Here is a 56145-nt window from a genome sequence, read left to right as displayed (position 1 = left end):
TGATACTTCGGCACGGGATCGATCCCGAAGAACTGCCCGATGAGATGGCGATCAGCGCAATCACACTGGCCGAACTCTCCGCCGGCGTTCATCTCGTGAGCGGCAACGACGCCCGGGCGGCCGACGAGCGCGCGCGCCGCGCCGCGGTCCTTCAGCGTGTCGAGAACGAGTTCGACCCCTTGCCCTTCGACGCCGACGCTGCTCGCATATTCGGACGCATAAGCGCTGCGGTCCAAGCCCGCGGCAGAACGCCCCGGCGGCGGATAGCCGACCTTATGATCGCTTCCGTTTCGACTGCCGCGATGCTGCCCCTCTACACGACAAACCCTGACGACTTCGACGGTTTGGACGGCATCGTCCGCGTCATTCCAGTGAATCGCCCCTCGGACTGATCCGAACAACCGGTCCTCGAGTCGACACGACCAGAGAACATGCAGCGGTCGAATAAACAGTCCAGATCTCGCCGCGAATCACTCCTCGTCGCCCACGGCGCCGCGGTGGCTTCCGCAAGGTCCTGCTCGACTCCGACGGGATCAGTCGAGCGAGCATCCGGATAATGTTGTGCCACTGAGGAGTTCGGTGAGATCGTCGACCACCGCGGTTTCGAGGTAGCCATCGATGATCTGCGGACCGAAGTGGTTCGGCAGGGTTGTCCCCGGTGCGATGGCGGGCAGATGGTTGGTGCGGAAGGTGACCGAGGCGCCGCGCTCACACCAGTCCACGGCCAATTGACGAGCCTGCCCGTACGGGACGGTGTCGTCGTTGATGCCGCTGGTGATGATCACCGGAGCCGCCGGGGTCAGCCGACCGATCCGTTGCTCCTCGAGGATCGGGCCCGCCTCCGGGATCTCGGCGAGCCACTCCGAGAGGCTGCGGCCGTCGACGGTGAGAGTATTCGTCCGCAGGAAGGGATGGGTCAGGATGACGTCGCCGATGCACTTCGTGCTCAACTCGCGCAACGTCTCTCGGCCGTAAGGGCTGAGCACCTGGTCGATGCGGGTGTCGAGTACCGGATATCTGTCGATCAACCCGTTGAGGGTGAATCCGATCGCTCCCCCGATCAGGCTGCCGTCGACCTGCCGGAGTACGGCCGCCAGGTCGGCGGGCGGCCCGCCGGCCCAGGCACCGCGCAGGTTGAGCTCCGGCGCATAGCTCGGCTGCAGTTCGGCGGCCGCCGCGGTGGCACCGCCGCCCTGGGAGTACCCCCAGAACAGCAGCGGCGTGGCGGACCCGGTTCCGGACAGCGCATTCGCCGCCCGCGCGGCGTCCAGTACGGCGTGCGCGCTCTCCACCCGGTTGGTGTAGGTGTGGATGCCGGGGGTGCCGAGGCCGATGTAGTCGGTCACCAAGACCCGTGCGCCGCGGGCGGTCCACAGCGCGGCGGACGCCGCCTCCTGGTTGACCGAGATGGAGGGCAGTCCGCTGTCGATCTCGGCGTGGACACCGTTGGCGAAGGCCACCGAAGGGGCGCACCGGTCGCCCTGCCCCACCGTTCCGGGAGCGATGATCACCGTCGGCCGCTCCCCCGGTCCGGTCCACGCGGCGGTGTTGTCGATAAATACCCCGGTCACCGCGACCGGTACGTCGTCCATGGTGCGAGAGGTGAACATGACCCGTTGTGCCTGCACCGGCCAGGTTCCGCCACCGACCGCCGGAAGAGCGTAGGTCGCCAACGGTTCGGCCTTCAGGATCGATCCGCGTGCCGATTCCAACGGCGCCGGCGGATCGTAAAAGGTGTCCACCGGCGCCGCCGACGCGGTCGGTGAGCCGAGGACGGACGCGGTGAGGGCGACGGTGGCCAGAACGATGACTCGTCGGAGTCGACGAGCCCGCTGCGGTGCGGGCATGGGTCCTCCAGGGATTGAAGCCGTGGGTGCGGGGATGGTTCAGATGAGGCGGCCGACGTCGCTCGCGACGATGTCGGCGAGCGCGTACTCGGCAAGGGCGGCGATCGTCATCGAGGGATTGCAGGCGGCAGCGGTACCCGGCATCAGCGCGCCGTCCAGGACGTAGAGGCCGCGCTGTCCCAGCACCCGGCCGGACAGGTCGCAGACCTTGTCGATCGTGGCCCCGCCCAACGGATGCCAGGTGGACGGAACGATCGCATTGGTATCGAGCAGGGTGCCGGTGGTCCCGGCGACGCGGTGCGCGGATACCGCGATGGCGTCGCGGATGATCGCGCTGTCGCCGTCGTGGAGCCATTCCAGCACGGCTCGACCGAGGCGCTCGTCGTAGCGGAACCGGCCGCGGTCCGGGCTGACGCCGTAGCCGACCATGACGGTGCTCTGGGTATCGAGATCGAAGGTGGGCGCCCGCAACGCGGGGATCGACGCCTGGATGAGGGTATGCGCGCGGGCCGGGACGTCCCATTGGAGGCTGCCGTAGACCACCGGACCGCCCTGCTCCGCACCGAATCCGGCGGTGGGATCGGTCCACAGATAGATGCGATCCGCGTTGGTACCCCAGTGCCGGCCGAGATCGTCCGGCAGGTCCGGGATGAGCCCGGTGGCGGAGGCGCGCACCAGCAGGCGGGTGGTGTTGAGGCTGCCCGCGGCCATGATCAGCGTCGGCGTCGTCAGGACGAGCTGCTCGAGAACCGCTCCGGTGCTGTCGATTCGGTCCACGTGGACCTCCCACCGCCCGTCGGCGGCACGGGCGACGTCGGTGACCTCGTGCTGGGTGCGCAGGTCGACCCGTCCGGTCGCCTCCGCCTCGGCGATATAGGTGACGTCCACCGAGTGCTTGCCGCCGTTGTTCACACCGAGCGCGCCGTCGCCGTTGGTGTACGCCGGGCGCATCTCGCCCCGCAACTCCGCCAAGGCGTAGTTCCAGTCGATCGGCATCGGGATCTTGGAAACGGGCATACCCGCGCGGCGGGCCTGCGCCGCAAAGACCCTGGACGCCTGATAGTTCGGCGAGTCGATCAACTCGTCCGGCGCGACGGCGAGCCCCAGCATCCGCGCCACCTCCGGATAATGTGTCCCGTCCATGGCGGCCCAGTCGATGCCCGAGGGGAACCAGTCGTAGAAGACCTCCTCGCTCGGCTGAAGTGACATCCCCTGATAGACAAGGGAACCGCCCCCGACACCCGCGCCGCAGAGCGCGGTCATGTTGTCGCCGACCACCGCCTCGATCAACCCGACGTAGGGATCGACGTTCACCGGCCGGCCGAAGAGCTCCGGTGCCGATCCGTACCAGAGCGCGCGACTCTCCAACGACGAAAGCGTCGGAAAGGTAGTGGAATTGGGCCCGGTGGGCCACTTGCGGCCACGCTCGAGCAGCACCGACGGGACACCCGCCCGAGCCAGTCGAAGTGCCGCGACTCCCCCACCGAAACCCGACCCCACGATGACCACGCGGTGGTCCTCCCGGGTCAGGGCGACATTGCGCACCCGAGCGGCGATCGGGGTCGAGGTGGCGCCCGCGGCGAACGGCGCCGCCAGACTCATCGAGGCCGCTACGCCCGCAGCCAGGAAGGTTCTCCGACTCAAACCTGTCATATGCGATCCGCCCTTTTGGCCTGCGGGACCGCCCGAACGGCCGCCCCGGAACTTCGCCAGGGTGTCGCACCGACCACCCGTCGCCGGAAAACTAGACGATCCGGCTCGAAAGTGTCAAGATTCACAGGTGCTGCCGGACGGCGGACATCCACGCCCGTCCGGACGTTCCGGAATGCGGTCGGTCGACGGGGAGCAGGGAGGTCAGTGCGTGCCGGTGTCGCTTGCGGACACTTCGGTCAGATTCGCGAAAGCCGGTGTCAGCCAACGGGTCAGAAAGCGATCCAGCTCGGCGTCGGATCGAGCGGAGGGGGCGTCGAAACAGATCGCCGACCACCCCAGATGGATGCAGAAGTCCGCGATATCGGCCAACTGCTCGTCGGTATACGGGAACAACTCCTCCATCGGCGACAGCAGGCCGATCCCCACGGCCCGGGCCCGCTCCAGGGCCCCCGAGTCGAAGAGCGGGTTGTTCGCGTCGTGCAGCAGGAGGGCTCGGAGTACCGGATCGGTCCGGACGATCGTTCGACACGCGACGATCAAATCGACCACATAACCCGTCGGCGTCGTCGCTGCTCCCAGCTGTTCCTGGAGGCCGCGCACGATATCGGTGAGGTGTTCGGCGACGGCCTGCGACACGAGCTCCTCGCGGCTGCCGAAAATGGAGTAGATCGTCTGCCGCGTCACCCCGGCGGCCTGCGCGGCCGAGGCGATCGAGACACCGGAGAATCCCGACTGACCGATGAGGGTCTGTACGGCATCGATGATCCTGCTCCGCGACCGCATGGTCCCAGTATCTCGCAGCCCCGACCGAGCGGTTCCGGCGGTTGCACGGGATCTCCGGTTGCGGATGCGCGGCTCACATTCGGGGCGTCCGCCGCGTCTACCCGGTGTTCGTGGAACCCACCACGGCATACCGAAGGGCGGAACGATGAGCGCAGTCATCCACAGTCGGATGTCGACCGAGCTCGGCGAGATCACCTACGTCGTCAACAGAGACGGTCTGATCGGCACCTTCCTCGAGGGACAAGCCGGGGCGCCGGCGGCGGAACGCCTCGGGGTGGAGGTACCCCTCGTCGCCAATCCGGTTGCCCACGCAGCGCATTCGCAGATGATCCAGTATCTCGCCGTCACCCGGGCGAGTTTCGACCTGCCGCTCGCCACGTACGGCGACCCGTTCCAGGAGACCGTGTGGGCGATGCTCCGGGAGATTCCGTACGGCGACACCGTCACCTACGGGCGGCTCGCCGAGCGCATCGGCGACCGCGCCGCGGCCCAGCGGGTCGGGCGGGCCGTTGCGCGCAACCCCTTGCTGATCGTGATCCCCTGCCACCGGGTGATCGGCGCGACCGGCGAATTGGTCGGCTTCTCCGCCGGGCTCGAGCGCAAGGAGCGGCTCCTGACCATCGAGGGACGGCGGTTTTCGAATGGCCGCATCTTCCCGAAGGTTCGCGTGGCGCTGTGACCGCCGCGAACTCCGCGCGGGCCTAGAGGCGAGCACCCTTCGCCTGATTGCATGCACGACAAAGTATCTGGAGATTGTTGACGCTGGTGGCGCCGCCCCGGCTGAACGGAATCACATGGTCGAACTCAAGGTACTCCGATGCGCCACACTGGGTGCAACGCGCGCCGTCGCGCTGCCACACTGCGTTGCGTACGTGCTGTGGGATGGACCGCGAGTCGCGCATGCCCGGTACGAGAACCAATCGCTTCGACACCCGCAAGGTGCCCTCGAGCACCGCAGCCACGTACTCCGGATCATGCGCGGTGTACACACCGCCCCCTGCGGCGGTCGTAGCTGCAACGATGACGCTGTTCCGCTCGATGCTGATGCTGGTCACCTTCGACCAGGCGACTTCGGTCCCGCTCGTCGGTCCGACGAATCGGAGCTTCTTGTTGGTGACCAGCAGCTGCCCCTCATCCACTCTCGGCCCGTTCGCCCGTTGACGAACACGACGGACCGGTGCCTGCAGATGCAACAACTCGTCGGAATCCAGGTGCACGGAGTGCGCCGTCGCCCGGGGAAGATCGCCATCGCGAAGCCGCGTAAGCATGCGCCCGCGCTGCATTCGTCCACATAGCTCGTCGATCTGTTTGCCTGGAGGTATGTGCAGTGCGGCTACCGCTCGAGTGAAGTGGTCGAGCTCCGACTGTTCGATGGCGCCATCCGCGAACGCGAAGGCCACTACGCGTTCGAGATAACGCAATGCAACTTTGCGCAGCGCCGAGTATCCGACCTCTTCGGGGATCATCTCGAATCTCAGCCTCGCCCAGAGGTCGTCCCAATCCGGCCCGTGCGGCCCATGCGCATCGAGGACATCGCGCGCTCGCGACACCCATTCATCCATCAGCTGATTGATCGGACCGCGACATTGCTTACAGATCGGCGTGCCCCCGAGTAGCCGGTCCTTCAGTTCTCCTCCACACCGGGGACAGGTAGACGGCTGTCCGGAGAAGTTGGGCCGTGTTCGATCCGTCCATCCACGGGAGTCCCACCAACGAAGCAGGCCTGGCTGCTGCGTATCCGGATACCAGTTCGCCGGGCGCGCGTCACCACGGGGAGGGGTGGGCGGTGCCGGATTCCGCGGTTGCTCGGCCGCGCGACGACGATCCGATTCCGGCTGGTGGGATGGCCCCGGATCATCGATGGCGACTCCGAAGTGCTCGGCCAAACCGGCGACTCCGGTGTCCCACCCCTGGCCGATGGCGCGAAACTTCCACGCATCGCCGCGGCGATAGAACTCCCCGACCATCAAGGCCGTGATACCGGCAGGCCAGTCATCGCAGTAGATGGCGAGTTCGGAGCCGCGGCGGTCGATCGAGACACGGAATCGGGTCCCTCGAGCTCGAACGTCGTGATCGACGGATATTGAGAGGACGATCCGATCGATGGTGGACTCCACTCGACGCGGATCGACCTCGACGACCGCACGTCGCCGGGCAGAGGCCACCCGAACCGCTCCCGATCGATGCTGCGGAGCATTGAAAAAGACGAAGTCATCATCGGCTCGCACCCGGCCCGCCGGTCCGACCAGCAGAGCCTGAGCGTCGACCATCGAACCCGAATCCGACTCCACGGTGACCGTCAAAGGCTCCGCGGCGATCGTCATATTCGCTCCGGACCGCAATTCGACTACCGATGCCATGGTGGGCAGCCTATCGAGACGCACCCACAGACCATTATCGGTTCAGTCCGGAAGACCTTTACGGCTTCGGCGCCACCACCGCCGCGATCACGGCGTTGTTGATGATGACCGTCATCGTGCGGGTCACCGCGATCTCGGCGGCCTGCGCACCCCAGTCGCCCTGTTCGAGTTGTTTGGCGCGGGCGATCACCGGGCTCGACCACGGGATGTCGGGATGGAAGGTCGGCAACGAGCCGCTTGCGGACAGCAGGGCCGCCAGCGCACCGATCCGGGGAGTCGGCGGGGCCCCGTCGACCAGGACCGCGCGCACCGACACCAGGAGTTCGGACCTGCGGGTGACATCGGCGGGGACAAGCGTGGTGGTGGGGATCAGTCCGAGGAAGCGCCGCTTCTCGACGCGGATGTAGCCCCGGTCGACGAGGCGGTCGAGCACGGGTTGGCGCAGACCGGGCCCGACCGCGGCCAGCAGGACCTGAGCGGCGGTCGGTGTGCGGGCGACCCGGTCGAAGGCGTCGGCGATCAGCGGGTCGACCGGTCGAACCGCACCGTCGACGGCGTGCAGGATCTCGCCGCCAGGGGTGGAGTCCTCGGGCGCCGCGACGAGACCGCGAGCCCCCAACTCGGCGAGGACCGCCCCGCCGAGGACGTAGAACAGGGTGCCCTCCCCCGCGATCGTGCCCGTGGTCGGGTCGAACAGCAGGAGCAGCAGATCCTCGACGAACGTGGGCTCGGCAGGGAGCGTCCCGGCACTGTTCGGGGTGTCCACCATGTCGCCCTTCCGTCGAGGTCTCCCCCGAGTCTCACACAGGTGCGCATTCTCGGGCTCGCCTCGCAGGGCGTCCGTCTCGCGATGCCGATCCGGGACAGCCGGCGCTCCGCTCGAGCGGGGCGGAATGCGGCCCGGAGTCTGCGACGGCCCGCGTTATCCGGCGGACGGTTGGTACACACCGCGATTGCGGACGTTGCGGCGACGATGTTCGTCCGAGTACCGGCGAGGCGAGGAAATATCCGAACGATTCACTCTCGTTCACCCCCAATGGAATGAGGTGCACTGCATCACAATTCGTGACAGGCATCAGAAATGGCGGGCTCCTGTTGTCGTGAATGGCGACCGGTGGTGATACAAATGCACTCGTCGCCAAGGTGGTACGCCGATTCGGTGGAACGACCTGTCGTGGAGCCACCGCTATCGGGTCGTCTCGCGATCCCTCAGTGGCGCCCGGCCCACGGCGGAGGTGGACATGGTCACGCGGCACAGGCAGCCCGAGCAGACCCCGATACTCGAGCGGATCATCCCGCGATGCAGTTTCCCGGGCGCGATCGTCGGTGTGCTCTTCCTCTGGTTGTCGCTGACCCCGTCGCTCCTGCCGCGCGGCCCTCTCTTCCAAGGTGTGGTCTCCGGCGCGGCGGGCGCCCTCGGATACAGCCTGGGTGTCTTCGGCGCCTGGTTGAGCGCCTACCTGCTCTCCCGCACCGAGCCGTGGCCGCGACCGGCACGCCGCTGGTGGCTCGGGCTCGGCGGAGTCTTCGTGGTGGGCACCGTGGTGATGCTGCTGCTGTTCCGGGTCTGGCAGAACCAGATCCGCGACCTCATGGGGGTCGAGCGGCTGTCGTTCATCGCCTATCCGTTGGTGATCCTGATCGCCGCGCTCATCCTGCTGCTGTTCATCCGGTTGGGCCAGCTGTGGGGCGGTCTGGTCATCCGGCTGACCCGGGCGCTCAATCGGGTCGCTCCGCCGCGGATCTCGGCCGCCGCGGGTGGGTTGATCGTCATCCTCGTGACGGTGCTGATCCTCAACGGTGTGGTCGCGCGCTACTCGTTGGCCGCGCTCAACTCGGTCTTCGCCGCCGCGAACAATGAGACGTCGGCGGGCTCCGAGCCGCCGACCACCTCGCTGCGCTCCGGTGGACCGGACTCCCTGGTGACCTGGGATTCACTCGGCCGCGAAGGTCGAACGTTCATCGCCCACGGGCCGAGCGTCGAGGATCTGAGCGCGTTCAACGACAGCCCGGCCGTCGAGCCGGTGCGCGTCTTCATCGGTCTGGGATCGGGCGACGATCTGCGGGCGAACGCCGCATTGGCCGCCGACGAATTGGTGCGGGCCGGCGGTTTGGAGCGGGCGGTGATCGCCGTCGGCGCGACGACCGGGTCCGGGTGGACCAACAAGGCGACCGTCGACAGCCTCGAATACATGTACAACGGCGACGTCGCGTCCGTCGCGATTCAGTACTCGTATCTGCCCAGTTGGGTGTCCTTCCTCGTCGACAGTGAACGGGCCCGTCAGGCGGGTAGCGCGCTGTTCGAGGCGATCGACGCCCGCATCCGCGAACTGCCGGAGGCGGAGCGCCCGCAGTTGGTGGTCTTCGGCGAGAGCCTCGGCTCGTTCGGCGCGGAGGCGGCGTTCGGCACCGTGCCGACGGTCGCCGCCCGCACCGACGGAGCCCTGCTGGTCGGTCCGACGTTCAACAACACCCTGTGGCGCGATGCGACCACCAATCGCGACGCGGGTTCGCCGGAATGGCTTCCGATCTACGACGACGGCCGGCACCTGCGCTATATCGCCGACCAGGGTGACCTCGACCGCCCGGACGCTCCCTGGGCCCAATCGCGGGTGGTCTACCTGCAGCACGCATCCGACCCGATCACCTGGTGGTCGCCGAACCTGATCCTCAACCAGCCGGACTGGCTCGAGGAAGCCCGCGGCCGCGACGTGGTTGGGGCGACCCGGTGGATTCCGTTTGTCACCTTCCTGCAGGTGTCGGCCGACATGGCGGTGTCGACCGGCGTGCCGGACGGCCACGGTCACAACTACCTGTCGGCGATCCCCTACGCCTGGCAGGCGATCCTCGAGCCCGCGGGCTGGACGGACGCGGACACCGAACGCCTGCAGCCGCTGCTCACCCGGAACTGACCCCGGGCACGAACCGGAGGGAGTGTGCCGGCCGGCGGCGGCGGACCCGGGATCATGAGGGATCGTCCAGTGGGAGGATTTCTCGTGCCGACAGCGGTGACCCTGATCAGAGCGAACGATCTGTCCTCCGTCGCGCAATACGCCTACGCGGCAACAGCACCGGCGCACGCCAGGCTGATCTTCCTGGCCGGCGCCTGCCCGCTCGACCGGGACGGCCGTACCGGATCCATCGGGGACTACGCCGGGCAGGCCGCCATCTGCGTACGGAACCTGACGACCGCCCTCGATGCGGCCGGTGCGACGTTGACCGACGTGATCAACACCCGGGTGTTGGTCGCGTCGTCGAATCGCGCCGATCTGGTGGCAGCCTGGGAGGTCGTTCGCGGCGCCTTCGGCGCACACGACGTACCCAGCACGCTGTTCGGCGTCACCGTCCTGGGGTACGACGATCAATTGGTCGAGATCGAGGCGGTTGCCGCGGTTGTCGACTGACGCGCCCGCGACGGTGATCGAATCGGCCGACGATCAGTTGTCGTGGGCCGGTTTCTGCCACACCAGGGCGTAGCGGAACAACGGCAGGTGCCGCCACCGCACGCCCGGCAGGATGCGGGCGGCGCAGCGGTCGACCTCCTCGAAGGAATGCGGCGGCGGCCACACCACCGGCGCCGTATGTTCCCAATACCCGCGTCGCCTCGCGTACCACCGGTGCTGGACGGTTCCCACGGCTGCGAACGCGCAGTCGCGCAGCCTCGTTCGAGCGGCGAGCCCGATCACGACCAGAACGCCGGACGGCGCGGTCAGATCGGCCAGGCGCCGTAGCGTCGCCGACAGATCGGGTAGGTGGTGCACGGTGGCGACCGAGGCCACCACGTCGAAGCGCCGGGCGAGGCGGTGGGTCATGACGTCGCCGAGGACCCAGTGGATCGACGGATCGGTCGTGCGCGCCTCGGCGAGCACCTCGGCGTCCGTATCGATGGCGGTGACGTCGGTAAGGACGGCGCGAAGATCGTTCGCGAGCACGCCATTTCCGGTGCCCACGTCGAGGGCGCTGCGCGCGTGTGGCGGCACGGCGTCGAGCACGACCGAGTGGTAGTGGATGTTGTGATTCCAGCGGGCTCGGGCGTGGTCGTCCACCGGCGCATCCTATCGATTCGGGCAATCGGAGGCGGTGATCGGATTTCCCGATCACTTCCGCCCCACTCTCGATCACGGGCGGTTCGCAAGGTTTGAACCAGAGCGGTTGCAGTCCTGGTTCACATCCCGAGGGTTACCTAGCGTTTCGGCAGGTTGATACGCGGCGAACGGGCCGCGGAATCGACCTCGATGACCGTGCCCGGACCTTCGGGCGCAACCGATGGTGAGGATGCCATGACCGAAACACTCACGTCCCCTTCCGAGTCGGCGACCCCACATGCGGCTGCCGTGGACTCGATCTCCCGACTGACCGTCCCCGAACCGGACCAGCTGCCGGCCGAACTCGCCGATCAGCTGCGTTCCCTCGAGCGGCAGCTCGGCTACATCCCCAACTGGGCCCGCGCCTTCGCCCTGGGCGGCGGCCACGCCGCCCGCTTCAACACCTACCTGCTGGCGTTGCTCGACCCGAACTCCGGCCTGCTGCCGTACGTCGATCGCGAGATCCTCGCGACGGTCAGTTCCGCCGAGAACGGCTGCTCCTATTGCCGACTCAACCACGCGCAGAGCCTCGGATCGGCGATCGGTGACCGCCGCCTGGGCACCCGCGTCGCGATCGACTATCGCGAGGTCCGCGAGCTGTCCGCGAAGCACCGGGTGCTCGCCGAGTTCGCGAGCAAGCTGTCGCTGCACCCCAACGAGATCGACGACGCCGATATCGAGCGGCTGCGCGACCTCGGACTGAGCGACGCGGAGATCTTCGAGGCGGTGCACGTGGTGTCCGCCTTCGCCGCGGCGAACCGGTTCAGCATCTTCCTCCAGGTCACCCCCGACGACCAGTTCTTTTCCTGATCGCGCCGGACGAACGGAGGTAGAGCGATGACCGCATCGACGCAGGCTCGGCCGCAGGAGTCCACCCGGATCTCCCGGCTGCACGTCCCCACCGACGACGAGGTCTCCCCGGAGACGAAGGCGGTCTTCGACGCGACCCGCAAGCAGAGCGGCTTCCTGCCGAACTGGCTGCGTGGATTCGCCCTCGACGACGGGCATTTCGAGCGTCTCAACGCGTATCTGTTCCCGCTGCTGCAGGGTTCGGCGGACGCCCCGGGCCAGGGGATCACCCGCCGCGAACGCGAAATCCTCGCGACCGTGGTCTCGGTCCGCAACGGCTGCTCGTATTGCCACGCCCTGCACGTCCACGAGCTGGGTGCCTTCCTCGGCGACGGGTGGCTCGCACACCGCGTGGCCCTCGATCACCGCGAGGTGACCGAGCTGTCCGAGCGGGAGCACGCCCTGATCGAGCTGGCGTTGGAGCTGACCGACCGCCCGCGCGATATCGAGGCGGACACGATCGAGGGTCTGCGCGGATTCGGGCTGACCGACGAGGACATCTACGAGGTGGTGCAGATCGTCGCGGCGATCAACGCCACCAATCGGATCTCGCTGGCGTTGGGGCTGACCCCGGACCGCGAGATCTTCGGCGCCGCGCACGACACTCCCGCGCACGACACCCCCGCCGACGACGCCACGGCCGCGGTACATCCGTGACGCTCGCGGACACCACGGCCGGTAGCCCCGCCTCCACGGCGCTCGACGTGCCCGCGCTCGTCGACGCCGTGTGGGCGGGGTTCGCGCAGACTCGGTCGGCGACCGCCGCCGACCGCGCCGGATGGCTCGAGTCGTTGGCCGAGGCGATCCGCACCGACGCCGAGTCCGTCGCGGCCTCGATCCACGCCGACACCGGCAAGCCGGCGCCGTGGGCGCGGATCGAGGCGCAGCGGGCGGCCGCGATCGCGCGGATCGGCGCCCACGAGGCGATCGGACTGCACCCGGACGCGCAGCGGCTCGACGCCCAAGCCACCGGTGCCGGACGGCTGGGCCTGACCCTGCGGGTTCCCCGCGGGCCCGTGCTCGCGTTGGCGCCGTTCAACTTTCCGCTGCACCTGGCGATCCACAAGATCGCACCGGCGTTGGCGGCGGGTGCCTCGACCCTGTTGGTGTCCAGCCCGCGGACGCCCCGAACGGTCGACGCGATCCGCGGCGTGATCGAGCGGGCCGGTCTGCCCGCGGGTGCGGTGGTGGTCGCGGACGCCACGATCGACCGAACCGACGTCTGGGAACTGATCACCCACCCGCGGCTGCCGGTGGTCAGCTTCACCGGATCGGACACCGTCGGCTGGCGGATCGTCGACGCGGTGCCGCGCAAGCAGGTGATCGTCGAACTCGGCAGCAACGCGGCCGCCATCGTGGCGCCGGATTACCTGTCGGACAGCGACATCGCGCACGCCGCCGATCGGATCGCCACCTTCGCGTTCTACAACGCGGGGCAGGCCTGCACCTCGCCGCAACGGGTCTACGTCCCCCGTGCGCACCTCGAGCCGTTCGTGTCGGCGCTGGTCGACGCGGCCCGCCGCCAGGACCTGCGCGACGATGTCGGACCGGTGATCGACGAGCACGCCGCCCGCCGCATCCGGTCGTGGATCGACGAGGCCACGCAGGCGGGTGCCCGCGTGGCGACCGGCGGGTCGGGCAGCGGGGACGGGCGGGTCATCGAGCCGACGGTACTGGTCGACACCCCCGCTCATGTCCGGGCGATCACCGAGGAGCTCTTCGGCCCGGTGGTATCGGTCCTGCCCTACGACCACGTCGACGACGCCCTCGCGGCGGCGAACGACACCCGGTTCGGCCTGAGCGCCGGCATCTTCACCCGCGATATCGACCTCGCCTTCCGGGCCGCCCGCGACCTCGAGGTCGGGCAGGTGGTCATCGGCGATATCCCCACGTTCCGTTCGGATCTCACCCCGTTCGGCGGCGTCAAGGATTCCGGACGGGGGCGCGAGGGCGTGCGCGCGGCGATCGAGGACTACACCGTCACCCGGACGGTCGTGCTGCCGGTGGGCGTGCCGTGACGGCGGCGGTAGTCGGCCGCGTGCCGATGGATCTCCTGTTCGAGCCGCCGCAGCCGGGACGACGGCACCGCGTCCTCGCGGCGGATCAGCGCCAGGCCGATGCGGTCCGCGGCCCCCTCGAGCGCCCGCCACTCGTCGGCGTCGCCGGCGACCACACTGAAATCCGGTACCAGGCAGATCCCGACACCGGCGGCGACCTGCCGGATCGCGTCCGGGGTCGAATCGACGTGCGAGACCACCCGGACGTCGGCGTCGGCGAGCAGCCGTTCGGCGACCGCGTGCATCAGGTAGCCGGGGTGGAAGGCCACCAGCCGCTGACCGCGCAGATCCGCTGTGGTCACCCGCCGCGCCCGGGCGATCGGATGCCCCGGCGGGGTGAGCACCCCCACCGAACCGGTCAGCAGCGGATCGATGCGGATACCGACGCTGTCCGGTTCGCGGCCGACCTCGTAGGCGATCACCCCGAGATCGGCTCGCTGGGAACGGATCCGGTCGATGACGTCGCGCGAGCCGCGGATGCTGACGCGCACCTCGACGGCGGGGTCGTCGACCAGCGCGTGCAGGCTCTCCGGCAGAACGGTCGTGACCGCCGCGTTCACGGCGGCCACCCGGATCACCTCGCTGGTGTCGGTGATCGCGCCGCGGGCGGCATCCCGCAGGACATCCTCGGCATCGCGCAGGCCGAGCAGGGCCGAGTGCACGAGGCGGCCGGCCGCGCTCAGGCGCGCCCCGCTGCGGGAGCGTTCGAACAGAGTGACGCCCAGTTCTGTCTCCAGCGAGTCGATATGGGCGCTGACTGTCGATTGGCTGATCCCCAACCGTAGCGCCGCGGCCCGAAAAGAGGCCGTCTCCGCGATCGCCAGAGCGGTACGAACATGTTCGGTTCTCACTTCACCCATCGTGCGCCCGCCCGCGTACGCACTCCAGCAAAGGAATCACGATGACACAAACAGACATCGGCACCGATCGGGCCGACATCGCTACCGTCGAGACCGCCACCGAACCGTCGGCTCCGTCCTATGTGCTCCCCGAGGACACCCTCGAGCGCTTCCGGGAGCGGGCCGTCGCGCACGACCGCGACAACACCTTCTTCGCCGACGATCTCGAGGATCTGCGGGAGCTGGGCTACCTGCGCGCGGTCATCCCCCGCTCGCACGGCGGGCTCGGGCTGTCGCTCCACGAGCTCAACCTCGAGCAGCGCCGGCTGGCGAGCTACGCCCCGGCGACCGCGCTCGGCATCAACATGCACCTCTACTGGGTGGGCGCCCTGGCCTCCCGGATCGCCGCGGGCGATGACAGCCTGCAGTGGCTGGTCGACGAGGTGGTCGCCGGACGGGTGATCGCCGCCGGACACGGCGAACCGGGCAACGACCTGGCCATCGACGACTCGCTGACGATCGCCACCCCGGTCGAGGGCGGCTACCGACTCGACGGGCACAAGATCTTCACCTCGCTCTCCCCCGCCTGGACCTGGCTGGGCATCCACGCCCGGGACAACTCGGACCCCGAGCATCCGCGGATCGTGCACACCTTCGTCTCCCGCGAGGACGTCGGGGTCTCGACGGTGGAGACCTGGGACACCCTCGGCGTGCGGGCCACCGCCAGCCACGACACCGTGCTGAAGGACGTCTTCGTGCCCGCCGACCGCACCGTCGGCGTCTTCGAATTGGGAACGCCGCCGGACGATTACGTCGCCGCGATCTTCCCGTGGGTTTTGCCGCTGCTGGGCAACATCTACCTCGGCGTGGCCCGCCGCGCGCTCGACCTGGCGATCGCCACCGCGACCTCCAGGCGCGCTCTGAGCCTGGGCAACGAGACCGTCGCGAACAAGCCGTTCATCCAATATCACGTCGCCGAGGCGGAATTGGCGCTCGAGGCGACCACCGGGCAGCTCGACAACCTGACCGCGGCGTTGACCGCCGGGGAGGATCTCGGTGACCGGGTTCTGCTGCGGCTGTTCGCCGCCAAGGAGAACGGCACCCGCACCGCACGCAGCGTCACCGACGCCGCGCTCGACATCGCCGGAGCCGGATCACTGCACCGCCGCAACGAATTGGAGCGGCTGTACCGCGACGTGCGGGCCGGCGCCTTCCACCCGCCGAACTCCGACGCGATCCGCGCGTACATCGGCACGTTCGCGCTCGGCCTGCTCTGAGATGTCGCCGGGCAGCTCGGAACAGGGGAACATCGACCGCATCTTCACCCCGGAGGCCCTCGCCGGCGGCGTGCACATCGTCACCGGCGGAGCGAAGGGCATGGGTGCCTCCCATGCGCGGCGAATCGTCGCCGCCGGCGGGCGGGTCCTGCTCGGCGATATCGACGTCGCCGGGGTGAAGTCGGTCGCCGACGACCTGGGTGACGCCGCCGCGGCGGTCGAATTGGACGTCACCGACGAGGACTCCTGGACCGCGGCGGTGGCCGCCGCCCGCGAACTCGGCGACGTGCGGGGGCTGGTGAACAACGCGGGGATCTTCGGTTCCGGCTCGGTCACCGACCTCGACGTCGACGAGTTCCGGCAGGTCCACCGGGTCAACGTCGAGGGTCCGCTGCTGGGCATCCGGGCGGCGGCGCCCGCCCTGCGCGACGCCGGCGGCGGATCGATCGTCAACGTCTCCTCGATCGCCGGGATGATCGGCATCGCCGACCGGGCCGCCTACGTCACCACGAAGTGGGCGGTGCGCGGGCTTACCCGGTCGGCGGCGATCGATCTGGGGCACTGGGGTATTCGGGTGAACTCGATCCACCCGGGGCGGATCGAGACCGACTTCATCGCCGGTCTCGGCGCGTCGATCCTGCCGAATCAGGTGATCCGCACCCCCGGGCAGCCCGCCGACATCAGCGCCCTGGTGGTCTTCCTGCTCTCGGCGGCGTCCCGCTTCTCGACCGGCGCCGAGTATGTCGTCGACGGCGGGCGGTACGTCGGAGAGTACCGACCGGCCCCGGAGCGGCCGTGAGCGGGGCGGCGGCGGACAGTGCGGTAGGTAATGCGGTGGTCCTAAACCTCACCGACGACGCCGCACCGGAGGCGGTGCTCGCCGAACTGCGGCAGACCGCGCCGGAGCGACTCGTCATCGACGTCGACAACGCCCCCGGGATCGATCCGTTTGTTCTGGCGGCGGCGATCATCACGGCCGTGCCCGGCATCCACACCACCCTGCGGGTGCCGACACCTCGCTGGCATCCCTACGCGATCGCCCGCCGGTTGGCGGAGTTGGACAAGCTGTCCGGTGGGCGTCTCGCGTGGACCCCGGTCGACGTCGAACCGGAACGCGCCGCCGAGGCCGCCCGTATCGTCGCCGGGCTGCTCACCTCGTGGGCGCCCGACGCGGTGATCAACGATCGCGCGTCGGGCGTACACGTCGACACCGACCGGGTGCGCCCGGTCCGGTTCACCGGTCGGCACTACCGCATCGACGCCGCGCTGGACGCCCCACCGGGACCCCAACGGACCGTTCCGATCGCCGCCGGGCCGGCCGTCGCGGATCCGAATGTCACCACCGCCGAGGAGATCACCCGATGAGTGCCATCCCCTTGCTGCTCGGCGATATGCACCATTCCGGCGACCACGAGGGCGCCTGGCGACTGCCCGGTTCCCCGATCGAACGACTGTCCGATCCGAGCTACTACGTCGAGGTGGCCCGCACGCTCGCCGGCGGCGGATTCGACGGGATCTTCTTCGCGGACTTCGTCGGATTCGACCCCCTGGTCAAGTCGGTGGTCCGATGGCCCTTCGAGCCGACCACCCTGGCCGCCGCGGTGACCGCCGCGGTCCCCGATATCGGTGCGGTGGTCACCGGCTCGACGGTCTTCGCGACCCCGGAACAGTTGGCCGCCACGTATCGCACCCTGGGCGCGGTGTCCGGTGGCCGGGCCGGGTGGAACATCGTGACCACCGGCGCCCCGGCGACCGCCCGCTCCTTCGGGGATGTCGCGGTGCCGGAACACGACGAGCGCTATCGCCTGGCGGAGGGCGTCGTTCGGGAGGTGCTCGACCGCTGGGGCGCCGATCGGCCGTTGCTGGTGCAGGCGGGCGCCTCCGAGGCGGGTCGGCAGTTCGCGGCCCGGTTCGCGGAGGTGGTGTTCATCGCCGCGCCGACCCTGGAGGCGGCGCGTGCCACCCGTTTCGATCTGCGCCGGCGCGCGGCGGACTTCGGGCGCGATCCGGACGAGCTGCGGGTGCTGCCGGGGATCCTGACGATCATCGGGCCGACCGCGTCCGCAGCCGACGAGCTGCGACGCCGGCTCAACGCCCTGGTCACCGAACACGCCGCGCGTCACATGCTCGGGATGTACGGGGTCGAACTACCGGGATCCGGGCTCGACACCCCGCTTCGGGAGGTGGTGCTCGACGGCAACCATCAGGGCATCCGGAGTCGGGCGGGGGTGCTCGACACGATCGCCCGCGGGATCGGCGACGCGGCGACCTGGCGGGATCTGATCGACCGTATCGCCGGCAGCCGCGGACACCTCGCCGTCGCGGGTACCGGCGAACACATCGCCACAGTCATGAATCGATGGCTCGAGGCGGAGGCCTGCGACGGATTCGTGGTGAAGTTCGCACACAGCCCCGCCGGCATGCACGATTTCGTCGAGACCGTCGCTCCCCGGTTGACCGGCCGAGGGATCGGGCGCGGCAACGGCTGGCCGGTGCGGCAGCGATCCGCGGCTCAGTCGTTCCCGGCGACGTAGACCCAGGCGTCGACACCCGAGGCGAGGGTGACCCGGATACGGATGTAGTCGTCCACCTCGTAGTCGTCGGCGGCTGCCAGCTCGGTGATGTCGATCGCGAGACGGTCCCCCTCGACCCTGTCGGCCGCGGTGCCGCGGCGCAGCACCGGGTGACGGTCGGACCCGCTGGTCGCGATAACCGCCGGATCGGTGATCGGCAACCACTCGAGCCGGTAGCCGGGGATCGCGTCGGCGACCGACGGGACGGTCCTACCGAAGAGGGATTCCTGCACATCGTCCTGACGCAGAGTCCCGTAGGAGAACAGTTGTTCGGTCACAGCGCGACGATATCGGACACGACGCCGCTGCGCCCGGTCCGTTATGCCGCCCGAAATCGCCGTCGATATCCGGTATATCGTCCGAATTCTGCCGTCGCGGCAATCTCGCTGCATACTGTGTGTCACACCAATTCGGATGTGAAGAGGTTGTGCAGTGCCCAGGCCGGAACGCGGGCGCCGAGCTCCCAAGAGTTCGGGTCATCGCCCCACGGACGACGACTTGCTCGACGCCGTGGTGGGTGTCTTCGATCGTCTGGGCTACCGCGACGCGACCGTGGCCGAGTTGGCGGAGGCCGCGCAGGTCACCAAACCGACGTTGTACGCCCACTTCGGCGACAAGGAGGCGCTCTACCTGCGCGCTTTCCAGCGCGAGGTCGGCCTGCTGACCGATGCGCTGTTCACCGCGTACACCGCCTCGGAATCACTGTCGGTGCGCGATGAGATCCGGTACGACATCCTGGCGTTGTTCCGCTTCGCCCGCACCCGTCCGGCCGGTTTCCGGCTGATCTTCGCGCACAGCCCCCGCCCGGACGCGGCCAACCGGGTGTACGACGAACTGGTGGTGTCGGTCAACGAGCGGGTCTCGGAGATGATCCACCGACGCCTCACCGAGGGCGGGCACCCGCCGGCCGCGCCCCGGGCCGACGCGATGGCGGAGCTGCTGGTGGGCCTGGCGATCGGCGGGGCGCGGACGGCGCTGCGGTCGGGTCTGGACACCGAGATCCTCGGCGAGCTGACCGTCGGGCTCGCCGCCGACGGGATTCTTCACCTCGACCGGGAGCTGCTCACCGACAACGGTGACTCCTCGGCCTGAGCATCGTCCGGCGTCGGCGTCGGCGTCGGTGGCATGGCGGCGGCGACCACCTCGATGAACGCCGCCGCGGCCGGGCTGGGATTGAACAGACTCCACGCCAGGTATTCGATGCGGGTCGGTCCGTCCACCAAGGGGATTCGCGCGAGATCGGACCGGACCGGAGCCACCACGGACGGCAGGAGGGCGATCGCGAGATTCTGTTCGATCAGCCCGACGACCAGGGCGGGGTCGGCCGCCTCGAAGGCGACCGTGCGCTGCAGGCGGGCATTCTCGAAGGCCAGGTCGGTCTGCGCGCGGCCCGGCGAGCCGGCCGGGAAATCGGCGAAGGTCTCCCCCATCAACTCCGACAGGTGCAGCGAGGTGCGGTCCGCGAGCCGATGCGCGGTGCTCATGACCGCCACATGCCGGTCGCGGGCCAACTCGCGGGTGCGGACCCGTCGGGCCGGGTCGGATTCCGGAAGCCCGAGCAGCGCCACGTCGACCTTGCCGTCGTCGATCGCGGCGATCAGGGTGTCGCTGCTCGCCTCGTGCAGGGTGATCCGCACCTCCGGATAGGCCAGGTGGAAGTCGCGCAGCACCGACGGCATGTGGATCGCCCCGACGGTGGGGATCACCCCGATGGTCAGCCGGCCGCGAATCCGCCCGTCGGCCGCCGCCGCGTCCGCCGCCGCCCGCTCGGCGGCCTCGAGGCAAGCGCGCGCCCCGGGCAGGAAGGCGCGGCCCGCCTCGGTCAGTTCGACCCGTCGACTGGTGCGGGCGAACAGCTTGACGCCCAACTCGTTCTCGAGATGCTTGATCTGGTGGCTGAGGGCCGACTGCACCACGTAGCACTGTTCGGCCGCCCGGGTGAAGTTCTGGGTCTCGGCCACGGCCAGGACGTACCGCAGTTGGTGAAGCTCCATCGATCCATCGTGGGCCACGATCGCTGCTCTGAAAAGTATGTGTTGGATTGATGGGCCCGACTTCGGGACCGTGGATCCGGTGACAACGACGACACCTGCCGCCCCGGCGCCCTCGACCGCACCGCCACGGGCGACCGTTCTCGGCCGGATCGCGGCGAATCGACTCGGACTGACCCTGGTGACCGCCGCCGCGCCGGCGATCTGGGGGTCGACCTATCTGGTGACCACCGAACTGCTGCCCGCGGGGCATCCCTTCTTCGCGTCGCTGATGCGCGCCCTGCCCGCCGGACTGTTGGCTCTGCTGATCGTGCGGAAGCTGCCGCGCGGCAGCTGGTGGTGGAAGGTCGGCATCACCGGGGCGCTCAACATCGGGGTCTTCTTCCCGCTGTTGTTCGTCGCGGCCGAACGGCTGCCGGGCGGTGTCGCGGCGACCCTGGTCGCGATCCAACCGCTGCTGGTGGTGCTGCTGGCGGTCGGCGTTCTGTCGGAACGGTTGTCGGCCTGGCGGTTGGGCTGGGGTGTCGTCGGGGTGGTCGGCATCGGACTGGTCGTCATCGGCCCCGGGGCGGGGTTCGACCCGATCGGGATCGCGGCCGGCCTGGCGAGCGCCGGGGCGATGGCTCTCGGCCTGGTCCTCACGAAGCGGTGGGGACGCCCCGAGGGCGTCGGGGCGCTCGGTTACGCCGGCTGGCAGCTCACCGCCGGTGGCCTGGTGCTGCTGCCGTTGACGTTGCTGACCGAGGGTGTTCCCGCCGACATCGACGGGCGGGCCGCGCTCGGCTACCTGTGGTTGGGGCTCTTCGGCGGACTGCTGTCGTACACCCTGTGGTTCGCGAGCGTGCGGAAGCTGCCGGTCACCTCGACCTCGCTGCTGGGCCTGGTGTCGCCGCTGGTGGCCGCGACGCTCGGTGCCGTCGTGCTCGGACAGGCGCTCGGTGCGATCCAGCTGCTCGGATTCGCCCTCGCGCTGGCCGCCCTCGGCTTCGGTCAGACCAATCCCCCACGATCGGTCCGATCGACGTCGGCCCGGAGGACTCCTGAGGCGACGGCACCGACGGTCGCGTCGAGTCACCGACGCTCCCGCCGCGCGCGACCGACGCCCGGCGCCCCGACGACTACGGCGGGGCCAGCAGCTGGCGGGCGAAGCGCGCGAAGGACGCGATCTCGGGCATCGTCCGATGCCGGGTATACGCGAGACCGACGGGGGCCGGTGGGATATTCGAAATCCGCACGGCCACAACGTCGGGCCGATTGTGATACCGCGCGATCCCCTCGGGGATGACGCTGAACCCCTCCCCCGCGGCGACCGCCTCGAGCCGCTCCTCCACCGCGACGAATGGCCGTTGCCGGGCGGCCACCCGCCCGTGCCACTGCGGCAGCGTCGCCGGATCCTCGATCAGGGCGAGCGGGTCGAGGTCATCGAGCGCCACCTCCGGCGCCCGGGCCTGTGGAGCATCGGTCGGCACCACCGCGAACCGCGGTTCGGTGAACAGTTCGACCGCGCCGAGGTCCGGCGACCGTAGCGGCAGCCACACGAAGCTGACGTCGACGGTGCCGTCGAGCAGGTAGGGCTCCTGCTCGACCATCGGGACATAGCGCGCGTCGACGGTCAGGTCCGGATGGGCCGCCCGAAACTTCGCGATCAACACGGTGGACGGCACCCCCGGCATGAACCCGACGGTGAACTCGTTCGTGGTGCGCGCCGCCGCCCGCACCCGCCGCTCGAGCGCGATCGCCGCCGCGATCAACGGCTCGGCGTCCTCGAGCAACTGCACCCCCGCCGGGGTCAGCGCGGTGCCGCGCCGATCGCGGGTGAACAGTTGCACGCCGAGCGACTGCTCGAGCGCCACGATCTGCCGGCTCAGCGACGGCTGCGTCAGGTGCAACTGCTCGGCCGCTCGGACATAACTCTCGTTCTTCGCAACTGCGACAAAGTACTCCAACCTGCGCAGGTCGAGGTTCATGGCCGGATCCTACGACAGTTCGGGTCGCCAGCGCCGGCCGGTCCTGATGCCTCGAGGGCATCACAGTCGCGCGAATAGGCATTGGCGAGGGGCGCTCCCCGGGGCGCAGCATCGGGATGTCGCCCGGGAATCCGATCCGGGCCATCGCCGAAAGAGGTTCACCATGAGCATCTTCCATCACGACCGGCCGACCACCGGGGACGCCCTCAAGCCGACCGTCGTCTTCGTGCACGGCGCCTTCGCCGATTCCTCCGGCTGGGCCACCGCCGCGAACGTGCTGTCCGGTCAGGGATTTCCGATCGTCACGGTAGCCAACCCGCTGCGCGATCTGTCGGGTGACGCCGATTACGTGCACTCGGTTCTCGAGACGATCGAGGGCCCGATCGTGCTGGTCGGCCACTCCTACGCCGGCGCGGTGATCATCGAGGCCGTCGACGGCATCGACAACGCCGTCGCCCTCGTCTACGTCGCGGCCTTCATCCCGGAGCGCGGCGAGAGTTCCGGACAGCTCAATGGCCGCTTTCCGGGTTCGATTCTGACCCCCGAGAACCTGGTCACCCGCCCGACCGCCGACGGCCGCACCGACCTCTACATTCGCGCCGATCGGTATGCCGATGTGTACGCCGGTGGGCTCGCCGCCGACGCCGCCCGCGACACGGCCTTCGGCCAGCGCCCGATCACCGCGGAGGCCCTCGGCGGTGCCACGACGGTCGAGCTTTCCACGCTGCCGAAGTGGCAGATCGTCGCCACCGCCGACCACGCGGTACCGACCGAACTGCAGCGCTTCATGGCGCAGCGCGCGGGAGCGACGGTCATCGAGGCCGACTGCGGCCACGACGTTCCCGCCGCCCGCCCGCACCGGGTGGTCGAGGCGGTCCTCGCCGCGGCCTCCGTCGGACAGCCCGCCTGACCCCGTTTCTCCCCATTCGACCCGGCTCGACCCGATACGAAGGTGGAAAGAACACCATGACAAAAAAGCTCGACGGAAAGGTCGCCCTGATCACGGGAGCGGCCCGCGGACAGGGACGCAGCCACGCGGTTCGGCTCGCGCGGGAGGGTGCCGACATCATCGCGGTCGACATCGCCCGCCAGATCGACACCGTGCCCTTCGATATGGCGACACCCGAGGACCTCGAGGAGACCGCGCGGTTGGTGAAGGCCACCGGACGTCGCATCGTCTCCTCGCGCACCGACGTGCGCGACGGCGCGGCGCTGACCGAGGCGGTCGCCGCCGGGGTCGCCGAACTGGGTCGCCTCGACATCGCGGTCGCCAACGCCGGGATCTTCGGCTTCGGCGCCCTCGACACGATGTCCGAGCAGCAGTTCCGGGACATGATCGACGTCAACCTGATCGGCATGTGGCATACCCTGCAGGCCGCGGTACCGGCGATCCGCGCCGGTGGGCGGGGCGGATCGATCGTCATGTGCAGTTCGACGGCGGGGTTGAAGGGTATGGCCGGCTTCGGCCACTACGTCACCGCCAAACACGGCGTCGTCGGGCTGATGCGCACCGCCGCGATCGAGCTGGCTCCGGAATCGATCCGGGTCAACACGATTCACCCCAGTGCGGTCGACACCCCGATGATCCAGAACGCGCCCACCTATGCGCTGTTCGCCCCGGACCTGCCGCCCGAGGAGCGCACCCGCGAGGCGATCGCACCGCGGTATCAGACCCTCAACAAGCTGCCCATCCCCTGGGTCGAGCCGCTCGACGTCTCGAATGCGGTGGCCTGGCTGGTCTCCGACGAGGCGCGCTACGTCACCGGCACCGAACTGAAGATCGATGCCGGAGAGGAGCTCTAACCCACCGCGGGTCGGGTCAGACGCTCGAGGGTGACCAGGACCGACTCGTAGGGTTCGCCGGTCGCATGCTGCATCCCGAGTTCACAGGTTCGATTGCCGCTGACGAAGGCCGCCCGATCGGCGGCGTCGCCGAGTTCGTCGAGGCGGGCCGCGACCTCCGCGGTCTCCTCCATCGTCGCGGCACGGGTGAGCTCCGGGTGCAGCATGCCGCGGTCGCCGGCAAAGGCGCAGCAGGTCGCCGCCACCGGTTCGAAGACCTCCTCCCCGACCAGGGCCGCCAGGGCCCGCAGATCGCCGTCGATGCCCAGGGTGTGCATCGAACAGGTGGGATGCACAACGGCGACCGGCGCCGCCGGCTCCGGAATCGTCAGGTCCGCGAGCAGAACCGTGCGGGCGAAGGTCATCGCGTCCATGATGCGCAGGCGTTCGTGCCGCGAGCGTTGCGGTGGGGTCAGGTAGGGCAGGATCTCGTCGGTCACCCCGAGGGTGCAGGACGCCGCGTCGACCACGATCGGCAGCCGGCCCCGATCGGACCACCGCCACATCGCGTCCAGAATGCGGGCCGCCATCTGTCGGTTCCCGTCCTGGAGGCCCTTGCTGTGCCAGACCGTCGCACAGCACAGACCGCCGATATCCTCGGGGATCCAGACCGGATGTCCGGCCCGCCGAGCCAGGGCGACAACGGCTTCCGCGACACCGGTCGCATCGGGAGCGCCGGTGGGCGGCCCGAAGATCCGGTTGATGCAGGCGCTGAAGTAGACCGCCTCGGCGCCCTCACGGGTGGTGGCCGGCAGGCGGGGCGCCGCGGTCGGGATCTCCGGAACCCACCGCGGGATCAGGTCCTCGCCGCCGACCCGGCGGGCGATGTCGGTGATCGCCGCGAGGCCGCTGTCGCCGATTACCTTCTTCGCCGTCGACGCGGTGCGCAGGGCCACCCTGGTCAGGCGTTCGGCGGTCCCCCACTGCCGCGCGACGGTCGCGCCGATCCCCTCGGCGACCGAACCGAAGCCGTCCTGGCGCAGCTGCTTCATCGCCGCGCCGGTGTCGATGTCCACCGGACAGGCGATCGCGCAGGACGAGTCCCCCGCGCAGGTCTCCACCGCGTCGTACGCGTACTCGTCGACCAGCCGTCGGGCGACCGGTCCGTCGTGCCCCTGGCGGGCGATCTCGCGTTGCAACACGATCCGCTGCCGGGGGGTGGTCGTCAGATGGCGGGACGGGCAGACCGGTTCACAGAAGCCGCATTCGATGCACGGATCGAGGTGCGGGTGCACCCCGGGCATCGACTTGAGGTGGGTGAACGCGGCGTCGGGATCGTCGTTGAGGAAGACCCCGCGGCCCAGCAGCCCGTCGGGGTCGAAGGCGTTCTTGAGGCGATGCAGATAACGCATCACCTCCGGCCCCCACTCCTGCTCGATGAACGGCGCCATATTGCGTCCGGTGCCGTGTTCCCCTTTGAGCGACCCGTCGTAGGTGCCGGTGATCAGGTCGACCAGTTGGGTCATGAACGTGCGGTAGTCGGCGACCTTCTCCGGGGTGGTGGCGTCGAGGTAGAGGTAGAAGTGCAGGTTGCCGGCCGAGGCGTGACCGTTGACCGCACCGGTGAAGTTGTTGTCCACCAACAACTGCTGTAGGTCGGAGACCGCGTCCGGGAGCCGTTGCGGGGGCACGACGACGTCCTCGGTGATCAGGGCGGTACCGGCGGGGCGCGCGGCGCCGATCGTAGCCAGCAGGCCCGAGCGCATCCGCCAGTAGACCGCCGCCTGCTCCCGGTCGCGGGTCATCAGCGGGGCGTCGCCGTCCCGCAGCACCGTATCGCCGACGATCTGCTCGACGCGGGCCTCGAAGTCGTCGAGGGCGGCGTCGTCCTCCGCGCGTCGTTCGGTGAGGATGACCGCGTCGGGGGCATCCGGGGACAGGCCGGCGACCCACTCCGGGATGCCCGCGACCCCCTGCAGGGAGCGCAGCGATGCGGCGTCCATCAATTCGACGGCCTGGGCATCGGCGTCGTTGAGCCCCGCCACGACCGCGGCCGCGGAACGCACATCCGGGAAGTGCAGGAAGCCGGTGGTCCGGTGCGAACCGATCGGCACGGTGCGCCAGGTCGAGTCGACGATCACCGCGAAGGTGCCCTCCGAGCCGACCACCGCGCCGAGCAGGATGTCGATCGCCCGATCGTGCTCGAGGAAGGCGTCCAGCCGGTAGGCGGAGGTGTTCTTGATCGCGAACTTGCGGGTGATGCGTTCGGCCAGAGCCGGATCGGCCCGCAATTCATCGCGGATCGCCAGCAGTTCGGCGTACAGGGCCGGCTCGCGGCGGGCGAGGTCGGCTTCGGCGTCGTCGGCGCCGGTATCGATCACCGTCCCGGAGGGCAGCACGATCACCAGCGAGTCGAGGGTCTTGTTGGCGGTGTGGATCACGCCGCTGGTCATCCCGGAGGCGTTGTTGGCGATCACGCCGCCGAGGGTCGCCGCGCCGGACGAGGCGGGATCGGGGCCGAGCATCCGGCCGTGCCGCAGCAGATGTCCGTTCGCCCGGTTCAGGACGACCCCCGGCTGTCCGCGCAGCCGCGCGCCGGAGTCGAGGACCTCGACCGCCCGGAAATGCTCGCGCATGTCGACGAGGATGTCCTCGGTCTGCGATTGTCCGTTGAGGCTCGACCCACCGCCGCGCATCGTCAGGCCGCGCCCGGTGCGGCGCGCGTAGCCGAGCAGGGCGACGACGTCGTCGACATCTCGCGGGCGGACCACCGCCGACGGGATCATGCGGTACGGGCTGGCGTCGGCGGAGAAGCGCACCAGATCGGTCGCGGAGGTGAACACCTCGGCCGCACCGACGATCTCCGCAAGATCCCGAGCCAGATCGGTATCCGAGACGTCGAGAATGTCCGCTTGTGCCCGGTCGGCGTAGCGAGGGCTCGGCGGGTGACTCATGGCGCGTCTGGTGCGCACCGGACCGATCCCGTCGTGGCGCGTCGACTGCGGGAACGCGGTCGGATTCGCCTCCGCCGGCGTCGGATTGAGCGTCGGATGCGACGGGGCATCGGACGGGGACTCCTCCGTTCGCGGGGTGGACGCGGCGGAGTGGGGCTGATGGACAGCGGACATGGCCGGCTCGCTCTCGTGGGCTGTTCGAGATCGTCGGATCCTGCCCATCATGCTCCGCTTTGGCGCCGCCGGGGACGACTGTGGTGAAGAAGTCGGGACGACCGTGGTGAAGAGGTCGGGACGACCGTGGTGAAGAGGTCGTGACGACCGTGCGGACCTATCGGACGCGGGTGGGGCGATCGTCGTTCGCGACCGGGCTCGCGTTGTACGGTGGCCCGATGAGATTCACCCTCGCTGCCGTGGCTGTGGCCACCGCGCTGACCGTCACCCTGACCGCCTGCGGTTCGGGGGACGATTCCGCATCGACCACCACCACCCGGACGTCCGGCGACGCCGCGGCGACCTGCCCCACCGAGGTGCCGGACGCAAATACCGCCGCGGACTGGGACTTCAGCGGTGACACCGGCAGTGTCGCGGTCGTCGCTCCGACCGACTCGAGCGCCCCGCGCATCGACGTGCAGACCCCGTTCAACGTCACCCAGACCACGGTGCAGACCCTGCAGGCCGGGGACGGTCCGGTCGTCGCCGACACCGCGACCGTGTCGGTCTGCTACGAGGGTGTCAACGGTCGCACCGGGGACATCTTCGACAGCAGCTACACCAGCGGGACGCCCGTACAGTTCCCGCTCAACGGTGTGATCGACGGATTCCGCCTCGCGATCGCGGGCCAGACGGTCGGCTCGACGGTCGCGGTGGCGATGACGTCGGCCGACGGCTACGCCAACGGCATGCCGGCCGCCGGGATCGAGATCGGCGACACGCTGGTCTTCGCGATCCAGATCCTCGCGGGCTAGACCGGCTCGGTCGGACCTCCCCCGGCGAGCAGCCGACGCACCTCGGCTCGCTCGTGCGGGAGGTCCACCGGCCGACCCGCCAACAGATCGAGCGTCTCGCGCAGCGGCCGGGTGACCAACTCGCCGTACCGAGCCGAGTAGATGCCGATCTCACGCACCCCGAAACGATCGGACGTGTCGAACAGCGCGTAGGCCACCAGTTGACGAATGTCCGCGGCCGGCAGGCGATCCGACCGCACACCGGTACGCGGATCGCGGGGTCCGAGTCGGGTCTTGATGTCGATCAGAAGATGGTCGGCGATCAGGTCGGCGTCCGCCGCGCAGAGGGCCGAAGCGTCGAAGGTCGGCCCGAGGTACCAGGGTCGCCGCAGGCGCGGCAGGAATCGGCGACGGGCGAGGTCGTCGAGGCCGATCAGTTCACCGATCGCCGCCGCCCCGGCGACTGCGAGCAGATCGGCCGCGGTGAAGCGGTCGGCTCGCACCAGGCGGTAGAGCGCGGAATCCGGGCCGATACCGCCGTCGCGATAGACCTGGACACACAACGCCAACGCCCAACAGGCCCGGGCGAATCCCGCAGCATCGTTGGCGAGAGCGCTGCGGCCGGCCTCGTGACCGACCTCCCGTATCACCGCCTGCCGATGCGGCATCGCGCCGAAGGCGATCGTCGCGATCGCCGGCACCCGCTCCGGTTCGAGCCGAAGCCGAACGCCCAGATCGAAAGCCACGCCGACCAGGGCCGGATCGGCACCCTCGGACGGAACGACGATCGCTCCCACCCGGGACCGATAGTCGGACTGCACCGCACGCACCGCCGGAAAGGTCCGATCCAGGTACTCGCGCAGCGGTGACCGCCGATCCCGCAGCGCGGCACTGAGATTGGTATAGCGGTACCGGGTCACCCCCGACCGATCCGCCACGGTCTCAGGCGCTCTCGCCGTCGACCGCGTGAATGAACGACTCCCCCGAGCGGTGGGGGTGTCGGGGCCGTTCCTGCCCGGTGCGGGCGGTCGGCAGGAACAGCGTGACCAGGCGCTCCTCGTAGTCATCGGAAATCCCACCGGTGCGGGCACATTCGGATACCAGAACCCCGACGATCCCGTCGACGAAGGTCTCCGGCTCGAGGTCGGCGCGGAAGGACCCCTCGGCGATCCCCTCCTCGATAGCTGCGGTCAACGCGCTGCGATGCCGAGTCAGGACGTCGCGGAAGGCGTCGCTGAACGCCGGATCGGAACCGGTGATCAATGCCGCGAGCCCGCCGAAACCGATACCGGAGACGACGATGTCGGTCGCGGTGACGATCACCCACCGCAGCCGCTCCTCCGGGGTGGACAGCGCCGGCATCGGCTCGGGATCGGCCAGCACCTCCAGTGCGGCGTGCAGCATCTCCTCGCGGTCGGCGTATCGACGGTAGATCGTCGTGCGGGCGACACCGGCATGGGCGGCCACCGCCTCGATCGTCACCGCCCGCGGCCCACCCGAACGCATCAGATCCAGGGTGGCCGCGACGATCCGAGTGTCACTGGTCGGCCTCATCCGCAACGCCACCTTTCATCGGCACGTGTCGAGGTTACCGTTTGCGGTAAGCGCTACATCACATGTAGCGCTACGTTGAATGTAGCGCTACACTGACTGTATCGTTCTCAGGAAGGAATCCATCATGAGCAGTAGCAGGGCTCGCGCCATTCCGCTCACCTCGATCGGGTACGTCGTGGTGATCGTGTCGTTCGCGCTCCTCGGGTTGTTCGCCTACGGCCTCGCCTCGGGCTTTTCGACGGCCTGGATCTTCGGCGTGGCAGCGGGTGTCGGATTCGTCGCCACCGTTGCGGCCTTCCGTACGGTGATTCGACAGGAGCAGGAGACCACCGACCAGGAGGAGATCCTGGTCAGCGCCAATCCGCTGATTCCGACCGAGCACCGTTCCCACCTCGAGGACTACCTCAACCACGTCCCGCCGCGGCCGACCGGCAACTGATCGCCGCCGTACGGCGACGCCCGTGGGTTCCGGTTCGACCGGAGCTCACGGGCGTCGCTGCGTCCGCGGACCGAAGAGGGCGTCCACCAGGGTGTCGATCACCGGGTCGCCGCCGATGTCCGGGGCGATCGGCATCGTGAGCCGATCGAGGATGTACCCGTCGATGGCGTAGTGAAACAGGGCGATCTCGAATCTGCCGCCCGGCAATCCGGCGTCGGCGTTGAACGCGACGTCGGCGGCGAACGCCGTCCGCAGCCAATGTCCGATGCGCTCGCCGATCTCCGGATCACGAGCGGCGTTGAGTCGCAGTTCGAACAGCGCCGTCGTCGCCTCCCGGTCGCCGAGCAGGCGGTCGATGATGTCGCGGATGTAGTCGGCGAACAGATCGGGACCCGCGGTGCGCCGGCCCAACGTCCGCAGGGTCTCCGGGTTCGGCGCGAGCCGCGCGCCGATCCGATCGATTGCGGCGCCGATCAGTGTCGATCGGGCGCGGAAGTAGTTCGAGGTGGTGCCGCGCGGTAGGTGCGCCTCGGCGTCGACCGCGCGAAAGGTCAGCCCACGCGCCCCCGCCTCCGCGAGCACGCGGATCGCGGTGTCGGCGATCAGCACTCGACGCTCGTCGTTGCGGACCATGACTCGAGAGTAGCCGGCCATCCCGTCCGGTCCCCTGCCCCAGCCGGTCGGACCCACGTCGCGGGCGTAAACCGCTTGTTCAACCACGACATCTGTCGTAGTTTCGGTTGGCAGCGACACACTGGAGGTGGACATGCGCGAATTGGTCTATGTCGTGGCGGTGAGTCTCGACGGTCGGATCGCGGCGGCGGACGGGGACTACTCCGCGTTTCCCGTCGTCGGTGATCACATGGACACGATCGTCACCCGATTCACCGATACCCTGCCCGGAGCCGCGCTCAGTGCCCTCGGGCTGACCCCGCCGGTCGACCGCTTCGACACCGTGTTGATGGGTGCGCATACCTACGACGTCGGGCGCGCCGTGGGAGTCGACTCCCCCTACCCGCACCTGCGACAGATCGTCTTCGACCGTCGAACCGACCGGCCGCTGGGGCCGGGGGTCGAACGCGCGGAAGGTTCGCCGGCGGAGGTGGTCGATGCGCTCAAAGCCCGCGGCGGTGCGGGGATCTGGCTCTGCGGCGGCGGAATCCTGGCCGGCGCGCTCGCCGATCGGATCGACCGGCTGATCCTGAAGGTCAATCCGATCCTGCTCGGCGGCGACGGAATACCGCTCTTCGCCGGTGCGCTCGGCGGGCCGGCGGGCTCGTGGAAGCTGGTGAACAGCAGCCCCTTCGAGTCGGGCGTGCTGATCAACGAGTACGTCCGGTCCTAGCGGTCGCCGGCCGCGGCAGTACCGACGCGGCGGCGCTATGGGCGGGACACTGTATCGACAGCACAGCGGCGCCCCGGGTGGATACCCGGGGCGCCGCTGTGGTGCAGAAGATTCGATCAGAACGGGGCGTCGATGTCGACGACGTCGATCACCTTGATGTTGATGAACTCGTCGAAGCCGAGTCCGATCAGCTCGTGGCCGTAGCCCGAGTTCTTGACACCGCCGAAGGGGATGTCCGCCTTGACGCCGGTCGGATGGTTGACGAACACCATGCCGGTGTCGAGCTGGTGGGCAACCCGCTCGCCGCGGGCCTCGTCGGTGGTGAACACCGATCCACCGAGACCGAAGGGCGAGTCGTTCGCGATCTCGATCGCCTCGGCCTCGTCCTTGACCCGGTAGACCTGGCTGACCGGCCCGAAGAACTCCTCGTAGAAGGCGGGGTTGTCCTTGCTGATGTCGGTCAGGATGGTCGGCTGGAAGAAGGCGCCCTTCTCCGGAACGGCCGGGCCGACCTCCTCGGCGGTGGCGCCGCCGGCGATGGCGGACTTGACCTGCTCGCCGAGCTGATCGGCGGCGGTCTGGGAGGACAGCGGGGCCAGGGTGGTGGCCGGATCCATCGGGTCACCGGCGACCAGGTTCGCGACACCGGCGCGGTACTTGGCGAGGAACTCGTCGTATACGGCGTCGACGACGATCAGGCGCTTCGACGAGACGCAGACCTGGCCGGCGTTCCAGTGGCGTCCGAAGACGGCCCACTCGACGGCCTTGTCGATGTCGGCGTCCTCGAGGACGATGAACGCGTCGGCCCCACCGAGTTCGAGGGTGCTCTTCTTGAGATGCTTGGCGGCGAGCTGCGCGACGGAACGTCCGGCCCGCTCGCTACCGGTCAATGCGACGCCGCGAACCTTCGGGTTGGCCAGGATGCGCTCGGTGGTCGAGGTGGCCACGAAGACGTTGGTGTACACGCCCTTCGGAGCGCCCGAATCGGTCAACAGCTTCTCGAAGGCCAGCGCGGACTGCGGCACGTTCGAGGCGTGCTTGAGCACCACGGTGTTGCCCGCGGACAGCTGCGGGGCGGCTACTCGGACGAGCTGGTAGTACGGGAAGTTCCAGGGCTCGATCGCGTAGATGACGCCCAAGGGCTCACGCGACAGGTAGGCCCGCCCGGAGCGCGGGTCGGCGACCGGAATGGGCTCCGGCTCGAGCAGCCGGTCGGCGTTCTTGGCGTAGTAGTCGAAGATCTCGGCCGTCAACTCGACCTCGGCCCGCGCCTCCCCGATGACCTTGCCCATCTCGAGGGTCAGGATCTCCGCGTAGTGGTCCTTGTTGTCACGCAGACGCTGCGCGGCCGTCGCCAACAGGTTCGTCCGGGTGGACAGCGGGGTCTTCTTCCACTCGCGGAAGGCCCGGTCCGCCTCGTCGATCACCGCATCGATCTGAGCGTCGGTCAGCTCGTCGAAGGTGGCAACCACCTCTTCGGTGTAGGGGTTCAGCGTTTGGAAAGCCATCGTTGCTTCTCCTTGCTGGTTGCGGCGGGATCTCCGTCGCGGCCGTTAATTACTTTACGTCGGCAATAACCTGGTTGAGTGGTCAATAATTCCGATCGACGCCCCGATCGAGGCATCGATCGTGTAATCCGCACCACAGCACCCGATTCGGCCGTCGCCGGCCCCGGACCGGCCACCCCACCCATCGGCCTACATCAGTCGAGGCAGAACTCGTTGCCCTCGGGATCGGTCATCACGATGAAGCCGGCGTCCATCGGCGGCTGCGGCTCGATCCGCCGCAACCGGACCGCACCGAGGGCGGTCAAGCGCGCGGACGCGGCCTCGAGCGCCGCCATCCGCTCGGGCCCCGACAACCCCGGGGCGGACCGCACGTCGAGATGTAGCCGGTTCTTGACCGACTTGCCCTCGGGAACGCGCTGGAAGAACACCCGCGGCCCCTTCCCGTCCGGGTCGATCACCGCCGAGCGGCTGTTGCGCTCCTCCGCCGGTACCCCGAAGGCGTCGAGTGCCGCATCCCACGAGTCGAAACCCGGCGGTGGCGGCTGAATCTCGTAGCCCAGCGCCTCCGCCCAGAAGGCGGCCAGCGCCGCCGGGTCGGAGCAATCGAAGGTGACCTGCACGTCGAGTGCCACGGAAATCCCCACCCTTGCCGTTTCGATGGTCTCGCTCACGATCTCGGACACCTCCACCCTGCCGGCCCCCTCCGACAGGTTCGACCCGTTCTCACGGATATGTCGGAGCCGACGCCGACCGGTCCGCGCCCAACCGGTTTGCCCTATCCGCCGCGAGGTGGTGACATGCCAGCAGGGAACGACCGACAACGTCGTCACGACCCTCGAAAGGGGCAGGTCATGAGCACCATCAAGAGGCAGCTCCCGCACCCGAGCGAGCTCTTCGAACAGGTATCGCTCAAGAAGCCCGAGTTCAATCCGACCACCCGACGGCTGGCGGCGGCGCTGACCATCGAGGACCTGCGTAAGATCGCGAAGCGCCGCACCCCGCGGGCGGCCTTCGACTACACCGACGGCGCCGCCGACGACGAGATCTCGATGGACCGGTCCCGGCAGGCCTTCTCCGACATCGAGTTCCACCCGTCGATCCTGCGGGACGTCTCGCATGTCGACACCTCGACCACCATCTTCGGCGGGCCGTCCGCGCTGCCCTTCGGTATCGCACCGACCGGCTTCACCCGGTTGATGCAGACCGAGGGTGAGGTCGCCGGCGCCGGCGCGGCGGGTGCGGCCGGCATCCCGTTCTCGCTCTCCACACTGGGGACGACCTCGATCGAGGCGGTCAAGGACGCCAACCCGGGCGGACGCAACTGGTTCCAGCTCTACGTGATGAAGGACCGCTCGATCTCCTATGCCCTGGTCCAGCGGGCCGCGGCGGCCGGTTTCGACACCCTCTTCTTCACCGTCGACGCCCCGGTGGCCGGCGCCCGGCTGCGCGACAAGCGCAACGGCTTCTCGATCCCGCCGGTGCTGACACTGCCGACCGTGCTCAACGCGATCCCGCGACCGGCCTGGTGGATCAACTTCCTGACGACGCCGAAACTGGAATTCGCCTCGCTGTCGTCGACCGGCGGCACCGTCGGCGAGCTGCTGGACAATGCGATGGACCCCTCGATCTCGTTCGATGATCTCGACGAGATCCGGGCCCTGTGGCCCGGGAAGCTGGTGGTCAAGGGGGTCCAGAACGTCGAGGACGCCAAGCGGCTGATCGACCTGGGCGTCGACGGGCTCGTGCTGTCCAATCACGGCGGCCGACAGCTCGATCGGGCGCCCGTGCCGTTCCGGCTGCTCCCCGAGGTGGTCCGGGAGGTCGGCCGCGATGCGGAGATCGCGATCGACACCGGCATCATGAACGGCGCCGACATCGTCGCGTCGATCGCGATGGGGGCGAAGTTCACCCTGATCGGCCGCGCCTACCTGTACGGCCTGATGGCGGGCGGTCGCGCCGGCGTCGATCGCGCCATCGAGATCCTCGCGGAGCAGATCGTGCGCACCATGAAGCTGTTGCAGGTCAGCAGCCTCGACGAACTCGGCCCGCAGCACGTCACCCAGCTGGATCGGTTGGTGCCGTCCGCCTCCGCGCGGGGTCTGTCCATCGGCTGATCGGCCGACCGGGTGAGCAAGAACGGTCGGGCGCGCGCGGATCGGTCCGTCCGATACTGAAGCCATGACGGACATCGGTCGGGATCGCATTCGGGAACTCCTCGACGCGGTCCTGGCCGATGGGCACGGCTCGCTCGCGGAGATGGCCGCCGGCGCCTACGTCTCCCCGTTCCACTTCGGTCGACAGCTCACCCGGCATGTCGGCGAGTCGCCGGTGGCGTTGCGACGTCGGGTCATGCTCGAGCGCGCGGCCTGGCAGCTCCAGCGGGGTGCGACGGTCACCGATGCGGCCTTCGCCGCCGGCTACGAATCGGTCGACGGCTTCGCCAGGGCGTTCGGTCGCGCCTTCGGACGTCCGCCGAGCGCGCCGGCGCCCGAGGATCGGCGCGGGCACTGGCTGCCCGCACCCAATGGGGTGCACTTCCACGGGCCGACCGTGCTCTACGTCGACAGCGGCGAGATCTTCGAGGAGTCGGCCGGAGATGTTCCCGCCCTGCTGATTCGGCACGACCTCGACGACATCTCGGCGCTGCTGGCCGTCGCGGCCGAGGTCGACGAGCAGTCCTACCGCGCCCGGCGGCTGCCCGGCCACCGTCTGCTGCCGTGGGACGCCCCCGACGAGTCGCTCGCGCAGATACTCACCCACCTCGTCCACGACAAGCAACCCTGGATCGCATCGATCACCGGCGAGGACTCCCCCGCCCCACCGGCCGACGACCCGGCGGCGCTGCTCGAGCGACACCGGCAGGTCGCTCCGCGCTGGCTGGCGCTCACCCGCGATATCGAACGCCGACGGGCCTGGCACGACCGCGTCATCGACGCCGTCTGCGATCCGCCGGAGTCGTTTCTGCTCTCGCAGATCGCCGCGCATGTCCTGACGTTCTCGATTCAGCGCCGACAACTGGCCCGCATGTTGCTCGCCGACGCGGGTGTCGCGCGCACCGATCCGCGCCTCGAACCCGACCCCATCCTGTGGCATCGCCACCAATCCGGAGGAATCTCTTGAGCACCAACCGATTCAGGTACAACACCGCCACCACCCTCGACGGCTACCTCGCCGATGTGCACAACAGCCTCGACTGGTTGTTCGTCCAGACCTTCGACGAGGCCGGGCCGATGAGCATGAACGCGTTCCTGGCGGATATCGGGGCGATCGTGATGGGCTCGACCACCTACCGCTGGCTGCTCGAGCACGAGATCTCCGCCGACTCACCGTGGCCGTATACCCAGCCCTGCTTCGTGTTCACCCACCGCGACCTCGAACCGGTCGCCGATACGGTGCACATCGTCGCCGGCACCCCCGCCGACCTGCGGGAGCGCATCGTCGCGGCCGCCGGCGATCGGGATATCTGGGTGGTCGGCGGTGGGGATCTCGCCGCCCAGTTCGCGGCGGCCGACATGCTCGACGAGGTCACCGTGTCGATCGCGCCGGTCACCCTCGGTGCGGGCGCTCCCCTGTTCCCGCGGCCCTTCGATCTCGAGCTGACCGAGATCGCCCGCAACGGCGATTTCGCCTGCCTGCGCTATCGGGTCGTCGGTCCCCGCAAGCCGGCCGACTCGGCCGGCGAGACGGCCTGACCGTTCAGGCGTCGCCGACGCCGGGACGCAGGAACTCGGCCGCGGCCTCGCGTGCCCAGCGGGGCAGGATGAAGACTCCCTCCGCCTCGGCGGTCACCCCGTCGGCGGTCGAGAGCTGCCCCTTGGTGAACGTCTTGACCCCCTCGCGGCGGTCGAGCCACGCCTCGGCCCGGATCGGTCCGAGCGGGGTGCCGCGGCGGTACCGGACCGTCAGGGTGCCCGTCATCCCGGGCGCCCCGGCGTTCTCGGCGGCGGCACCGAGGATCTGATCGAGGATCGCGGCGAGGATGCCCCCGTGGACGAGTCCCGGCGGGCCCTCGTAGCCCGGCCCGAGGGTCACCTCACCCCATGTGCGCTCGCCGTCGTGCTCGAGGACGACCGGGGGTGCGATCGGGTTGCGGGTACCGGTCACCGCATTGCCCCAGGCACGGCGGGTGCCGTCGGTGTTGAACCGCACCCCGAACGAGCCGGGCAAGGTCTCGCGCCCGAGCAGGGCGTTGGCGGCCTCGAGGTGGGCGATCGCCTCGTCGACCTCCGCGTCACCGACCTCGCTGACCACGGTGGTCTGCACGACCGCGCGCACCGCGTCCGCCAGGCGCGTCGCGCGGGCGGTCAACCGGGCGACCTCCTGCGCGGGCAGGTCCTCCTGCTGGTAGCGGCTCATCCGGGTGCTCCGATCTGCCGGGCCATACACATGGCCGGAGGACTGTTCCGCTGTTGTTTCTAGCAGTTGACGTCGGCGCCCGGCCCGGCCGGCGGGTGGGACGTCCACGGGCGGCGCGGGTGGGATCGCTACGTGCCGGAGACCGAAGGCGGCAGATCGCGGCGCATGACCAGTCGGGGCAGCTTGCTCGCGACCGCATCGGTGGTCCCGGCGACGTGGAAGCCGGCGGCCTCGAACATCGCCCGGGTGCCGACGAAGGCCATCGTCAGGTCGATGCGTCCGCCGGCGGCGTCGACCGGGTAGCTCTCGACCGCGGGGGCGCCGCGCTCGGCGGCGTAGGCGACCGCCCCCTCCAGCAGCGCCGTGGTGTAGCCACGCTTGCGGTGGCCGCTGCGGATGACGACACAGATGATGCTCCACACCGCAACGTCGTCGATCGGTCGGATCAGCTTCGATCGGCCGAGTCTGGTGTTCGCACTGCGCGGTTCGATACTGCACCAGGCCACCGGGATTCCGTCGCGGTAGCCGATCACCCCCGGCGGATTCGGGCGTTCGCAGAGCGCCCGGAAGGCGGTCTCGCGGCTGCCGTGTCCGAGGGTGTCGATCTCGCCGGCGGTCAGTCGATGGGACAGACACCAGCAATGCGTGGCGCGCCGATTCGGATTGGTGACCGCGACGAAGTCGTCCACCCGCTCGGGGGTGACCGGTGCGTGGCGCGCCGATTCGGATTGGTGACCGCGACGAAGTCGTCCACCCGCTCGGGGGTGACCGGATGGACACTCCAGGTGCCGGATGCGGGATCGACGGGCCGGGTCGTCGCCATCGCATCAGTCAACCGGACCGGTACGACGGGCCGTCGGCGGCATCCCGCGCGGCGGCGCGTTCACCTGCGGATAGTTGATCGAATCCAGAAAAAGTCCGTTTGATAGTTGACTCAGTCCAGAAAAGCCTTCATTGTTGACGTGTGGCGCCGATAACAGAGTTTGCCGATCAGCTTCGTGCGGCTGATCTGCGGGTGACCCGTCCGCGGGTCGCCGTACTCGAGGCCGTCCACAACAACCCACACGCCGATACCGAGACGATTCTCGGTGCCGTGCGCACCGGCCTGCCCGAGGTGTCCCGGCAGGCGGTCTACGACGTATTGCATGCACTCACGGACGCACAGCTCCTGCGTCGCATCCAGCCGTCCGGCACCGTCGCGCGATACGAGACGCGCGTCGGCGACAACCACCATCACGTCGTCTGCCGGTCCTGCGGGACCATCGCGGACGTCGATTGCGCCGTCGGTGAGGCCCCGTGCCTGGCCGCGTCGAATCCCCGAGGCTTCCGGATCGACGAAGCCGAGGTCATCTACTGGGGCCTGTGCCCCGAATGCTCCACAGCCCCCTCGCCGTGATCGCCCGGGTGATCACGGATCAGCCCCCATCCCCGGAAGGAATGTTGTGCCTGAGGATCATCCGCCCATCGGCGACGCAAATACCGAACCCGCGGCCGGCTGCCCGGTGGCAGCTGCCCGCCTGAAGCCCCCGGTGGAGGGCGGCAGCAATCGTGACTGGTGGCCCGACCAGCTCAATCTGAAGATCCTCAACCCGCCGGCGCAGAGCCCGCTGGGTGAGGACTTCGACTACGCGACCGCCTTCGAGGGTCTCGACGTCGACGCGCTCAAGCAGGATCTGGTCGAGGTGATGACCACCTCGCAGGACTGGTGGCCCGCCGACTACGGCCACTACGGACCGCTGTTCATCCGTATGTCGTGGCACGCCGCCGGCACCTACCGGACCTCGGACGGTCGCGGTGGCGCAGGCACCGGCATGCAGCGCTTCGCCCCGCTCAACAGCTGGCCCGACAACGCCAGCCTCGACAAGGCGCGCCGCCTGCTGTGGCCGATCAAGAAGAAGTACGGCAACGCCCTGTCCTGGGCCGACCTGCTGGTCTTCGCCGGCAATGTCGCGATCGAGTCGATGGGCTTGCCCACCTACGGATTCGGCTTCGGCCGCGCCGACGAGTGGGAGCCGGACGAGGACGTCTACTGGGGCCCGGAGCATATCTGGCTGGCCGGTGACGAGCGCTATACCGGGAAGCGTGACCTCGAACAGCCCTTGGCCGCTTCGCAAATGGGTCTGATCTACGTCAATCCGGAAGGCCCGAACGGCAATCCGGATCCGCTGGCCGCCGCGATCGACATCCGCGAGACCTTCGGCCGGATGGCGATGAACGACGTCGAGACCGCGGCCCTGATCGTCGGTGGCCACACCTTCGGCAAGACCCACGGCGCCGGCGACGCGGACCTGGTCGGGGTGGAGCCCGAGGCTGCGCCGATCGAGCAGCTGGGTCTGGGCTGGAAGTCCGCCTACGGCACGGGTGTCGGCAAGGACGCGATCACCAGCGGCCTGGAGGTCGTGTGGACGCCGACCCCGACCACGTGGGACAACTCCTTCCTCGAGATTCTCTACGGCTACGAGTGGGAGCTGACCAAGAGCCCGGCCGGCGCCAACCAGTGGCAGCCCAAGGACGGTGCGGGCGCGGACGTGATCCCGGATCCGTTCGACTCGTCGAAGCGTCGTCCCCCGACGATGCTGACCACCGACCTGTCGATGCGGGTCGATCCGATCTACGAGCAGATCACCCGCCGCTGGCTCGACCACCCCGAGGAGCTCTCCCTCGAGTTCGCGAAGGCCTGGTACAAGCTGATCCACCGCGACCTCGGCCCGAAGCGTCGCTACCTGGGACCGCTGGTCCCTGAGGCGGAACTGCTGTGGCAGGACCCGATCCCGGCGGTCGACTACGAGACGATCGACGCCGATGATGTCGCCACCCTCAAGGGCCGCATCCTCGAGTCGAAGCTGACCATCCCGCAGCTGGTATCGGCGGCCTGGAACGCGTCGGCCTCCTACCGCGGCAGCGATATGCGCGGTGGCGCCAACGGTGGCCGCATCCGGCTGCAGCCGCAGGCGGGCTGGGAGTCGAACGACCCCGATCAGCTCGCCCAGGTGATCGCCACCCTGGAGAACATCCAGGAGGCGTTCAACGCGGCCCAGACCGGCGGCAAGCAGGTCTCCTTCGCCGACCTGGTGGTCCTCGGCGGAGCTGCCGCCGTCGAGAAGGCCGCTGCCGCAGCCGGATTCGAGGTCGAGGTACCGTTCACGCCGGGTCGTGGCGACACGACCCAGGAGTTGACGGATGTCGAGTCCTTCTCGTACCTCGAACCCAGGGCGGACGGCTTCCGCAACTACCTCGGCAAGGGCAACCGCCTGCCCGCCGAGTTCCAGTTGGTGGACAAGGCCAACCTGCTCGGCCTGAGCGCGCCGGAGGTCACCGTGCTGGTCGGCGGCCTGCGGGCGCTGGGTGCCAACCACAACCAGTCCTCGCTCGGTGTCCTCACCGATACCCCCGAGGTGCTGACGACCGACTTCTTCGTCAACCTGCTCGACATGGGGACGGAATGGAAGCCGTCGGCCACCGAGGAGGGCATCTACGAGGGCTTCGACCGGGCGACCGGCGAGCTCAAGTGGACCGGCACCCGCAACGACCTCGTCTTCGGATCGAACTCGATCCTGCGGTCGCTGGCCGAGGTGTACGCCCAGGACGGTGCCAACGAGAAGTTCGTGAAGGACTTCGTCGCGGCGTGGACCAAGGTGTCCAACAACGACCGGTTCGACCTGGTCTGATGCATACGATCCGCCCGGGCGATCCGCGTTCGCCCGGGCGGGGATGACAACGGCGCTGTCGGGGTTCACCCGGCAGCGCCGTTGTCATCCCCGGTATGGCGGCGCGCGTTCTCGGACGGGTCAGACCGTGACCACCAGAGGAGTCCCTCGGGTGGGATGGTCGAGCACCATCACGTTCTGCCCGTAGACATCTCGAACGGTATCGGCGGTCAGAACGTCGGACGGCGTTCCGTCGGCGGCCACGCGGCCCCTGCGCAGCATCACGATGCGATCCGCGTAGCCGGCCGCGAGATTGAGGTCGTGCAGGACGACCAGGACGCAGGCGCCGGCGTCCGCCAACCCACGGGCCGTCGTCAGCAATAGCTCCTGGTGGCGCAGGTCCAGCGCCGCGGTCGGCTCGTCGAGCAGAACGATCGGGCATTCCTGGGCCAGCACGCGGGCGAAGGCCGCCCGCGCCGCCTCGCCGCCCGACAGCGAGGGGACCTCCCGTTCGGCGAGGTGGGCGACATCGGTGGTCGTCATCGCTGCGCCGACGATCCGGTCGTCGGCGAGCGGATCGCTGCGGTGCGGTTGACGGCCCATCTCGACGACCTCGCGCACGGTGAACGCGAAGCGCACCCGGTGGTCCTGGATCAGCACCGACCGGCGAGCGGCGAGATCCCTGCTCCCCCAGTCGGATACCGGCCGACCCGCGATGATGGCCGCGCCCTCGGTGGGGACGATGTCGCCGGCGATCACCGCGAAAAGCGTCGACTTGCCCGCTCCGTTCGGCCCGACCAGCGCGGTCAGGCTGCCGCGCCGGAAGCCGAGGGTGACGCCCTGCAGGATGTGCGCGTCGCCGATCCGCAGACCGACCCCCTCGACGCGTACCGGGATCTCGCCGGCGTCGGTCGGCCGGTCCGGCGTCCGACTCCCTTGCCGCCCGATCACCTTCACAGCGCCATCCCCTTCGGTCGTTGACGCTGGATGAGCCACAGGAAGAAGGGAGCGCCGATCGCGGCGGTGAACAGTCCGAGCGGCACCTCCAGCGGCGGATCGATCGATCGGGAGAGCGTGTCCGCGACAACGATCAACAGGGCGCCGAGCACCGCGGATACCGGGAGCAGCCAGGCGTGGCCGGGGCCGATCAGCAGCCGCACGATATGCGGGATCACCAATCCGACGAATCCGATCGTCCCGGCGAAGGCCACCGCGCAACCGATCAGCAACGCGGCCAACACGATCAGCAGCCGCCGGGTGGCGACGACGTCGACACCGAGGTGATTGGCCTGTCGCTCGCCGAGCGCGAGCAGGTCGAGCGGTCGCGCCAGGGCCAGCACCCCGGCGATGCCGGCGAGGACCGGGACCACCACGATGGCGACCTGCTCCCACTTGGCGCTGCCCAGCGAACCGAGCTGCCAGAACGTCAGCTGCTGCAGTTCGTCGGTGTCGGCGATGTAGGTGAAGAAGCCGGTGATCGCCGAACACCCCGCGCCGATCGCGATGCCGACCAGCAACATCGTGACGGTGGTGCCACCCGGATCCTTGCGTGCGAGCAGGTAGATGATCGAGGTGGCGATCAGACCGCCGAGGAAGGCCGCCACCGGGATCGTCCAGGTGCCCAACACCGTCGTGCCGGTGACGATCGCGCCGACCGCTCCGACCGCGGCCCCGTTCGAGACGCCGATGACGCCGGGGTCGGCCAACGGATTGCCGAACAGGCCCTGCAATGCCGCGCCGGCGACCGCCAGCGAGGCGCCGACCAGGCAGGCGAGCAGGACTCGCGGCAGCCGCAGGTCCCAGACCACCGAGACGTCGCGCGGCGAGACCGACGAGTAGTCCACCAGGCCCAGCTTGCCGCCGATGGAGCGCACCACATCGAGGGGCGGGACGTCGAGGGCGCCGATGCCGAAGGACCCGATCACCGCCACCAGCAACAGGATCGAGCTGACGGTGAGGGTCGCCGCGCCGCGGGCCCGGCGTCGACCGGCCGCCGTCGAGCCCCCGCTCGCGGTCCGGTCGGCCAGGTCGATCGACGTGCTCACAGCCCGCGGAGGTATTCGGCCAGGGCGACCGCGCCGGTGCCGGCGGAGATGCCGCCGATCTTCAGCTGCAGGTCGGGCATCACCACGAAGCGGTTGTTCTCGCCCGCCGGGGTCTGCATCAGCGTCGGGAAGGCGGTGCGGATGCCCTCGACGCCGCCCCAGGTCTCGAGGTCGGCCTGCGACAAGAGGATCACATCCGGTGCGGTGTCGACGATGCCCTCCTCGCTGATCGGCGAGTAATCCTCGACGTTCGCCTCGGCGCCGACGTTGATCGCACCCGCTGCGGTGATCACGGTGTGGGCGGCGGTGTCCTCGCCGGCGACCGCGGGATCGCCGCCCGCGCCGGTGGCCGAGATGTGCAGGACGCGAACGTCGTCGACCGTGTTGCCGATCTCGGTGGCCTCCGCGAGCTGCTCGTCGACCCGCGCGGCGAGCTGAGCGCCGGCCGCGGCGTACCCGGCGGCCTCGGCGATGCGGCGCACCTTCTGGGCCGGCGCCTGCAGGTTGTCGATCACGACGGCGTTGAGCCCGGCCTGCCGCAGCTGGGCGGCGAGCTCGGTATGCCGACGCACGCTGTTGCCCAGGAAGAGGGTGCCGTCGAGGCTCAGCACGCCCTCGGTACCGGTGGTCTGGTTGAACAGGAACGTCTGCGGAGCGTTGCGACCGGTCTCGGTGGCCGACTCCTCGGGGGCGGCGAAGATGTCGTCGGACCGTCCGAGCGCGTCGAAAACCTCGATGATGTCGTCGCCGCCGGCGATCGTGCGGGTGGTATCGGTGACCTCGGAGATCACGTCGTCGTCGCCGGTCACCTCGACCGGCAGGACCTGCTCGTCGGTATCGCTCGCCGACGGAACATCCTCCCCCGCAACGTAGGTCCAGCCGTCGGGGAGTTCCGACGGGCCGGCCGCGGCGCCATCTCCTGAGCCGCTCTGGCCACAGGCGGTCAGGACGATGGCGGACGCCACCGCGACGGCGGCGACCCGGGAACGACGAAGCGATCTCATGGTGTGGACTCCAGGATGGGTATCGGACGTTAGCTGACGCTTACCTTGGGCATCAGACACCACAAGTAGTTCGCACGTCAACTATCGTGGTCACCCGAACCGAAAAGGCGCCGGCCCGACAGGTCGGAAATGGGCACGCCGAAGGACCGCGGGTACCGCATGTGGTACCCGCGGGTGACCGGCCTGTTCAGGAGTTACGCGAGCGGCGGGTCGCCGGCACGCAGGGCGCGCGCGACGGTCTCGGCGGCGGTGGTCATCGCGGACTCGAACGCCGCGGGGCGCCGATCGCGGTCCATGAAGTACGCGCCCAGGCCGATCAGGTCGGTGGTGGTCGGCAGGATCGGCACCACCCGGGTGCCGCGGGCGCGCACCTCGGCGATCTCGCGGGCGAGGACCGCCGACATCGGCCGCCGCAGCAACCGGTCCTCGAGCAGACCGGACGGGCCGGGGACGCGATGACCGCGCTCCGACGCCATCGACGCGACGACGTAGACCAGATCGGTGTCCTCGGGCAGCAGATCGACCGAAGCGGTCGACGCGGCACCACCGTCGACATAGGTATGGCCGAAGATGCGGACCGGGGGCATCCAGCCCGGGATGGCCCACGACGCCCGCAGCGCCGATCCCACCGAGACCGACGGGGCCTCCGGCGCTCCGAAGGCGACCCGGCGTCGCCGACCGACGTCGTAGGCGACCATCCGGACGCCGGGGTGGCCGCTGCGCCCGTTCTCCTCGGTGAAGGAATCCGCCAGACGCTGCAACCAGGACGGGTCGGCCCGTCCGATCGGGGCCAGGCCGGCGAGCCGGGCATGTCCCGCCGCGGGCGACAACACCGTGCGGATGTGGGTGGTCACCGGCCAGGGCATCGGCGGCAGGCTCGCCGGGGTATCGGCGATATGCGCCTTCAACCGCGGATCGCCGGTGGTGCCGCGGTGCATCGCCACCAGGTCGTCCACCCCGGCCCCACCGCCGAGCATCGTGACGATCTCGGCGCCGGCGGAGGTGCCCTGCAGGATGTCCCACTCGGCGGGCTCGATGCCGGTCTGCTCGCGCAGCGCGTGCAGGACCGCGACGCTCCAGGCGCCCCCGATGGTCCCGCCGCAGCCGATCACCAACGCTCGTGTCGTCACCCGGCGTCTCCCCCGTTCCCGAACCCTGCGCATGCCACGACCGCCCCATCCGCGGGTCGAGGGCGATAGAGGTCACCGTAGCCGGCCCGCGACAGCATGCGGGAGGGGGACCGCGGGTCCGTGCGGGAAGGGGACCCACGGGCCCGTGCGGGAAGGGGACCCACGGGCCCGTGCGGGAAGGGGACCCACGGGTCCGTGCGGGAAGGGGACCCACGGGTCCAGGCGCAGCGCCGTCGGCGCCGCCGGTGGGTGGACAACACGGCCGATCGATTCGAACGCGGCGGGAAAGCGGCCCCGCGACGCACCCGCGGCCGGCATCCTGGAGGTGGGCGTGCGACCTGCATCACAGTGCGGCGTGTTCGTCCTCACCGTCACGCAGCCTCGAACTGGAGCGTCCATGCAGAGCACCATGAACGACCTACCCCTGTCGATCGCGCAGATCCTGCGCTACGGCAGCACCGTGCACGCCGACGCGGAGGTGATCACCTGGACCGATTCCGGGCCGCGGCATCGCACCTACGGTGAGGTCGGTCGCCGCGCGGCGCAGCTCGCCCACGCGCTGCGGGATCTCGGCGTCACCGGCGACCAGCGGGTCGCGACGTTCATGTGGAACAACGCCGAGCACCTCGAGACGTACCTGACGGTGCCGGCGATGGGCGCGGTCCTGCACACCCTGAACATCCGGCTCTTCCCCGAGCAGATCGTCTACGTCGCGAACCACGCCGAGGATCGGGTGATCATCGTCGATCCGACCCTGATCCCGTTGCTCGCGCCGGTCCTGCCCGAGATCAAGACCGTCGAACATGTGGTGGTCACCGGCGACTCGACCGCCGGTCTCGAGGTACCGGACGGGGTCGGCCTGCACACCTACGAGGGCCTGCTGGCCGGTCGGCCCGAGACCTTCGAGTGGCCGGACGTCGACGAACGCAGCGGCGCCGCCATGTGTTACACCTCCGGCACCACCGGCGACCCGAAGGGTGTCGTCTACTCCCACCGGTCGATCTACCTGCACTCGATGCAGCTCTGTTCGTCCTCGGGCCCGAACCTGCGGCAGGGCGACCTGGCACTGGCGATCGTGCCGCAGTTCCACGCGATGTCCTGGGGGCTGCCCTATGCGGCGTTCATGATCGGCGCATCGCTGCTGATGCCCGACCGCTTCCTGCAGCCGGAGCCGATCGCGACGATGATCACGGCACTGCGCCCGAACTTCGGGGCCGCCGTGCCCACCATCTGGCAGGGCCTCAATCAGTACCTGGCCGCTCGCCCGACCGATATCTCCTCGCTGCGGGAGGTGCTCGTCGGCGGCGCGGCGGTGCCGCCGGCGCTGATGCAGTCCTTCGAGAACGACCACGGCGTCACGATCCTGCATGCCTGGGGCATGACCGAGACCTCCCCACTCGGCTCGGTCGCGCGTCCGCCCGCTGCGGCCGAGGGCGACGAGCGCTGGCGGTACCGCTATACCCAGGGCCGATTCCCGGTCCAGGTCGAGGCCCGGCTCGTCGACGACGCCGGCACGATCCTGCCGAACGACGGGGCGGCGGTCGGCGAGGTCGAGGTGCGCGGCCCGTGGGTGACCTCCTCCTATTACGGCGTCGACGCGGCGGACAAGTTCAGCGACGACTGGCTGCGGACCGGCGACGTCGGATCGATCACGCCGGACGGCTATCTGGTCCTGTCCGACCGCACCAAGGACGTCATCAAGTCCGGCGGCGAGTGGATCTCGTCGGTCGATCTCGAGAACGCGGTCATGGGTCATCCCGATGTGCTCGAGGCCGCCGTCATCGCGATACCGGACGAGAAATGGGACGAGCGCCCCCTGGTCGCGGTCGTCCTGCGCGACGGATCGACCGCCACGATGGCCGACCTGCGCGACTTCCTGTCCGACAAGTTCGCGAAGTGGCAGCTGCCCGAGAACTGGACGTTGATCCCCGAGGTGCCGAAGACCAGCGTCGGCAAGTTCGACAAGAAGCGGTTGCGGGCCGAATTCCGCGAGGGCGCCTTCGACGTCACGCATCTGTAGGCGTAGACAGGCCCGGCCGCCGGCCGGCGAGGACCTGTTCGCACGGGATCTACAGTCGCGGCATGATCTCCGAAGCCGCATCGATCACCGTCCGTCGCGCCGAGGTCGCCGATGCGGCGACCCTCGGGCGGTTGCTGTTCGATTTCAACAGCGAATACGACACGCCGACACCGTCGCCCGACGTTCTGGCCGGCCGACTGCGCTCCCTGCTGACCGGCGGGCAGACCCTCGCCCTGCTCGCGGAGAGCGGCGGGAGCGCGATCGGCATCGCACTGATCACCCTGCGGCCGAACGTCTGGTACGACGGCCCGGTCGCTCTGCTCGACGAGCTGTACGTGACGCCGGAGCACCGCGGCCACGGCGCGGGCGCACTGTTGCTCGGGCTGATGACCGAGATCGTGTGGGCCCGCGAGGTCCGGCTGATCGAGATCAACGTCGACGAGGGCGATCACGATGCCCAGCGGTTCTACCTCCGCGAGGGCTATCGCTGCGCCGACGAGCCGGGCGGCGAACGGGCCTACTACTGGTACCGGGAATTCGCCGACTGATCGACGACGACCACCTCGGTCCCCTCGACGAAGCGGTACGGCCCCGCGGCGATCAGCCCACCGATGTGTTTGCGCAACCGGGACATCTCCGCGCGCACGGTGACGGTACGGTCCGCCGCCCCGAACAGCTCGAGCGACAGGTCCGAGGCGCGCAACCCACCCGTGCGGCGGGCGAGCAGCAGCAGGATCTGGGCGTGCCGCGGCGAGGGATCGTGCGTCCACCGGCCGGCGGTCCCCGACACCGTCACCCGCGGGCGTCCCGGATCGGTGATGTCGATCGACAGGCGGACGCTGCCCGGGTCCCGGTCATCGGGGACCGGACGGACCAACCACCCGCCGGGCAGCGGCTCGAGGTCGCAGGTGCCCAGCTCGGCCAATCGCACCCGTCCGGGCGTCGCCCCGGCCGGCAGGGTGACCCGTTCGCGTGGCGCGACGGTATCGAGCGCGGCCACCCACCCTTCGGTGTCGACGGCGAGCGCCGGCCCGGCGGCGCGGGCGAGAATCGGCGCGGCCACCGCTCTCAACCGATCCAGTGACCGGTGGTGGGCATCGCGCAGCCGGGAGGTCGCGAGCTGGGCGACCAGGTCGACCAGGGTCACCGTCGTCGGGTGGATCGTCTCGGCCGGACCGCTGACGTCGACCACGCCGAGGACCGCACCGGTCCGCGGGTCGAGGATCGGCGCGCCGGCGCAGGTCCAGGAGTGATGACTGCGCACGTAGTGCTCGGCGGAGAAGACCTGCACCGCCCGACCGGACGCCAACGCGGTACCGATCGCATTGGTGCCGACCGCGCTCTCGGCCCAGTCGGCGCCCTCGACGAAACCGAGCCGGTCGGCCTGGTGCAGGACCCGATTGGCCCCGTTGCGCCAGAGCACGCGACCGGTGGCGTCCGCGACGACCAGGATGTTGTCGTCGGCGACCACGGAGTCGAGGCCGTGGACGAGATGCTCGAGGATCGATGCCAGACCGGAGGACTGCCGCCGGGCCTGCAGATCGGTGACCACCGGGCCTATATCGCCGGCCCCGGCGTCCGGGTCGACCCCCGCCACGCGCGCGCGACCCCACGAGTCGCTGATGACGGTCCGGGGCCGCGCGGGACCGCGCCCACCGCCCATCGCCGCGTCGTACACCGCCGACAGCAGGCGGGCGTAGTGGCGTGGGTCGTCACCCGACGCCACCGCGGGCTCGGGTCCGGAACGATCGGGGGAGATATCGGGCATCGCAGTCGATTGTGCGCCCAATCACAGAGCCGGGCCACCACCGACACCATCTCGAACGTTGTCATATGTGACGCAACCCACTGCAACCCTTGATGCCGCGTTGCGGAAGGAGTGTGCTGTGAGTCACAAACCTTCGCGACGTGGCACCGAGGAGAACACCGCCATGACCCAGACTCTGGAACCCCGGACCGGCCCGGACGACGCCTCCGCACCCTCCCCGCAGGAGCGCGTCGACGCCTGGCTCGGTGCGTTCGAAGCGGCCCTGGCCGCGCGCGACATCGAACGCGTCACCGGCTTGTTCGCCACCGACAGCTTCTGGCGGGACCTGGTGTCCTTCACCTGGAATCTCAAGACGGTCGAGGGCCGCGAGCAGATCGCCGACATGCTGGGCGAGCGGCTCGACGACACCGCGCCGAGCGGCTTCCGCACCAGCGAGCCGGCCACCGAGGACGGCGGCGTGGTCTCCGCGTTCATCGAGTTCGACACCGCTACCGGGCGCGGTGTCGGCCATCTGCGGCTGCGCGACGACGGCGACGGCGACGCCGCCTGGACGCTGCTGACCACCCTGCAGGAATTGAAGGGCCACGAGGAATCCTCCGGCGCGACCCGGGTGCTCGGTGCGGTCCACGGTTCCGATACCGATCGTCGGTCGTGGGCGGAGAAGCGTGAGGCCGAGGAAGCCGCGCTCGGCCGCGAGGATCAGCCCTATGTGCTGGTCGTCGGCGGCGGCCAGGGCGGTATCGCCCTCGGCGCGCGACTGCGGCAGCTGCGGGTGCCGGCGATCGTCATCGACAAGCACGATCGTCCCGGTGACCAGTGGCGTAAGCGCTACAAGTCGCTCTGCCTGCACGATCCGGTCTGGTACGACCACCTGCCGTATCTGCCGTTCCCGGCGAACTGGCCGGTCTTCGCGCCGAAGGACAAGATCGGCGACTGGCTCGAGTTCTATACCCGGGTCATGGAAGTGCCCTACTGGAGCCGCACCTCCTGCCTGTCGGCCACCTACGACGAGGCGACCGAGAAGTGGACCGTCGAGGTCGACCGCGACGGCGAGCGGCTGACCCTGCATCCGACCCAACTGGTGCTGGCCACCGGCATGTCCGGCAAGGCCAATGTGCCGACCTTCCCCGGCCAGGACGTCTTCGCGGGCGACCAGCACCACTCGAGCCGCCACCCCGGCCCGGACGGCTACGTCGGCAAGAAGGTGGTGGTGGTCGGCGCCAACAACTCCGCGCACGACATCTGCAAGGCGCTGGTCGAGAACGGCATCGACACCACGATGATCCAGCGGTCCTCGACGCACATCGTCAAGTCGGATTCGCTGATGGAGATCGGTCTGGGCGCGCTGTACAGCGAGCAGGCCGTCGCCGGTGGAATGACGACCAAGAAGGCTGATCTGACCTTCGCGTCGCTGCCGTACCGGATCATGCACGAATTCCAGATCCCGCTGTACGACCAGATCCGCGAACGCGACAAGGACTTCTACGACCGGCTGGAGGCTGCCGGATTCGACCTCGACTTCGGTGACGACGACTCCGGGCTGTTCATGAAGTACCTGCGCCGCGGCTCGGGCTACTACATCGACGTCGGCGCCTGCGATCTGGTGGCCGACGGCACGATCAAGCTCGCGCACGGCAACGTCGATCATCTGACCGAGAACTCGGTGGTACTGGCCGGCGGGACCGAGTTGCCGGCCGACGTGGTGGTCTACGCGACCGGATACGGCTCGATGAACGGCTGGGCCGCCGATCTGATGGGCCAGGACGTCGCCGACCGGGTAGGCAAGGTCTGGGGGCTCGGTTCGGAGACGACCAAGGATCCCGGCCCCTGGGAGGGCGAACAGCGAAATATGTGGAAGCCGACCCAGCAGCCGGGGCTGTGGTTCCACGGCGGCAATCTGCACCAGTCCCGGCACTACTCGCTCTACCTGGCGCTGCAGCTCAAGGCGCGCTACGAGGGCATTCCGACCCCGATCTACGGCCTGCAGGACGTACATCATCTGAGCTGATCGGCCGGACCCCGGGTGGTGGGGGTGATCGGGGGTGGGCACATGCGGTATGCCCACCCCCGATCGGTCGGTTGGGGGCCGTTGGCCCCGGATGCAGCCGCTAGGCGGTGCCGTCCTCGATCGGGGTGCGGTCGTTGACCGCCTGGACCGGTCGGCTGTTTCCGGCGAGCACCGCGTCGAGGCGGGCGATCTGGTCGGCGGACACCTCGACCGGCGTCGCCATGACGATCCAGTTCACACCCTCGGTGCACGGCGGCGTCGTCAACGATCCGTTGTACCGGTAGGACGTGTGGTCGGCGGGCAGGAAGTCGGCCGCGTCGACCGTCAGGCCGAGATTCACCGGCGGCGCGGTGGTGACCGGCAGATTCGCCAGGACCGGCTCGAGCGCCGGGTTGGCGGCGCCCTCGGTCAGCAGGATGCCGACGACCGCGAGTTCACCGGCGTCGTTGGCGTGCACGATGTGCAGTTCGGCCGGGTAGGAGACACCGCCGATCGTGTGCTCGCTCGGTGCGTGGAAGTGGTACTGGGCGACCTGGTAACGGACGTCGCCGAGGGAGATCGAGCTGCCCTCCGGGTAGTCGACCTGCACGGTGTGGCCGTTGTTGAGGATCGTCACCGGGGCGGGCGCGTAGGCGAACGAGATCGGCGGGACATCGCCGGATACGGCCGGGGCCAGGTCGATCGGCGACTGGTGGGTACCGACCGCGCAGGTGGCGAACTGCGGAGCCAGCTCGCCCCAGTTCTCCGGGCCGTCGACGCCCGTATAGCTCCAGTGCGGAGCCTCCTCGACGGCCGGCTCCTCGGTCGGCGCGGGCTCGGGGGTCACCGACCGGTCGACCGCCACCGGCTCCTGGTCGGCTTGCAGGGCGATGTCGGTTCCGGAGCAGGCGGCGAGCACCAGCAGGGAGCCGACGACGGCGGTCGTTCGGGAGTACAGCTTCCACTTCATGTCTGACGGGGCCTTCCGTGTCGAACGGGGTACGAATCGCCGCGGATTCGGATCGAGAGGGTCGCGAGAATGGCGATCAACGGACGATGACGGAGGGATCGGAGTCGTTTCGGGCGTGGCTGTACGCCATTGATTGCAGCGACTCGTCACCCGTGTCGGTGGTGGGTCGGGCAGACGTCGAGACGGTGCGGACCGAGGCGCGCCCGGCTAGCGGGCAGGTCCGCGATACCGGCGTTTTCCTGCGCTTCGGACCCGGATCTTCGGGTCGACCGCGCCGCTGGTCGTGGTGGTTTCCGTCGTGACGATGCCGATCATCGGCCTCCAGTCGCGTATCGGCGAACCCGCTCATCCGAGCCGATTCATTGGCGTGTGGTCACCATAACTCATGCCAAAACGGGCGAGTATCCGGGTATCCAATGTTCTGACCATTCATTCGTTCCGGGAGGTAAAGAGAAAGCGACCGGCGCATCGGTGGTCCAGGTCACGGGCGTCGTCGGACCTCACATTCGGCGCGCGGCGCTCGTCTACCCGACGCAAGCGGTTCATGATGGACGCGATCGGCCGAGGAAGGGAGTGCCCGATGCACACCGCGATAGCCACCGCCATCGGCGAGTTGACGCTGACCGGGGACGGCGGCGCTCTGACGGGTCTCTACTTCCCGGCGCACCGCTATCCGCCGGACGCCGAGCGCCTCGGCGAACGCATCCGAGTCGAGGACGACGACACGCTGACCCGAACCGCCGCACAGGTGCGCGAGTATCTCGCGGGCGACCGACGCGACTTCGACCTACCGCTGCGACCGGGCGGAAACGACTTCCAGGAATCGGTCTGGGGGATGTTGCTGGAGATTCCCTACGGGGCGACGACCACCTACGGCGACCTCGCTCGGCGCCTCGGCAACGTCTCGCTGGCCCAGCAGGTGGGGCAGGCGGTCGGGCACAACCCGATCTCGTTGGTGATCCCCTGCCATCGGGTGGTCGGCCACGACGGCAGCCTCACCGGCTATGCCGGCGGTCTCGATCGCAAGCGGACCCTGCTCGACCTCGAGGAGCCGGAGGAGGCCCGCGCCGGGCGACTGTTCTGAGGCCGCCCTAGTCTCTATCGGATGACGGCATACCACGCGGACTCGACGAACCTGCCCGAGAAGGAAATCCTTACCTGGGAGACCTTCGGAACGGCGTGCCGCGAGCTCGCCGGGCAGGTCGTGGACTCCGGTTTCACCCCCGAGGTGCTGATCGCGGTCGCCCGCGGAGGTCTGCTCCCCGGCGGCGGCCTGTCCTACGCCCTGGGTCTGAAGCTCACCGATGCGATCAACGTCGAGTTCTACACCGACGTGCACGAGACCCTTCCGCACCCGGTTCTGCTGGCCCCGATGCTCGACACCGATTCGATCGAGGGTCGCCGCGTGCTGGTGGTCGACGACGTCGCCGACTCCGGGCGCACCCTCGCGATGGTGCTCGAACTGCTGCGCAAGCATCACGCGGAGACCCGCAGCGCCGTGCTCTACGCGAAACCGGCCACCGTGATCGAACCGGACTACGTCTGGCGACGCACCGATCGGTGGATCGTCTTCCCCTGGTCGGCCGAGCCTCCCGTCACCGCGTCCGAGCAGGCGATAGGGTACGCCGAACCATAGGCAACACCTGGTGGAAGGACGAGTGGGCACATGCAGCGCAGAACGGTTCTGGCGGGCCTGGGAATCGCCGGTCTGGCCGGAACGGTCGGAACGATGGCCGCGCGTCCCGCCGACGCGATCCCCCTGCCGCTTCCCCTGAAGAATCTGCTGTCGATCAGCAGCCTGTCGCACGTCAACGACCCGGCGCTGACGCCGATCTTTCCCGGCGACCCCGAATTCGTCCTGGAGACCGCGACGACGGTGGCGGCGGACGGCTACTACCTGCAGTACGTGCGTCAGGGCGAGCACACCGGCAGCCACTGGGGAGCCCCGGCGCACTTCCAGGAGGGCGGTCTGACCGCCGACCGGCTGACCGTCGACGACCTCTTCCTGCCCGCGGTGCGCATCGACATCCGCGAACAGGCCGCCGCCGATGCCGACTACGCGATCACGATCGACGACCTCTCGGCCTTCGAGCGGGCCAACGGACCGATCCCGGCCGAGGGCGCCGTCATCGCCTGGACCGGTTGGGCCGAGCGCTGGGGCACCCCGGCCTACGTCAACGCGGACGCCGACGGCGTGACCCACCAGCCGGGCTTCTCGGTCGAGGCGGTCCGGTGGTTGATCGATCGCGGTGTCCTCGGCGAACGCGGCGCCCTCGGCATCGACACCTTCGGCCCCGACCTCGGGATCGACGACACCTACGAGGTGTCGACCATCCTGTTCGACCGCCGCCGGATCAGCCTCGAGAACCTGACGAACCTGCAGTCCCTGCCCCCGACCGGTGGCTGCGTTCTGGTCGGTTCGACGATCAATCGCAACGGGTCGGGCGCGCCCGGCGCGATCTACGCGATCACCGCAGCGGTGGGCCGCTAGCGGCGGAGGGGTCCGGAAGGGTGTAGATCGTCGTCCCCTTCCCGGCCCGCTTGCCGCTGTACATCGCGCGGTCCGCCCACAGCATCAGCTGTTCGGCGGACATACCGGTGCGGGGATGGGCGGTGACCACACCGATGCTCGCCCCGAGCCGCACCTCGTCGCCGTCGATGACGAACGAGTCGTTGAAGCATTCACGCCGCACCCGCTCGACCACCGATTCGATGGGGATCGGATGGTTCTCGAGCAGGATGAAGAATTCGTCGCCGCCGATGCGGGCGATCGTGTCGCTCTGGCGGACCGCTCGTCGCAACCGCTCGCCCAGGGCGACGAGCACCGCATCGCCCTCCTGATGGCCGTACCGGTCGTTGATCGCCTTGAAATCGTCGAGGTCGATCAGCAGCCCGGCGAATCCGAGGCCGCCGGGCTCGCCGGTGGTCGGGTCGGCTCCCACCGCGCGGCGGATGCGGCTCTGCAGCAGGTTGCGGTTGGCCAGGCCGGTCAACGGATCGTGGTGGGCGCGGTGGCTCAACTCGCTCTGCGCCTCGTGGAGTTGCTCGATCAGCAGGCTGTTCTCCACCAGCGTGTACATCTGCCGGACGATCCCGACCAGCATGATCGCCAGGCAGATGCCGACGGCGACCGGATCGAGCTGCCAGCCGAGCAGCAGGGCCACCACGAAGCCGGTACCGACGGCCGCGATCAGCGCGTGCGGGATCATCAGGTGGACCCGCTCCCCCAGGATGCGTCGACGACGCTCCTCCGGTGGGTCGTCCGCCGCGACCGCCGCCAACGCCACGAAGGCCGGCCCGGCGATGAAGCCGATGTCCGCGATGATCGGGATCTGCGCGGTCCCGGTGTAGACGAGGTAGGCGAAGAGGCTGTCGGAGATCGCCAGCATCGCGATCCCCACCCCGAGCAGCCGCGATTGGGTGCGCGCCCAGGGCGGGAACCGGCCCAGCGCCCACAGCAGCAGCATCATCGCCAACATGACGAAGTCGGTCAGCGGATAGGAGGCGGCGACCACCAACCCCAATACCGAGTGCAGTTCCGACGATCCGGCGACCGCGCCGAGGGCGGTCCACCAGCTCAGCGACAGCAGGGTGCCGGCGATCACCAGGCAATCGAGCAGGGCGATCACCCAGAAATGTCTGCCGGCGATGCGGCGCGTATTACCGGGCTTGGAATTGGCCAGGATCACCAACGCCGGAACCGCCATGAACGGCAGCACGAAGAATCCGATGTCGGCGACGGACGGGCTGGGAATCGGGGTGTGCAGGATCGATCGGTAGAAGGCCCACATCATCATGCCGAGCGTCCAACCGGCCATGCCGAGGCCCATCAGAACGCGCCAATGCCGGGCGGAACCCTCGCGGCGGCGAGCGGAGACGAAACAGCAGACGGTCGCGGCGGTACCGGCGACCAATTGGGCGGCATCGTCGACGATCGTCGACCAGCGTTCGGACAGCAGACCGGTCGCCGCGACGGCCATCACCATCGCGACGGCAACAACGACGGCCGCCGTTCGAACAACGGTCGGCGACACCTTCACACGCGCCTCACAGGGGTTGGGAACCACACCGGCGCGGGCGGTCGACCATGCCTCGCAGTCCGCACACGGGAGGACGAGTCCAGACGTGATGAAGACCACACAGGCCGATCGGCATGCCCGGCAATCTAGCTCAGCTCCCCGATGCCGTGCCAGACACCCTACCGAAAGGTAAGTCGGGACCGGAGTCCACACGACCCGAAACGCCCACCGGCTCGTTGCGACCCGATCCGACGTGCGGGATGATCGCGCCATGCCCGTACTTCCGGCCGGCCCGACACCATCCAAGCCGAGGCTGACGTCTCCGGCGGCGCTGATCGACGAGTCTATCGTCACCGAGGCCCCGCTGAACCCCGCCGATTTCGAGGCGA

54 protein-coding genes and 1 pseudogene (2 of these 55 running past the window's edge) are annotated in these 56145 nt (G+C 69.2%); 30 read left to right on the top strand and 25 right to left on the bottom strand.

The features are described 5' to 3' along the window. On the top strand, nt 1–392 hold the 3' portion of the coding sequence (locus tag MB1_RS10465) for a type II toxin-antitoxin system VapC family toxin (RefSeq protein WP_066906496.1). Its footprint begins 43 nt before the window's first position; the window shows 392 of its 435 coding nt (coding positions 44–435); its start codon lies off the left edge, out of view; the stop codon is at nt 390–392. A gap of 141 nt (nt 393–533) precedes the next feature. On the opposite strand, the gene MB1_RS10460 is transcribed toward MB1_RS10465, so the two are convergent. From MB1_RS10460 to MB1_RS10450, 3 genes are all read right to left on the bottom strand, one after another. Then, on the bottom strand, nt 534–1847 hold the full coding sequence (locus MB1_RS10460; RefSeq protein WP_066906494.1) for a lipase family protein: 1314 nt from the start codon (nt 1845–1847) through the stop codon (nt 534–536). Nucleotides 1848–1886: 39 nt separating this feature from the next. Further along, complete coding sequence (locus MB1_RS10455) at nt 1887–3500, bottom strand: GMC family oxidoreductase N-terminal domain-containing protein (RefSeq protein WP_084351423.1); 1614 nt, start codon at nt 3498–3500, stop codon at nt 1887–1889. Nucleotides 3501–3701: 201 nt separating this feature from the next. Then, nucleotides 3702–4283, bottom strand: coding sequence for a TetR/AcrR family transcriptional regulator (locus MB1_RS10450; RefSeq protein WP_066906492.1), 582 nt, complete (start codon nt 4281–4283; stop codon nt 3702–3704). Between the two features lie 145 nt (nt 4284–4428). Here MB1_RS10450 and MB1_RS10445 point away from each other — a divergent pair, with 145 nt between their 5' ends. Further along, nucleotides 4429–4962 carry a methylated-DNA--[protein]-cysteine S-methyltransferase gene (locus tag MB1_RS10445; RefSeq protein WP_084351420.1) on the top strand — a complete coding sequence of 178 codons (534 nt, stop codon included), beginning with the start codon at nt 4429–4431 and terminating at the stop codon, nt 4960–4962. Nucleotides 4963–4984: 22 nt separating this feature from the next. On the opposite strand, the gene MB1_RS10440 is transcribed toward MB1_RS10445, so the two are convergent. Continuing rightward, on the bottom strand, nt 4985–6643 hold the full coding sequence (locus MB1_RS10440) for a TerD family protein (RefSeq protein WP_245650122.1): 1659 nt from the start codon (nt 6641–6643) through the stop codon (nt 4985–4987). Between the two features lie 58 nt (nt 6644–6701). Then, complete coding sequence (locus MB1_RS10435) at nt 6702–7412, bottom strand: GOLPH3/VPS74 family protein (protein WP_066906486.1); 711 nt, start codon at nt 7410–7412, stop codon at nt 6702–6704. A 472-nt stretch (nt 7413–7884) separates the two neighbouring features. On the opposite strand from MB1_RS10435, the gene MB1_RS10430 reads away from it, so the two are divergent. After that, on the top strand, nt 7885–9555 hold the full coding sequence (locus MB1_RS10430; RefSeq protein ID WP_066906850.1) for an alpha/beta hydrolase: 1671 nt from the start codon (nt 7885–7887) through the stop codon (nt 9553–9555). 84 nt (nt 9556–9639) lie between these two features. After that, nucleotides 9640–10047 (top strand): RidA family protein, encoded by a 408-nt coding sequence (locus MB1_RS10425; protein WP_157084003.1) that lies wholly within the window; start codon nt 9640–9642, stop codon nt 10045–10047. A gap of 33 nt (nt 10048–10080) precedes the next feature. Here MB1_RS10425 and MB1_RS10420 read toward each other — a convergent pair whose 3' ends face one another. Beyond that, complete coding sequence (locus MB1_RS10420; RefSeq protein WP_066906482.1) at nt 10081–10689, bottom strand: class I SAM-dependent methyltransferase; 609 nt, start codon at nt 10687–10689, stop codon at nt 10081–10083. Nucleotides 10690–10923: 234 nt separating this feature from the next. Here MB1_RS10420 and MB1_RS10415 point away from each other — a divergent pair, with 234 nt between their 5' ends. The 3 genes from MB1_RS10415 to MB1_RS10405 are packed head-to-tail and all read left to right on the top strand — an operon-like array spanning nt 10924 to nt 13595. Continuing rightward, nucleotides 10924–11538 (top strand): peroxidase-related enzyme, encoded by a 615-nt coding sequence (locus tag MB1_RS10415; protein WP_066906479.1) that lies wholly within the window; start codon nt 10924–10926, stop codon nt 11536–11538. A 27-nt stretch (nt 11539–11565) separates the two neighbouring features. After that, complete coding sequence (locus MB1_RS10410) at nt 11566–12234, top strand: peroxidase-related enzyme (RefSeq protein WP_066906477.1); 669 nt, start codon at nt 11566–11568, stop codon at nt 12232–12234. Next, entirely contained in the window at nt 12231–13595 is a 1365-nt protein-coding gene (locus MB1_RS10405) for an aldehyde dehydrogenase family protein (protein WP_066906475.1), read from the top strand. The genes MB1_RS10410 and MB1_RS10405 overlap by 4 nt, the downstream gene beginning before the upstream one ends. Here MB1_RS10405 and MB1_RS10400 read toward each other — a convergent pair. Then, on the bottom strand, nt 13550–14485 hold the full coding sequence (locus MB1_RS10400) for a LysR family transcriptional regulator (protein WP_169801638.1): 936 nt from the start codon (nt 14483–14485) through the stop codon (nt 13550–13552). The two genes, MB1_RS10405 and MB1_RS10400, sit on opposite strands and share 46 nt — an antisense overlap. A gap of 50 nt (nt 14486–14535) precedes the next feature. On the opposite strand from MB1_RS10400, the gene MB1_RS10395 reads away from it, so the two are divergent. From MB1_RS10395 to MB1_RS10380, 4 genes are read left to right on the top strand one after another with little or no spacing between them, the layout of a single operon-like run. Continuing rightward, complete coding sequence (locus MB1_RS10395; protein ID WP_066906471.1) at nt 14536–15750, top strand: acyl-CoA dehydrogenase family protein; 1215 nt, start codon at nt 14536–14538, stop codon at nt 15748–15750. A 1-nt stretch (nt 15751) separates the two neighbouring features. Continuing rightward, complete coding sequence (locus tag MB1_RS10390; RefSeq protein WP_084351415.1) at nt 15752–16549, top strand: SDR family oxidoreductase; 798 nt, start codon at nt 15752–15754, stop codon at nt 16547–16549. A 35-nt stretch (nt 16550–16584) separates the two neighbouring features. Continuing rightward, the gene (locus tag MB1_RS10385) at nt 16585–17115 is read left to right on the top strand and encodes an LLM class oxidoreductase (protein WP_169801637.1); all 531 of its coding nucleotides are present in this window, start codon (nt 16585–16587) and stop codon (nt 17113–17115) included. Continuing rightward, the gene (locus tag MB1_RS10380; RefSeq protein WP_066906467.1) at nt 17112–18284 is read left to right on the top strand and encodes an LLM class flavin-dependent oxidoreductase; all 1173 of its coding nucleotides are present in this window, start codon (nt 17112–17114) and stop codon (nt 18282–18284) included. The genes MB1_RS10385 and MB1_RS10380 overlap by 4 nt, the downstream gene beginning before the upstream one ends. On the opposite strand, the gene MB1_RS10375 is transcribed toward MB1_RS10380, so the two are convergent. Then, entirely contained in the window at nt 18263–18601 is a 339-nt protein-coding gene (locus tag MB1_RS10375; RefSeq protein WP_066906465.1) for a gamma-glutamylcyclotransferase family protein, read from the bottom strand. The genes MB1_RS10380 and MB1_RS10375 overlap by 22 nt on opposite strands. Before the next feature lie 220 nt (nt 18602–18821). Between MB1_RS10375 and MB1_RS10370 the strand changes: the two genes are divergently transcribed. Further along, entirely contained in the window at nt 18822–19415 is a 594-nt protein-coding gene (locus MB1_RS10370) for a TetR/AcrR family transcriptional regulator (RefSeq protein ID WP_066906463.1), read from the top strand. On the opposite strand, the gene MB1_RS10365 is transcribed toward MB1_RS10370, so the two are convergent. Further along, complete coding sequence (locus tag MB1_RS10365) at nt 19367–20317, bottom strand: LysR family transcriptional regulator (protein WP_084351406.1); 951 nt, start codon at nt 20315–20317, stop codon at nt 19367–19369. The two genes, MB1_RS10370 and MB1_RS10365, sit on opposite strands and share 49 nt — an antisense overlap. A 37-nt stretch (nt 20318–20354) precedes the next feature. Between MB1_RS10365 and MB1_RS26305 the strand changes: the two are divergent. Further along, a pseudogene (locus tag MB1_RS26305) lies at nt 20355–21284 on the top strand (EamA family transporter); the annotation flags it as partial. 148 nt (nt 21285–21432) lie between these two features. Here the strand turns inward: MB1_RS26305 and MB1_RS10355 are convergent. Then, complete coding sequence (locus MB1_RS10355) at nt 21433–22281, bottom strand: LysR family transcriptional regulator (RefSeq protein ID WP_066906461.1); 849 nt, start codon at nt 22279–22281, stop codon at nt 21433–21435. A 163-nt stretch (nt 22282–22444) separates the two neighbouring features. Between MB1_RS10355 and MB1_RS10350 the strand changes: the two genes are divergently transcribed. Further along, a complete protein-coding gene (locus MB1_RS10350) occupies nt 22445–23191 on the top strand; it encodes an alpha/beta hydrolase (protein ID WP_066906459.1) in 747 nt (248 codons plus the stop codon). 56 nt (nt 23192–23247) lie between these two features. Beyond that, nucleotides 23248–24084 (top strand): mycofactocin-coupled SDR family oxidoreductase, encoded by an 837-nt coding sequence (locus MB1_RS10345; protein ID WP_066906457.1) that lies wholly within the window; start codon nt 23248–23250, stop codon nt 24082–24084. Here MB1_RS10345 and MB1_RS10340 read toward each other — a convergent pair. Beyond that, nucleotides 24081–27191, bottom strand: a complete 3111-nt coding sequence (locus tag MB1_RS10340) for an FAD-binding and (Fe-S)-binding domain-containing protein (protein WP_169801636.1) — start codon at nt 27189–27191, stop codon at nt 24081–24083. The two genes, MB1_RS10345 and MB1_RS10340, sit on opposite strands and share 4 nt — an antisense overlap. Nucleotides 27192–27409: 218 nt before the next feature. Between MB1_RS10340 and MB1_RS10335 the strand changes: the two genes are divergently transcribed. Then, nucleotides 27410–27985, top strand: a complete 576-nt coding sequence (locus MB1_RS10335; RefSeq protein WP_066906846.1) for an FKBP-type peptidyl-prolyl cis-trans isomerase — start codon at nt 27410–27412, stop codon at nt 27983–27985. Here the strand turns inward: MB1_RS10335 and MB1_RS10330 are convergent. Continuing rightward, nucleotides 27982–28902: a hypothetical protein gene (locus MB1_RS10330; RefSeq protein WP_066906453.1), complete on the bottom strand. Its 921-nt coding sequence runs from the start codon at nt 28900–28902 to the stop codon at nt 27982–27984. The genes MB1_RS10335 and MB1_RS10330 overlap by 4 nt on opposite strands. Before the next feature lie 4 nt (nt 28903–28906). Next, on the bottom strand, nt 28907–29518 hold the full coding sequence (locus tag MB1_RS10325; RefSeq protein WP_084351401.1) for a TetR/AcrR family transcriptional regulator: 612 nt from the start codon (nt 29516–29518) through the stop codon (nt 28907–28909). 124 nt (nt 29519–29642) lie between these two features. On the opposite strand from MB1_RS10325, the gene MB1_RS10320 reads away from it, so the two are divergent. Further along, nucleotides 29643–29957, top strand: a complete 315-nt coding sequence (locus tag MB1_RS10320; RefSeq protein WP_066906451.1) for a hypothetical protein — start codon at nt 29643–29645, stop codon at nt 29955–29957. Nucleotides 29958–30002: 45 nt separating this feature from the next. Here MB1_RS10320 and MB1_RS10315 read toward each other — a convergent pair whose 3' ends face one another. After that, nucleotides 30003–30590, bottom strand: coding sequence for a TetR/AcrR family transcriptional regulator (locus tag MB1_RS10315; protein WP_066906449.1), 588 nt, complete (start codon nt 30588–30590; stop codon nt 30003–30005). 133 nt (nt 30591–30723) lie between these two features. On the opposite strand from MB1_RS10315, the gene MB1_RS10310 reads away from it, so the two are divergent. After that, nucleotides 30724–31302, top strand: coding sequence for a dihydrofolate reductase family protein (locus MB1_RS10310; protein ID WP_066906844.1), 579 nt, complete (start codon nt 30724–30726; stop codon nt 31300–31302). A gap of 116 nt (nt 31303–31418) precedes the next feature. Here MB1_RS10310 and MB1_RS10305 read toward each other — a convergent pair whose 3' ends face one another. Together MB1_RS10305 and MB1_RS10300 are read right to left on the bottom strand one after the other, a co-directional pair. Next, entirely contained in the window at nt 31419–32810 is a 1392-nt protein-coding gene (locus MB1_RS10305; protein ID WP_066906447.1) for an NAD-dependent succinate-semialdehyde dehydrogenase, read from the bottom strand. Nucleotides 32811–33004: 194 nt separating this feature from the next. Next, a complete protein-coding gene (locus tag MB1_RS10300; protein ID WP_066906842.1) occupies nt 33005–33442 on the bottom strand; it encodes a VOC family protein in 438 nt (145 codons plus the stop codon). A gap of 219 nt (nt 33443–33661) precedes the next feature. Between MB1_RS10300 and MB1_RS10295 the strand changes: the two genes are divergently transcribed. From MB1_RS10295 to MB1_RS10285, 3 genes are all read left to right on the top strand, one after another. After that, the gene (locus MB1_RS10295; protein WP_066906445.1) at nt 33662–34924 is read left to right on the top strand and encodes an alpha-hydroxy acid oxidase; all 1263 of its coding nucleotides are present in this window, start codon (nt 33662–33664) and stop codon (nt 34922–34924) included. A 64-nt stretch (nt 34925–34988) separates the two neighbouring features. Next, complete coding sequence (locus tag MB1_RS10290) at nt 34989–35930, top strand: helix-turn-helix transcriptional regulator (protein ID WP_066906443.1); 942 nt, start codon at nt 34989–34991, stop codon at nt 35928–35930. Next, complete coding sequence (locus MB1_RS10285; protein ID WP_066906441.1) at nt 35927–36502, top strand: dihydrofolate reductase family protein; 576 nt, start codon at nt 35927–35929, stop codon at nt 36500–36502. Before MB1_RS10290 ends, MB1_RS10285 begins: the two co-directional genes overlap by 4 nt. A 4-nt stretch (nt 36503–36506) precedes the next feature. Here the strand turns inward: MB1_RS10285 and MB1_RS10280 are convergent, their stop codons facing one another. Both MB1_RS10280 and MB1_RS10275 read right to left on the bottom strand, forming a co-directional pair. Further along, the gene (locus MB1_RS10280; RefSeq protein ID WP_066906439.1) at nt 36507–37166 is read right to left on the bottom strand and encodes a PaaI family thioesterase; all 660 of its coding nucleotides are present in this window, start codon (nt 37164–37166) and stop codon (nt 36507–36509) included. 128 nt (nt 37167–37294) lie between these two features. After that, nucleotides 37295–37855, bottom strand: a complete 561-nt coding sequence (locus MB1_RS10275) for a GNAT family N-acetyltransferase (protein WP_066906437.1) — start codon at nt 37853–37855, stop codon at nt 37295–37297. Between the two features lie 275 nt (nt 37856–38130). On the opposite strand from MB1_RS10275, the gene MB1_RS10270 reads away from it, so the two are divergent. Together MB1_RS10270 and katG are read left to right on the top strand one after the other, a co-directional pair. Then, nucleotides 38131–38562, top strand: a complete 432-nt coding sequence (locus MB1_RS10270) for a Fur family transcriptional regulator (protein ID WP_066906435.1) — start codon at nt 38131–38133, stop codon at nt 38560–38562. Nucleotides 38563–38608: 46 nt separating this feature from the next. Further along, on the top strand, nt 38609–40834 hold the full coding sequence (gene katG / locus MB1_RS10265) for a catalase/peroxidase HPI (protein ID WP_066906433.1): 2226 nt from the start codon (nt 38609–38611) through the stop codon (nt 40832–40834). A 120-nt stretch (nt 40835–40954) separates the two neighbouring features. Here katG and MB1_RS10260 read toward each other — a convergent pair whose 3' ends face one another. The 4 genes from MB1_RS10260 to MB1_RS10245 all read right to left on the bottom strand — a co-directional run bounded on the left by MB1_RS10260 (nt 40955) and on the right by MB1_RS10245 (nt 44992). Continuing rightward, nucleotides 40955–41770: a heme ABC transporter ATP-binding protein gene (locus MB1_RS10260; protein ID WP_084351396.1), complete on the bottom strand. Its 816-nt coding sequence runs from the start codon at nt 41768–41770 to the stop codon at nt 40955–40957. Further along, nucleotides 41767–42858 (bottom strand): FecCD family ABC transporter permease, encoded by a 1092-nt coding sequence (locus MB1_RS10255; RefSeq protein ID WP_218000221.1) that lies wholly within the window; start codon nt 42856–42858, stop codon nt 41767–41769. The genes MB1_RS10260 and MB1_RS10255 overlap by 4 nt, the downstream gene beginning before the upstream one ends. Then, nucleotides 42855–43862 carry an ABC transporter substrate-binding protein gene (locus tag MB1_RS10250; protein ID WP_066906431.1) on the bottom strand — a complete coding sequence of 336 codons (1008 nt, stop codon included), beginning with the start codon at nt 43860–43862 and terminating at the stop codon, nt 42855–42857. The genes MB1_RS10255 and MB1_RS10250 overlap by 4 nt, the downstream gene beginning before the upstream one ends. A gap of 194 nt (nt 43863–44056) precedes the next feature. Next, the gene (locus tag MB1_RS10245) at nt 44057–44992 is read right to left on the bottom strand and encodes a patatin-like phospholipase family protein (RefSeq protein ID WP_066906429.1); all 936 of its coding nucleotides are present in this window, start codon (nt 44990–44992) and stop codon (nt 44057–44059) included. A gap of 397 nt (nt 44993–45389) precedes the next feature. Here MB1_RS10245 and MB1_RS10240 point away from each other — a divergent pair, with 397 nt between their 5' ends. After that, the gene (locus MB1_RS10240) at nt 45390–47012 is read left to right on the top strand and encodes a long-chain fatty acid--CoA ligase (RefSeq protein ID WP_066906427.1); all 1623 of its coding nucleotides are present in this window, start codon (nt 45390–45392) and stop codon (nt 47010–47012) included. 62 nt (nt 47013–47074) lie between these two features. Next, a complete protein-coding gene (locus MB1_RS10235; RefSeq protein ID WP_066906426.1) occupies nt 47075–47560 on the top strand; it encodes a GNAT family N-acetyltransferase in 486 nt (161 codons plus the stop codon). Here the strand turns inward: MB1_RS10235 and MB1_RS10230 are convergent. Beyond that, the gene (locus MB1_RS10230; RefSeq protein ID WP_066906424.1) at nt 47533–48780 is read right to left on the bottom strand and encodes a GAF domain-containing protein; all 1248 of its coding nucleotides are present in this window, start codon (nt 48778–48780) and stop codon (nt 47533–47535) included. The two genes, MB1_RS10235 and MB1_RS10230, sit on opposite strands and share 28 nt — an antisense overlap. 163 nt (nt 48781–48943) lie before the next feature. Here MB1_RS10230 and MB1_RS10225 point away from each other — a divergent pair, with 163 nt between their 5' ends. Next, nucleotides 48944–50788, top strand: coding sequence for an NAD(P)/FAD-dependent oxidoreductase (locus MB1_RS10225; RefSeq protein ID WP_066906422.1), 1845 nt, complete (start codon nt 48944–48946; stop codon nt 50786–50788). A gap of 100 nt (nt 50789–50888) precedes the next feature. Here the strand turns inward: MB1_RS10225 and MB1_RS10220 are convergent, their stop codons facing one another. Then, a complete protein-coding gene (locus MB1_RS10220; RefSeq protein WP_066906420.1) occupies nt 50889–51737 on the bottom strand; it encodes a carbonic anhydrase in 849 nt (282 codons plus the stop codon). Nucleotides 51738–52317: 580 nt separating this feature from the next. On the opposite strand from MB1_RS10220, the gene MB1_RS10215 reads away from it, so the two are divergent. The 3 genes from MB1_RS10215 to MB1_RS10205 all read left to right on the top strand — a co-directional run bounded on the left by MB1_RS10215 (nt 52318) and on the right by MB1_RS10205 (nt 54228). Next, a complete protein-coding gene (locus MB1_RS10215) occupies nt 52318–52821 on the top strand; it encodes a methylated-DNA--[protein]-cysteine S-methyltransferase (RefSeq protein ID WP_066906418.1) in 504 nt (167 codons plus the stop codon). Nucleotides 52822–52842: 21 nt separating this feature from the next. Beyond that, nucleotides 52843–53373 carry a phosphoribosyltransferase gene (locus tag MB1_RS10210; protein ID WP_066906416.1) on the top strand — a complete coding sequence of 177 codons (531 nt, stop codon included), beginning with the start codon at nt 52843–52845 and terminating at the stop codon, nt 53371–53373. Nucleotides 53374–53466: 93 nt separating this feature from the next. Then, nucleotides 53467–54228 (top strand): cyclase family protein, encoded by a 762-nt coding sequence (locus MB1_RS10205; protein WP_157084017.1) that lies wholly within the window; start codon nt 53467–53469, stop codon nt 54226–54228. Here the strand turns inward: MB1_RS10205 and MB1_RS10200 are convergent. Then, nucleotides 54206–55777 (bottom strand): GGDEF domain-containing protein, encoded by a 1572-nt coding sequence (locus MB1_RS10200; protein WP_169801635.1) that lies wholly within the window; start codon nt 55775–55777, stop codon nt 54206–54208. The two genes, MB1_RS10205 and MB1_RS10200, sit on opposite strands and share 23 nt — an antisense overlap. A gap of 250 nt (nt 55778–56027) precedes the next feature. On the opposite strand from MB1_RS10200, the gene MB1_RS10195 reads away from it, so the two are divergent. Next, nucleotides 56028–56145 carry the start of a molybdenum cofactor biosynthesis protein MoaE gene (locus MB1_RS10195; RefSeq protein ID WP_157084001.1) on the top strand. 386 nt of this gene lie beyond the right edge of the window, so only the first 118 of its 504 coding nucleotides appear in the window; its start codon is at nt 56028–56030; its stop codon lies off the right edge, out of view.

The organism is Millisia brevis NBRC 105863, assembly GCF_001552615.1.
Classification (GTDB): Bacteria; Actinomycetota; Actinomycetes; order Mycobacteriales; family Mycobacteriaceae; genus Millisia; species Millisia brevis.
This window is presented reverse-complemented; position numbering and strand designations above follow the sequence as displayed.

Bases quoted from the DNA above. Each gene is read 5' to 3' on its own strand.
- MB1_RS10235 (WP_066906426.1), top strand. From the start codon at position 47,075: ATGATCTCCGAAGCCGCATCGATCACCGTCCGTCGCGCCGAGGTCGCC.
- MB1_RS10225 (WP_066906422.1), top strand. From the start codon at position 48,944: ATGACCCAGACTCTGGAACCCCGGACCGGCCCGGACGACGCCTCCGCA.
- MB1_RS10410 (WP_066906477.1), top strand. From the start codon at position 11,566: ATGACCGCATCGACGCAGGCTCGGCCGCAGGAGTCCACCCGGATCTCC.
- MB1_RS10355 (WP_066906461.1), bottom strand. From the start codon at position 22,281: ATGAACCTCGACCTGCGCAGGTTGGAGTACTTTGTCGCAGTTGCGAAG.
- MB1_RS10320 (WP_066906451.1), top strand. From the start codon at position 29,643: ATGAGCAGTAGCAGGGCTCGCGCCATTCCGCTCACCTCGATCGGGTAC.
- MB1_RS10335 (WP_066906846.1), top strand. From the start codon at position 27,410: ATGAGATTCACCCTCGCTGCCGTGGCTGTGGCCACCGCGCTGACCGTC.
- MB1_RS10415 (WP_066906479.1), top strand. From the start codon at position 10,924: ATGACCGAAACACTCACGTCCCCTTCCGAGTCGGCGACCCCACATGCG.
- MB1_RS10230 (WP_066906424.1), bottom strand. From the start codon at position 48,780: ATGCCCGATATCTCCCCCGATCGTTCCGGACCCGAGCCCGCGGTGGCG.
- MB1_RS10390 (WP_084351415.1), top strand. From the start codon at position 15,752: ATGTCGCCGGGCAGCTCGGAACAGGGGAACATCGACCGCATCTTCACC.
- MB1_RS10430 (WP_066906850.1), top strand. From the start codon at position 7,885: ATGGTCACGCGGCACAGGCAGCCCGAGCAGACCCCGATACTCGAGCGG.
- MB1_RS10345 (WP_066906457.1), top strand. From the start codon at position 23,248: ATGACAAAAAAGCTCGACGGAAAGGTCGCCCTGATCACGGGAGCGGCC.
- MB1_RS10205 (WP_157084017.1), top strand. From the start codon at position 53,467: ATGGCCGCGCGTCCCGCCGACGCGATCCCCCTGCCGCTTCCCCTGAAG.
- MB1_RS10435 (WP_066906486.1), bottom strand. From the start codon at position 7,412: ATGGTGGACACCCCGAACAGTGCCGGGACGCTCCCTGCCGAGCCCACG.
- MB1_RS10440 (WP_245650122.1), bottom strand. From the start codon at position 6,643: ATGGCATCGGTAGTCGAATTGCGGTCCGGAGCGAATATGACGATCGCC.
- MB1_RS10445 (WP_084351420.1), top strand. From the start codon at position 4,429: ATGAGCGCAGTCATCCACAGTCGGATGTCGACCGAGCTCGGCGAGATC.
- MB1_RS10310 (WP_066906844.1), top strand. From the start codon at position 30,724: ATGCGCGAATTGGTCTATGTCGTGGCGGTGAGTCTCGACGGTCGGATC.
- MB1_RS10315 (WP_066906449.1), bottom strand. From the start codon at position 30,590: ATGGTCCGCAACGACGAGCGTCGAGTGCTGATCGCCGACACCGCGATC.
- MB1_RS10460 (WP_066906494.1), bottom strand. From the start codon at position 1,847: ATGCCCGCACCGCAGCGGGCTCGTCGACTCCGACGAGTCATCGTTCTG.
- MB1_RS10450 (WP_066906492.1), bottom strand. From the start codon at position 4,283: ATGCGGTCGCGGAGCAGGATCATCGATGCCGTACAGACCCTCATCGGT.
- MB1_RS10220 (WP_066906420.1), bottom strand. From the start codon at position 51,737: ATGAAGTGGAAGCTGTACTCCCGAACGACCGCCGTCGTCGGCTCCCTG.
- MB1_RS10215 (WP_066906418.1), top strand. From the start codon at position 52,318: ATGCACACCGCGATAGCCACCGCCATCGGCGAGTTGACGCTGACCGGG.
- MB1_RS10365 (WP_084351406.1), bottom strand. From the start codon at position 20,317: ATGGAGCTTCACCAACTGCGGTACGTCCTGGCCGTGGCCGAGACCCAG.
- MB1_RS10305 (WP_066906447.1), bottom strand. From the start codon at position 32,810: ATGGCTTTCCAAACGCTGAACCCCTACACCGAAGAGGTGGTTGCCACC.
- MB1_RS10280 (WP_066906439.1), bottom strand. From the start codon at position 37,166: ATGAGCCGCTACCAGCAGGAGGACCTGCCCGCGCAGGAGGTCGCCCGG.
- MB1_RS10380 (WP_066906467.1), top strand. From the start codon at position 17,112: ATGAGTGCCATCCCCTTGCTGCTCGGCGATATGCACCATTCCGGCGAC.
- MB1_RS10350 (WP_066906459.1), top strand. From the start codon at position 22,445: ATGAGCATCTTCCATCACGACCGGCCGACCACCGGGGACGCCCTCAAG.
- MB1_RS10455 (WP_084351423.1), bottom strand. From the start codon at position 3,500: ATGACAGGTTTGAGTCGGAGAACCTTCCTGGCTGCGGGCGTAGCGGCC.
- MB1_RS10295 (WP_066906445.1), top strand. From the start codon at position 33,662: ATGAGCACCATCAAGAGGCAGCTCCCGCACCCGAGCGAGCTCTTCGAA.
- MB1_RS10250 (WP_066906431.1), bottom strand. From the start codon at position 43,862: ATGAGATCGCTTCGTCGTTCCCGGGTCGCCGCCGTCGCGGTGGCGTCC.
- MB1_RS10340 (WP_169801636.1), bottom strand. From the start codon at position 27,191: ATGTCCGCTGTCCATCAGCCCCACTCCGCCGCGTCCACCCCGCGAACG.
- MB1_RS10240 (WP_066906427.1), top strand. From the start codon at position 45,390: ATGCAGAGCACCATGAACGACCTACCCCTGTCGATCGCGCAGATCCTG.
- MB1_RS10325 (WP_084351401.1), bottom strand. From the start codon at position 29,518: ATGAGGCCGACCAGTGACACTCGGATCGTCGCGGCCACCCTGGATCTG.
- MB1_RS10210 (WP_066906416.1), top strand. From the start codon at position 52,843: ATGACGGCATACCACGCGGACTCGACGAACCTGCCCGAGAAGGAAATC.
- MB1_RS10395 (WP_066906471.1), top strand. From the start codon at position 14,536: ATGACACAAACAGACATCGGCACCGATCGGGCCGACATCGCTACCGTC.
- MB1_RS10290 (WP_066906443.1), top strand. From the start codon at position 34,989: ATGACGGACATCGGTCGGGATCGCATTCGGGAACTCCTCGACGCGGTC.